General features: G+C 42.8%; 43 protein-coding genes, 2 tRNA genes and 2 pseudogenes (1 of these 47 running past the window's edge). 7 read left to right on the top strand and 40 right to left on the bottom strand.

The genetic code is table 11. The annotated features are described in order from the left end of the window. The 14 genes from I2D69_RS11210 to I2D69_RS11145 all read right to left on the bottom strand — a co-directional run. A protein-coding gene (locus I2D69_RS11210) for a hypothetical protein (protein WP_173715776.1) crosses the window boundary here: on the bottom strand, window positions 1–247 show its 5' portion. 509 nt of this gene lie to the left of the window's left edge; the window shows 247 of its 756 coding nt (coding positions 1–247); its start codon is at window positions 245–247; its stop codon lies off the left edge, out of view. 328 nt (window positions 248–575) lie between these two features. Continuing rightward, complete coding sequence (locus tag I2D69_RS11205) at window positions 576–1,733, bottom strand: DUF4317 domain-containing protein (protein ID WP_118583706.1); 1,158 nt, start codon at window positions 1,731–1,733, stop codon at window positions 576–578. Between the two features lie 179 nt (window positions 1,734–1,912). Next, window positions 1,913–2,914 carry an asparaginase gene (locus tag I2D69_RS11200; RefSeq protein ID WP_118583704.1) on the bottom strand — a complete coding sequence of 334 codons (1,002 nt, stop codon included), beginning with the start codon at window positions 2,912–2,914 and terminating at the stop codon, window positions 1,913–1,915. Window positions 2,915–3,154: 240 nt separating this feature from the next. Further along, a complete protein-coding gene (locus I2D69_RS11195; protein ID WP_173734764.1) occupies window positions 3,155–4,489 on the bottom strand; it encodes an FKBP-type peptidylprolyl isomerase in 1,335 nt (444 codons plus the stop codon). 236 nt (window positions 4,490–4,725) lie between these two features. Further along, a complete protein-coding gene (gene mfd / locus I2D69_RS11190; RefSeq protein WP_173772129.1) occupies window positions 4,726–8,064 on the bottom strand; it encodes a transcription-repair coupling factor in 3,339 nt (1,112 codons plus the stop codon). A gap of 152 nt (window positions 8,065–8,216) precedes the next feature. Then, complete coding sequence (gene pth, locus I2D69_RS11185; protein ID WP_173734766.1) at window positions 8,217–8,795, bottom strand: aminoacyl-tRNA hydrolase; 579 nt, start codon at window positions 8,793–8,795, stop codon at window positions 8,217–8,219. Window positions 8,796–8,908: 113 nt separating this feature from the next. Beyond that, window positions 8,909–9,859: a GTP-binding protein gene (locus I2D69_RS11180; RefSeq protein ID WP_148461569.1), complete on the bottom strand. Its 951-nt coding sequence runs from the start codon at window positions 9,857–9,859 to the stop codon at window positions 8,909–8,911. Window positions 9,860–9,972: 113 nt separating this feature from the next. After that, on the bottom strand, window positions 9,973–11,235 hold the full coding sequence (locus I2D69_RS11175; RefSeq protein WP_148461568.1) for a CobW family GTP-binding protein: 1,263 nt from the start codon (window positions 11,233–11,235) through the stop codon (window positions 9,973–9,975). Between the two features lie 93 nt (window positions 11,236–11,328). Then, window positions 11,329–11,562: a polya polymerase gene (locus tag I2D69_RS11170; RefSeq protein WP_118577545.1), complete on the bottom strand. Its 234-nt coding sequence runs from the start codon at window positions 11,560–11,562 to the stop codon at window positions 11,329–11,331. Between the two features lie 232 nt (window positions 11,563–11,794). Beyond that, window positions 11,795–13,678 (bottom strand): 1,4-alpha-glucan branching protein GlgB, encoded by a 1,884-nt coding sequence (gene glgB, locus I2D69_RS11165; protein WP_195379916.1) that lies wholly within the window; start codon window positions 13,676–13,678, stop codon window positions 11,795–11,797. Between the two features lie 266 nt (window positions 13,679–13,944). Continuing rightward, the gene (locus tag I2D69_RS11160) at window positions 13,945–15,261 is read right to left on the bottom strand and encodes a polysaccharide deacetylase family protein (protein WP_173719230.1); all 1,317 of its coding nucleotides are present in this window, start codon (window positions 15,259–15,261) and stop codon (window positions 13,945–13,947) included. A 60-nt stretch (window positions 15,262–15,321) separates the two neighbouring features. After that, complete coding sequence (nagA, locus tag I2D69_RS11155; RefSeq protein WP_118577548.1) at window positions 15,322–16,425, bottom strand: N-acetylglucosamine-6-phosphate deacetylase; 1,104 nt, start codon at window positions 16,423–16,425, stop codon at window positions 15,322–15,324. Between the two features lie 56 nt (window positions 16,426–16,481). Beyond that, entirely contained in the window at window positions 16,482–17,837 is a 1,356-nt protein-coding gene (gene tig, locus I2D69_RS11150) for a trigger factor (protein ID WP_195379915.1), read from the bottom strand. A gap of 212 nt (window positions 17,838–18,049) precedes the next feature. Next, on the bottom strand, window positions 18,050–19,990 hold the full coding sequence (locus I2D69_RS11145; RefSeq protein WP_330656149.1) for a polysaccharide deacetylase family protein: 1,941 nt from the start codon (window positions 19,988–19,990) through the stop codon (window positions 18,050–18,052). A 273-nt stretch (window positions 19,991–20,263) separates the two neighbouring features. On the opposite strand from I2D69_RS11145, the gene I2D69_RS11140 reads away from it, so the two are divergent. Both I2D69_RS11140 and I2D69_RS11135 read left to right on the top strand, forming a co-directional pair. Continuing rightward, complete coding sequence (locus I2D69_RS11140) at window positions 20,264–20,668, top strand: hypothetical protein (RefSeq protein WP_195379914.1); 405 nt, start codon at window positions 20,264–20,266, stop codon at window positions 20,666–20,668. Window positions 20,669–20,835: 167 nt separating this feature from the next. Beyond that, complete coding sequence (locus I2D69_RS11135; RefSeq protein ID WP_118577551.1) at window positions 20,836–21,339, top strand: hypothetical protein; 504 nt, start codon at window positions 20,836–20,838, stop codon at window positions 21,337–21,339. A gap of 158 nt (window positions 21,340–21,497) precedes the next feature. Here I2D69_RS11135 and I2D69_RS11130 read toward each other — a convergent pair whose 3' ends face one another. The 7 genes from I2D69_RS11130 to I2D69_RS11100 all read right to left on the bottom strand — a co-directional run bounded on the left by I2D69_RS11130 (window position 21,498) and on the right by I2D69_RS11100 (window position 28,863). Next, window positions 21,498–23,081 carry a sugar hydrolase gene (locus I2D69_RS11130; protein WP_195379913.1) on the bottom strand — a complete coding sequence of 528 codons (1,584 nt, stop codon included), beginning with the start codon at window positions 23,079–23,081 and terminating at the stop codon, window positions 21,498–21,500. 22 nt (window positions 23,082–23,103) lie between these two features. Next, complete coding sequence (locus I2D69_RS11125; protein ID WP_195379912.1) at window positions 23,104–24,432, bottom strand: ATP-binding protein; 1,329 nt, start codon at window positions 24,430–24,432, stop codon at window positions 23,104–23,106. Next, complete coding sequence (locus I2D69_RS11120) at window positions 24,429–25,139, bottom strand: LytTR family DNA-binding domain-containing protein (protein ID WP_195379911.1); 711 nt, start codon at window positions 25,137–25,139, stop codon at window positions 24,429–24,431. The genes I2D69_RS11125 and I2D69_RS11120 overlap by 4 nt, the downstream gene beginning before the upstream one ends. A 190-nt stretch (window positions 25,140–25,329) precedes the next feature. Next, on the bottom strand, window positions 25,330–26,901 hold the full coding sequence (locus I2D69_RS11115; protein WP_207741812.1) for an MFS transporter: 1,572 nt from the start codon (window positions 26,899–26,901) through the stop codon (window positions 25,330–25,332). Window positions 26,902–27,011: 110 nt separating this feature from the next. Next, on the bottom strand, window positions 27,012–28,463 hold the full coding sequence (locus I2D69_RS11110) for a family 43 glycosylhydrolase (protein ID WP_173769724.1): 1,452 nt from the start codon (window positions 28,461–28,463) through the stop codon (window positions 27,012–27,014). Between the two features lie 237 nt (window positions 28,464–28,700). After that, window positions 28,701–28,774 (bottom strand) — tRNA-Arg (locus I2D69_RS11105). 4 nt (window positions 28,775–28,778) lie between these two features. Next, window positions 28,779–28,863: transfer RNA gene (locus I2D69_RS11100), tRNA-Tyr, on the bottom strand. Window positions 28,864–29,180: 317 nt separating this feature from the next. On the opposite strand from I2D69_RS11100, the gene I2D69_RS11095 reads away from it, so the two are divergent. Next, window positions 29,181–29,648, top strand: a complete 468-nt coding sequence (locus tag I2D69_RS11095) for a DUF2798 domain-containing protein (RefSeq protein WP_118577555.1) — start codon at window positions 29,181–29,183, stop codon at window positions 29,646–29,648. A gap of 177 nt (window positions 29,649–29,825) precedes the next feature. Here I2D69_RS11095 and I2D69_RS11090 read toward each other — a convergent pair whose 3' ends face one another. The 8 genes from I2D69_RS11090 to I2D69_RS11055 form a co-directional block, all read right to left on the bottom strand. Next, window positions 29,826–30,944, bottom strand: coding sequence for a hypothetical protein (locus I2D69_RS11090; RefSeq protein WP_118577556.1), 1,119 nt, complete (start codon window positions 30,942–30,944; stop codon window positions 29,826–29,828). A 399-nt stretch (window positions 30,945–31,343) separates the two neighbouring features. After that, window positions 31,344–32,354, bottom strand: coding sequence for an alpha/beta fold hydrolase (locus I2D69_RS11085; protein WP_173770275.1), 1,011 nt, complete (start codon window positions 32,352–32,354; stop codon window positions 31,344–31,346). Window positions 32,355–32,379: 25 nt separating this feature from the next. Next, window positions 32,380–33,369, bottom strand: coding sequence for a guanosine polyphosphate pyrophosphohydrolase (locus tag I2D69_RS11080; RefSeq protein ID WP_173770274.1), 990 nt, complete (start codon window positions 33,367–33,369; stop codon window positions 32,380–32,382). 161 nt (window positions 33,370–33,530) lie between these two features. Then, on the bottom strand, window positions 33,531–34,484 hold the full coding sequence (locus I2D69_RS11075) for a carbohydrate kinase (protein ID WP_173770273.1): 954 nt from the start codon (window positions 34,482–34,484) through the stop codon (window positions 33,531–33,533). A gap of 59 nt (window positions 34,485–34,543) precedes the next feature. After that, on the bottom strand, window positions 34,544–36,028 hold the full coding sequence (locus I2D69_RS11070) for a glycoside hydrolase family 32 protein (protein ID WP_195379910.1): 1,485 nt from the start codon (window positions 36,026–36,028) through the stop codon (window positions 34,544–34,546). Between the two features lie 45 nt (window positions 36,029–36,073). After that, window positions 36,074–37,753 carry an ABC transporter substrate-binding protein gene (locus I2D69_RS11065; RefSeq protein ID WP_173715763.1) on the bottom strand — a complete coding sequence of 560 codons (1,680 nt, stop codon included), beginning with the start codon at window positions 37,751–37,753 and terminating at the stop codon, window positions 36,074–36,076. 21 nt (window positions 37,754–37,774) lie between these two features. Next, window positions 37,775–38,668: a carbohydrate ABC transporter permease gene (locus I2D69_RS11060; RefSeq protein ID WP_148461557.1), complete on the bottom strand. Its 894-nt coding sequence runs from the start codon at window positions 38,666–38,668 to the stop codon at window positions 37,775–37,777. A gap of 12 nt (window positions 38,669–38,680) precedes the next feature. After that, the gene (locus I2D69_RS11055; protein ID WP_118577563.1) at window positions 38,681–39,619 is read right to left on the bottom strand and encodes an ABC transporter permease subunit; all 939 of its coding nucleotides are present in this window, start codon (window positions 39,617–39,619) and stop codon (window positions 38,681–38,683) included. Window positions 39,620–39,872: 253 nt separating this feature from the next. On the opposite strand from I2D69_RS11055, the gene I2D69_RS11050 reads away from it, so the two are divergent. Further along, window positions 39,873–40,898, top strand: a complete 1,026-nt coding sequence (locus I2D69_RS11050; protein WP_118577564.1) for a substrate-binding domain-containing protein — start codon at window positions 39,873–39,875, stop codon at window positions 40,896–40,898. A 214-nt stretch (window positions 40,899–41,112) separates the two neighbouring features. Here the strand turns inward: I2D69_RS11050 and I2D69_RS21095 are convergent, their stop codons facing one another. From I2D69_RS21095 to I2D69_RS11000, 10 genes are all read right to left on the bottom strand, one after another. Beyond that, the gene (locus I2D69_RS21095; RefSeq protein WP_173715762.1) at window positions 41,113–42,393 is read right to left on the bottom strand and encodes an ATP-binding protein; all 1,281 of its coding nucleotides are present in this window, start codon (window positions 42,391–42,393) and stop codon (window positions 41,113–41,115) included. Window position 42,394: 1 nt separating this feature from the next. Next, window positions 42,395–43,105, bottom strand: coding sequence for a LytTR family DNA-binding domain-containing protein (locus tag I2D69_RS11040; protein ID WP_118577566.1), 711 nt, complete (start codon window positions 43,103–43,105; stop codon window positions 42,395–42,397). 107 nt (window positions 43,106–43,212) lie between these two features. Continuing rightward, entirely contained in the window at window positions 43,213–43,635 is a 423-nt protein-coding gene (locus tag I2D69_RS11035; RefSeq protein WP_173715761.1) for a hypothetical protein, read from the bottom strand. A 1-nt stretch (window position 43,636) separates the two neighbouring features. Further along, entirely contained in the window at window positions 43,637–46,765 is a 3,129-nt protein-coding gene (locus tag I2D69_RS11030; protein ID WP_195379909.1) for a glycoside hydrolase family 3 C-terminal domain-containing protein, read from the bottom strand. A 182-nt stretch (window positions 46,766–46,947) separates the two neighbouring features. Then, the gene (locus I2D69_RS11025; RefSeq protein WP_207741811.1) at window positions 46,948–49,443 is read right to left on the bottom strand and encodes a glycoside hydrolase family 2 TIM barrel-domain containing protein; all 2,496 of its coding nucleotides are present in this window, start codon (window positions 49,441–49,443) and stop codon (window positions 46,948–46,950) included. Window positions 49,444–49,638: 195 nt separating this feature from the next. Then, window positions 49,639–50,940 carry an alpha/beta hydrolase-fold protein gene (locus tag I2D69_RS11020; RefSeq protein ID WP_173734770.1) on the bottom strand — a complete coding sequence of 434 codons (1,302 nt, stop codon included), beginning with the start codon at window positions 50,938–50,940 and terminating at the stop codon, window positions 49,639–49,641. Next, complete coding sequence (locus I2D69_RS11015; protein ID WP_173718073.1) at window positions 50,921–51,112, bottom strand: hypothetical protein; 192 nt, start codon at window positions 51,110–51,112, stop codon at window positions 50,921–50,923. Before I2D69_RS11015 ends, I2D69_RS11020 begins: the two co-directional genes overlap by 20 nt. A 181-nt stretch (window positions 51,113–51,293) precedes the next feature. Next, a complete protein-coding gene (locus tag I2D69_RS11010; protein WP_173734771.1) occupies window positions 51,294–52,115 on the bottom strand; it encodes a carbohydrate ABC transporter permease in 822 nt (273 codons plus the stop codon). After that, window positions 52,112–52,993, bottom strand: a complete 882-nt coding sequence (locus tag I2D69_RS11005) for a sugar ABC transporter permease (protein ID WP_226815705.1) — start codon at window positions 52,991–52,993, stop codon at window positions 52,112–52,114. The genes I2D69_RS11010 and I2D69_RS11005 overlap by 4 nt, the downstream gene beginning before the upstream one ends. 120 nt (window positions 52,994–53,113) lie before the next feature. Further along, window positions 53,114–54,430, bottom strand: a complete 1,317-nt coding sequence (locus I2D69_RS11000) for an ABC transporter substrate-binding protein (protein WP_118577574.1) — start codon at window positions 54,428–54,430, stop codon at window positions 53,114–53,116. 354 nt (window positions 54,431–54,784) lie between these two features. Here I2D69_RS11000 and I2D69_RS10995 point away from each other — a divergent pair, with 354 nt between their 5' ends. Beyond that, the gene (locus I2D69_RS10995) at window positions 54,785–56,614 is read left to right on the top strand and encodes a histidine kinase (protein ID WP_195379908.1); all 1,830 of its coding nucleotides are present in this window, start codon (window positions 54,785–54,787) and stop codon (window positions 56,612–56,614) included. A gap of 21 nt (window positions 56,615–56,635) precedes the next feature. After that, complete coding sequence (locus I2D69_RS10990; RefSeq protein WP_173769864.1) at window positions 56,636–57,379, top strand: response regulator; 744 nt, start codon at window positions 56,636–56,638, stop codon at window positions 57,377–57,379. A 93-nt stretch (window positions 57,380–57,472) separates the two neighbouring features. Here the strand turns inward: I2D69_RS10990 and I2D69_RS21090 are convergent. Next, a pseudogene (locus tag I2D69_RS21090) lies at window positions 57,473–57,523 on the bottom strand (DUF6783 domain-containing protein); the annotation flags it as partial. Here I2D69_RS21090 and I2D69_RS21085 point away from each other — a divergent pair. After that, window positions 57,500–57,610, top strand: a pseudogene (locus I2D69_RS21085) (DUF6783 domain-containing protein); the annotation flags it as partial. The pseudogenes I2D69_RS21090 and I2D69_RS21085 overlap by 24 nt on opposite strands. Window positions 57,611–57,671: the final 61 nt, after the last annotated feature.

The raw sequence follows: 57,671 nt of genomic DNA, 5'->3' as shown, positions 1-57,671 counted from the left end.
CTGTAGTATTACCTGCTGTGCTATTTGCGGTATTACCTGCTGCACCACTTGCAGTATTACCTGCCGTACCAATGGAACTTACAGTATTTGATCTCTTCGTGGATGAAGAAGCCTTTTTATTTGAAGATACTATATTTGCAGCAGAATCAGAGGCAGAATTTCCGGTATTTTCTAAAGTTCCAGCTGAACAACCACTTAATGTCACCGCCGCCATAAGTGCTATCATTTTAACCAGTTTCATTTTCATAGTAAAATCCCCTTTCATTTTCTACTTTTGTAGAAGTCGGTTATATACTACATCTGTAGAAATTAAATGTCAATCACTTTTTCTACAATCGTAGAATTATTTAGGTTTTACTTCTGATATTCTTAATTCCAGATTACGCCCCAAAATCATTCCCACAATTTGCATGCCCCCATTATGAAACCCTCATCCAGGCAAAAACAGGAAGGATGCAACTCGCCAAGAATTGCATCCTTCCTGTTTTAAAACTATTTGTTTTACAACTATTTCTTTTACAACAAGCCTTTTATATTTCATATTCGGCAAAAAAATTTTATCACAACCAAGAATATTACTCAAACTCTTCCTCGGATTCCTCACTGCTCTCCCCGCCCATCCGCACACGGATTCCGTTGATCTCTACGTCTTCCATAGGAATCACCAGACACTTGCGGCCGTCAATGATCCTGGTCTCCACCAGTTCCACTTTATCTGGTTCAACATGGATCACTACATCCGGAGTTTTGATCTCGAATTTACGGGTATTGGTAATATTAGAGGCTACCATGGTGGCTTTTTCACCGGCTACAGCCTCATACTGGTTATCAAAAGTTTCCAGTTTCTCGTCTTCTACACCGCAGTCCTCAAAGAGACGTTTCACCTCAGACTGAGTGAGCACAACCGGGTCTGGGGAATCTTTCTGTGCTTCAATGATCTCGTTCAATTTCTCATGGATTCCAATAACGGTGTCATACTGGCAGTCGTCACCAAGGGTTTCCTCCACCAGCATGTTGAAAGAATCACGCTGTCCGCCTGCAGAAAGCGGAGCAGTACAGCCAAACACTTCATCCACAAAAATATCGTGAAGCTGCTCTGCATTCTTAGAATAGTAGAGCATGCCGTGGATGTCTGTGCTTCTGTCATTAAATAACGGGAAAAGGAAGCCGTTCTCTGGCATTTCCACGATCCAGTCACGGATACGGTCCTGGATCAAATTTGCCTCCGCATTGTAGCAAAGACCTGCCTTAGACAGCTTCACTGGACAGATACTGCAAAGAAGGTGCTCATAAATCTCTTCAGAAGCATCATCCATATCGATTCCATCTGAAGTTCTTCCCGGGATATCGTACACAGCGTGTACCAGGATTATGTAGTAATTTTCCGGATAATCGTAATTTTCAATAATTTTGTCATAAAAGCTCTCGATTAAAGCGTCATCCTTCAGTTTACTGGCGCGGAGCTTCATGAGAAATTCGTGTTTGCCGCCCTCTTTTTCCTCTGCCAGTGGGAATTCCATATTCATCAGGTTCTTTCCAAGAGTACCAGAAAGGGTTTTCTTGAATATTTCAAAATATTTGAACATTTCTTCCTCCGAAAGGGAAAGGAATGCTTCTTTCAGTTCTGTTTTTTTATTCTTTTCAGCATCCACATAGCATCCACAAATTCTGGTAATGTTGCAGTTGGCTGGTGTCAGCTGTTTCTTGATTTCAGAAATTTCTTTTTTGTTCATTTATATATGTCCTCCAGTATTCCAGAAAATATGTTTTCAAAACCGATATCCCATCTCTGATATGAATTTGAGTCTGTTGCCTTGCTCTCCATTCATAAAGATTCTCTGAAAGTATTATCAGCTCTATGATTTCAGCTTTTTTATTTTAGCTTAACACTCCAGAAAATTTCAAGACTTACTTACAGGAACAATAAATCATGATTAATGGTCGTATAAAATAACTCCTTAAACTTCTCCATATCCCGTGTCTGTCCCAGCGCCCACATCATTTTCGTCACAGACGCCTCCAGCGTCATATCATACGACTCCAGCACCGGGAACCGTTCCTTGATGACCTTTCCAACCTGATAAACTTCCATGTCGCTTCCCTCATGGGTAACCTGGGTCGCCATGCACACAGGCTTGCCAGCTTCAATCCAATGCGCGATCGCATCTATAAAATTATCATTTTCGTAATGAGGCAGACCGCCTACGCCGAAGGATTCAATGATCAGTCCGGAATAAGAGGGAAAAAGAGCATCCAATACTTTCCCGTCAATCCCCGGAATCAATTTGAGCAGAAAAATCTTCTGATTCATCTCATGATAAAACACCAGTGGCTTGGTGGACTGGTCTTTGTCATCAATATAAAAAATAATCTTCTGATCGTGAATGGATGCAATATCCGGATAATTAATACTGGAAAAGGCATTGTAACTTTTGGAAAATTCCTTCTTTGCTCTGGTTCCTGCGATCACTTTTCCCCCAAACACAATGGAAATTCCATGAGCGCGGTCGTGAGAGGCAAAGCGGAGACTGTCCAGAAGATTGGAACGTGCATCTGTAATTGCCAGGTCAATAGGTTTCTGGGCACCGGTAATCACGATAGGTCTGCGGTTATTCTGGATCAGATAAGACAAAGCAGCAGCTGTATATGCCATAGTGTCCGTTCCATGGCAAAGCACAAAGCCATCATAAAATTCATATTTGGATTCGATCAGTCTGGCCAGCTTCAGCCAATGGTCTGCACACACATTGGTACTGTCCAGGGCAAAAGGCTGAACGGTATCAATGGTGCAGAATTCCCGGGCTTCAGGAATATATTCCAACAGCTCATCTGCGGAAATCTGCGGTGCCAGCCCCTCTGCTGTATATTTGGAAGCAATGGTTCCCCCGGTTGCAATAAGAAGTATCTTTTTCATGTTGTCCCCCTGTGTAATTGTTATCCACATGTTCAATCTGCTGTACCTGCATTTTCTGAAACCTTACTTTGTAGCGAAAAGCTTTTTTCATAAGTATTTTACTTTGTATAGACAAAGGGCCCGCCCGAATCACCCCAGGCAGGCTCTTTTATCATTTTCTCCACTTTATATAATCTCAATTCTTTCAGAAAACATTTTGCAATACATACGATACAACAAGTTTCGATCTTTATCTCACTTTTAGTTCTCCTCAGTTGTCTCTTCTGCAGTATCCTCTGCGTTCTCCTCAGAATCAGCGCTCTCGCTGCTGTCCTCGGCCTTGCTGTCTGCACTGTCCTCTTCTGCAGTCTCGTCTGTACTGTCAGCGCTGTCTGTGGTATCAGCTTCCTCTGCGCTGTCGCTCTTTGCAGCATCTGTCTCAGCAGTATCAGCATCCTCGTCCTCATCTGCTGCCTCGGCATCCTCAGAAGTAGTATCCTCGGTAGCATCTGTTGTATCAGCTGCTGCATCTTCACTTGTATCCGCTGTAGTCTCCTTAATTGTAAAGCTGTGCTCATCTGTAATTGTCAAAGTAGAAAGCACCTTATCATTTACAGTAATATCAGCATCATCCAGCCATTTCTGAGTTGTCTCGGAATAGTATTCGCTGCGCTTGGTGTTCTCAAGGGACTCTTTCTTGGAAGCGGTTGCATCCTCGTCTTTTACTTTGTCCATCCGAAGTACATATACGCTGCTATCAGTCTCAACCAGCTCGTCGTAAACCTCTCCATCCTTCAGAGTTCTCAGCGCTTCTACAACAGCGTCATCATAAGAATTGGAAATATCCTCATCATCACTGTCATTTGTGAAAATAGTTCCGGTCAGTCCGCTGTAAGTATCATCAACAGCCTTGGCTGTCTCGCCCATGTCTGCTGTCGGATCCTCTTTCATCTTATCCAGGATCTCCTGTGCCTGCTCCTTGCGGGTAGCAATATCATCATCGGTAAGGTCATCTCCACTGATGGAAATACTTACATAGCTGAAAGAAGACTGCTGTGCCTCCTCATCCGTTATGTTAACCTCAGCCTCGTTGCGGATCGGATCGTAAATTCTCTGACGATAAGTCTCAAGCTCCAGAAGAGTCTTAACCTGATCTTCGGAAACAGCAAGCTCCTTCAGAGTGTCCTCGTCATTGTCCTGCATAAACTGTGCTGCTGCATCTGCAATAGCAGTCTCATCATCAGAAGTAACCTCAACGCCATAGTCTGCTGCCTTCTCCTTCATGATGTACATCAGCTCAACCTGCTCCAGGAACTGTCCTACAGCCTGCTCACCGTACGTAGTACCAGCATCCTCATCTACTACCTGGCTCCAGATATTTCCTGCACTTCCCATAAAGCTCTTATACATGGCAACGGTCTGTGCCTGTGACTCACGTGCATACAGACTTACAACACCCATAGGAATGTCTGTGCCATCTACAGTCGCAACGGTTTTCTCTCCATCTATAGACTTACTTCCACATCCGGAAAGCATTCCAATTGCCATTACGCCACTTAATGCCACTACGGTTGTGTTCTTCACGATTTTCTTCATATTGATCACCAATTACCCTTTCACTGATGTGCCGCTTAGTCACCACGCACAGCCGACATGATTTCCCAATGCGGACACGCTAATAAGAGTATAAAACTTTTTTCCCATGAGGGCAAGTAGAAAGGGGAAAATCTGATAGAATTCACACAATTTTCGCGAATTTCCATCGGATCTTCCCCACCCAAAACCTACTTTAAATCAAAATATCCGAAAGCATTCAACAGCCCAGCCGTCTACTACTTTTCGCTCTTTCCTTCCTCTTCCACCAATTCCATCAGTTCCTTTGCAAACACCGTCAGCGCCTGCACAATATCCCCCACCGGTGCAAACAGGAACTTCGGTTCTTTATCCGGTTTAAACTGCAGCTGTCTGCGGTACTTGGCAACCAGCGGCGGAATTCCTTCCGGGTTCAGATGTGCATTTTCGTAAAGGGTGATCCTGATCTCACGCTGCATCTGCTTGATTTCCGTAATGTAGCCCTGATGTGCCAGTGCTTTCAGTCTTGCAATAGCCAGCAGATTCAGCACTGCTTTCGGCGGCTCCCCAAACCGGTCGATCAGCTCTTCCAGCATATCATCATACTCCTGCTGGGACTCAATCCCTGCAATGCGCTTATAAATATCCAGTTTCTGGAATTCATTGCTGATGTAGGTGTCCGGGATAAAAGCATCCATATTCAGGTCAATGGTAGTCTCGAAGTCTTCCATGGTATGAATACCCTTTGCCTCCTTGACCGCCTCGCTAAGCATTTTACAGTAAAGATCATAGCCCACTGCGTTCATATGCCCATGCTGCTGTGCTCCCAGCAGATTTCCAGCCCCTCGAAGCTCCAGATCACGCATGGCGATCTTAAATCCGCTTCCCAGATCTGTAAACTCACGGATAGCAGAAAGTCGTTTTTCCGCCACTTCCCGAAGCATGGTGTTCCTTCGGTACATCAGAAACGCATACGCTGTCCTGTTGGAACGTCCGATCCTGCCTCGCAGCTGATAAAGCTGGGAAAGCCCATACTTGTCAGAATCATGGATGATCATGGTATTTACATTGGAAATATCCAGTCCTGTCTCGATAATAGTAGTGGAAACCAGCACATCAATGTCCCCATTGATAAAGTCATACATAACCCGTTCCAGTTCTCTCTCGCTCATCTGTCCATGGGCAAAATCCACCCTTGCGTCCGGCACCAGCTTGGAAATCCGCAGGGCAACCTCATCAATATCTGTAACCCGGTTATAAACATAATAAACCTGGCCGCCTCTTCGCAGTTCTCTTCCGATAGCTTCCCTGACAGTCTCCTCATCATACTCCATCACATAAGTCTGGATCGGCATACGATCCATAGGCGGCTCCTCCAGCACACTCATGTCACGGATTCCGATCATACTCATATGAAGGGTTCGTGGAATGGGTGTCGCAGTCAGAGTCAGAACATCAATATCCTTTTTCAGCTGCTTGATTTTCTCCTTGTGAGTAACGCCGAAACGCTGTTCCTCGTCAACGATCAGAAGCCCCAGATTCTTATACTCCACATCCTTGGAAAGAACTCTGTGGGTACCGATCACAACGTCTACCTGTCCTTTTTTCAGATCCTGCAAAGTCTTTTTCTGCTGGGCAGGTGTACGGAATCGGCAAAGCAGATCCACGCGCACCGGAAACTCCTTCATTCTCTGGACAAAGGTGTTGTACACCTGCTGCGCCAAAATGGTAGTTGGTGCAAGGTAAACAACCTGCCGGCTCTCCTGCACCTCTTTAAACGCTGCGCGAAGAGCAACCTCCGTCTTACCATATCCAACATCTCCGCACACCAGACGATCCATGATCTTGGTGCTCTCCATATCCCGCTTGGTATCCTCGATGGCGTTCAGCTGATCCTCTGTCTCCTCATATGGGAACATTTCCTCAAATTCCTTTTGCCACACTGTATCCGGACCGCACACATAACCTTCTTTTTCCTGGCGCACAGCGTAAAGCTCCACCAGCTCTTTGGCGATATTTTTGACAGCGCCCTTTACCTTGGACTTCGTGCGGTTCCACTCCTGGGTTCCCAGCTTGTTCAACTTCGGTGCCTTGGCTGTATCTGCGCCGGAATATTTCTGCAGCGCATCCAGCTGCGTTGCCAGAATATACAGATTACTTCCATCACGATATTCAATCTTGATATAGTCTTTTAAGACCTTATCTACTTCAACTTTCTCAATTCCACGGTAAATTCCCAGTCCATGCTTTTCATGGACCACATAATCCCCGATAGACAGCTCTGCAAAATCCTGGATCCGCTTGCCGTTGTAGACTTTTTTCTTTTTCTTTTTTTTCTGCTCCTGGCCGAAAATATCGGACTCTGTGATCACCGCAAATTTGATCAGCGGATACTCAAAGCCTTTCCGGGCGTGTCCATAGAGAACCATAATTTCCCCTGGATTGATCACGCGGTCATAATCTGAACCGTAAAAAGCATTCAGCTCATGCTCCTGCAAATCCTTTGCCAGACGCTCCGCCCTTGTCCTGGAACCGGAAAGCAAGGCAATCTGGTAGCCTTTTTTCTTATACTTTCTCAGATCCTCCACCAGAAGCTCAAAGCTGCTGTTATAAGAAGTTACGCTCTGCACCGTCAGATTATATTTCTCCGGGGCAAAATTCCACTCCACGCCTCTTGGCTCCAATGCCGACAACGACACTGCACGAAGTTTATTCAGCTCTTTCTGAACCTTGGAAAATTCACAAAGCCACTGAACCGGAAGGTTCTTTTCTCCTTTTTCTTCACGATGTGTGCGGCTGGCGGCATACTCTTCCTCCACGCCCAGTCCGTTTTCCAAAATACGGTTGGGTTCATCCAGAAACAGAAGCATTTTTTCCCTGGGAAAATAATCCACAAAAGATACCATCTTTTTGCCGTTATTCCACTCCACAGCCGGATAAATGGCAATCTCATCCAGATTTTCAAGAGAGCGCTGGCTCTCTGCGTCAAAGCTTCGGATAGAATCCACTTCATCTCCCCACAGCTCAATTCTCCATGGATTCTCTTCTGTAAGGGAATAAATATCTACAATACCACCGCGCACAGAAAACTGTCCCGGCATTTCCACCTGTCCTACGCGTTCATATCCAAGCTGTACAAGGGTATTTTTCAGTACATCCATGTTGATCACGCTGTCAGAATAGAAATGAAGCACCTTTTTCCCGATTTCTTCCAGGGGCATCAGATAGTCCATACAGCCGTCAATGCTGGTAACCACAGTCAGTTCCTTCTGCTCCAGAAGTGCCTTTACCACACACATTCTCTGGCGGATCAACAGATTTCCCTGAATATCTGCCTGGAAAAAGAGAAGATCCTTCGCCGGGTAAAACATGGTATTTTTGTCATAAAAGCGCAAGTCCTCGAAGATTTCCTTAGCCTGGCGCTCATCTCCTGCGATCACAAGGCGCATAGGTGTTTTGCCGGAAAGCCCATGGATCAGATGTGCCTTCTGGGATTCCAGGCAGCCTGTGATCTGCACAATGCCCTGATTTTTCTCAAGGCTTTTCTCTATTTCTTCAAATTCTGCCATCCCCTTCAGGGGCTGGGTAAATGAAAGCATGGCTTTCCTCCTTTTCTCAAAAGCCTCACCTCAGAGCCCACCCAAAACATGAAACCATTCCTGCAAGTTATCTGCACGTCATAATTTTCACAAAGCTTTTGGGGGACGCTCCAGGGGCAAAAGAAGCCCAGCTTGTTGCTGGACTTCCTTTGTTACTCAGTAACCCTCTTTCGGTTGTATTCATTCATCGCCGCATCCGGACCATCTGTTATGATTTTTTCTACAGCGTCTGCTGCAAACTCAATTGCTTCATCCACGAGCTTGCGGTCCCCGGATGAAAAACGGCCAAGCACATGGTCTGCCAGATTCCATCCTTTTGGTTTGGCTCCTACACCAATTTTTACACGCATAAATTTCTGTGTGCCAAGTCTGCCAATAATGTCCTTCAGACCATTATGGCCGCCTGCACTGCCCTGCTTCCGGATACGAAGCTGTCCCGGCTCCAGATCAATATCGTCCTGAATAATGATCAGCTCACTCTCCGGATCGATTTTGAAATAAGCAGCCATCTCCTGTACCGGACCACCGCTTAAATTCATAAAGGACAAAGGTTTCATAAAGATTACCTTCTCTCCTCCGATGAATCCGGAACCGTACATAGCATTAAATTTTACGCCGCCCTGCGGAATCTTATGACGTTCCACAAGCACATCGATCGTATCAAAACCCATATTGTGGCGGGTCGCCTCATACTGCTTCCCGGGGTTTCCCAGTCCAACAACTAAATACATAATCTTATTTTCCTTATTCTACTACGAAAGTCCTCCACAGCAATTCCAAAGCTCTAGAGCCGCAGCCTGCTTAACCAATAGCATAAAGCAGATGACTTTCATTTATTATCAAATTAGTTGAAATAAACCATCTCATCAGCCAGAGGTTCGCACGGGGTCACATTCTCTGCATAAAGAACAATTCCCTCGCCCTGGTACTCAGAACGGTTTTCAAAGGCAACCTTGGCAGTCACCTCAACCCACTCGCCGGGCTTCAGCTTCGGTGCATATGCACTCTTACAGATATATCCCAGGAATGAAGTATCATCTGCACAGCAGGTCATGGCAGTACGTCCCGGAATGAAGAACTTGCTGCCCATACCTCTCGGACGTCTTGCACGAGCCTTAAAGCGAAGAGTTTTTCCCACATAACGATCCGGATGATCCATAGCATCTACAAACCAGATTCCGTAATCTTCAGGCGGAATATCTACAATCTCTGCATCCAGGTCAAATGGCATCTGATCTGCGAAAATATCCGTCATCTCGCCTTCTTCGTCCTCAAAAATAACCTCTGCACTTGGGTTTACAACCTTAATGCTTCTGCGGAAGTTTGCAAGAGGATATTCTTTCTTGCTGCGGTTAAACACAACCATATCCGCATTACGAACCATATCCATAAAAATGGATTTCATATTCTGCATATATACCTGGAATGTGCTTGCATCTACACAGGTAATGTGCTGTTCAATTCCCCAGCCTGCCGGGAGCTTCATCTCCTCGAATTTGCTTACCAGCCACATTCCATTATATTCCATAACCACACGCTCCGGCTGGTGGATAATATCCAGTGCCTGAAGGCGCTCCGGTGTAAAATCTTCTTCTTTCTCAATAACCTCGACTACAACATTATCTTTTGCAAGAGCCTCTTCATCGTACTCTTCCTCTCCCTCCTCGCAGAGAATGAGAAGTGTCTTTCCCTCTGTACGGAAGTAATCCTGCTGGAGGGTAAAGCTGAGGAAAGAGGTCTTGCCGCTTTCCAGAAAGCCGGTTATGAGATAAATCGGTACTGTAATTTCATCCATTTACAGAAACCTCCCTGTATTTTTCTTAAAAGCAGTGCATTCACGTAATACCGCTTATAAACAGCAACAAATAAGCTTACAAAAAGCCTTTTATCCCGTTTATATGTCAATCATTAAGCTACGCCGAACAGCTTGGCCAGTTTCTCTTCATTTAACTTGGAACCAATTACGCAAAGACGTCCGGTGTACTCTGGTGAACCTTCACGGATCTCAGTTTCTTCCGGAACCATGTCGAAGTAGATCCAGGTTCCGTCCTCTGCCGGAAGCATTCCCTTAGCACGAAGGATCACGCCATACTCTTCAGAAGCGGAAAGGCTCTCCAGCATTTTCTCAAGCCCTTCTCTTGTAAACTTCTTAATAGTCTCACGTCCCCAGCTGGTAAATACTTCGTCTGCGTGATGATGGTGATGATCATGGTGATGTCCGCAGCCACATTCTTCATCATGGTCGTGATGATGCTCATGATCGTGGTCATGTCCGCAGCCACATTCTTCATCATGGTCGTGATGATGCTCATGATCGTGGTCATGTCCGCAGCCGCACTCGTCATCATGGTCGTGATGATGATGCTCGTGATCGTGGTCATGTCCGCAGCTGCACTCCTCATCATGGTCGTGATGATGATGCTCATGATCGTGGTCATGTCCGCAGTCACACTCCTCATCATGGTCGTGATGATGATGCTCATGATCGTGGTCATGTCCGCAGCCACACTCGTCATCATGGTCGTGATGGTGATGATGTTCATGCTCCTCTTTCAGCAGCTCATCTGCCAGAGATACCGGATGCTCCATAACCTCCAGGATTTTCTTTCCATCCAGCTTCTCAATCGGAGTGGTAATAATAGCTGCCTTCTCATTGATAGAACGAAGAAGCTCCATAGACTCCATTGCTTTCTTCTCGTCTACAATATCGGTACGGCTCATGATAATCGCGCCTGCATACTGAACCTGATTGTCAAAGAACTCGCCGAAGTTTCTCATATACATTTTGCATTTCTTGGCATCAACAACTGTAGTGTAGCTGTTCAGCTGAATATCAACATCCTCTTCCACACCCTGTACAGCCTTGATAACGTCGGAAAGCTTACCAACACCTGATGGCTCGATCAGGATACGGTCCGGATGATACTTCTCTACAACTTCCTTCAGGGAAGCACCAAAATCTCCAACCAGAGAACAGCAGATACATCCGGAGTTCATCTCACGGATCTCGATTCCGGCATCTTTCAGGAATCCCCCGTCAATACCAATCTCACCGAACTCATTCTCGATCAAAACTACCTGCTCACCTTCAAATGCTTCTTTCAGCAGTTTCTTAATAAGAGTTGTCTTACCAGCTCCAAGGAAACCGGAGATAATGTCAATCTTTACCATTTTGTATTCCCCTTTCTATTATGCCAGAAAAAGGGGACATGACCAAGTCACATCCCCTAATATATTTATCCCAATTTCACAGTTTTATGCAAATCAGCCGTTGATCATGAAGTGCATAAGCTTATCAATGTCTTCTTTCTCATATGCAACGATCTCAAGCTCCGGAATCTCACCGTTAGAGAAGATGTTCGCAAGAGATACATACTGTGATAATTTAGATTTCAGGTTCAGTCTGTCACCTTCGCCAGTTACAAGCTCTACTTTACCAGCGCAGCTGTCTACTACATCAAAAAATTTCTGAATGTCTTTAATATTAGATACCTTCATGTCAATATTCTCCTTTCAACATGTACAACTTTTTCCATTTCTTTTTGTTCGGGCTCATTATATCTCAACTTTTTCCAAATAGCAACAGGTTTTTCACCTTCTGGGAAAAAATCCCCAACAGTCACAAACAAAACCCGAATTTGCCCCATTCTTTGGGTATTTTTAATACTAAATTATCACAGCAATCTGAAAATTGTCTGTGAGAATTGTTCCTTGCGGAATTTGGCAGCTTCTAATACTGGAACACAGCAACCCCGTAAGCTGGCAGCGGATAAGCAAAGGAGAACGGACGATTGTCACAATCCTGCTTTTCTGCCTTAAATACCTTCTTCGCAGTCTGTCCGTTTTCATCCAGAACCAGTGTGTATTGTTTCTTCTTCGGCACACCAACACGGTAATCCGGACGTTCTACAGGAGTGAAATTGCATACTACCAGAAGGTTATTTCTTTTTGTAGGGGATTTCCTTACGAAGCTGTAAATACTTCTGTCCCCGTCATCTGCATTGATCCACTCAAAGCCAGACGGATCCGTATCCGTTCCATAGAGCGCAGGATATTTGCGATACATCTTCAGCAATGTCTGCACAAAATCCTTCAAATCCCGATGCTTCTCTTCCCCAAGAAGGAACCAGTCGAGTTCTCTCTCCTCGCTCCACTCTCGAAGTTGACCGAATTCCTGCCCCATAAATAAAAGCTTCTTGCCCGGATGGCAGAACATAAATGTATAAGCAGCCTTCAGATTCTTAAACTTATCATCTAGCTCACCTGGCATTTTCTCCAGCATAGACTTCTTCAGATGAACCACCTCATCATGGGAGATTACTAACACATATTTCTCACTGTAAGCATATGTCATGGAGAAAGTCATCTTATTATGGTTAAACTTACGGAAATAGGGGTCCAGCTTCATATATTCCAGGAAGTCATTCATCCAGCCCATGTTCCATTTCAGGGAAAATCCAAGGCCGTCATCCTCTGCCTTACCTGTAACCTTCGGCCATGCGGTAGACTCCTCTGCAATCATCACAGTACCATGGTTTCTTCCAAGAACCACTGTATTCAGATGCTTAAAAAACTCAATTGCTTCCAGATTCTGATTTCCGCCATATTTATTGGCTACCCACTGACCATCATTCTTTCCATAATCCAGATACAGCATGGATGCAACGGCATCCACACGAAGACCGTCCACATGACACTCCTCGATCCAGAACAGAGCATTTGCGATCAGGAAGTTCTTTACCTCCGGTCTGCCATAATTGTAGATCTTGGTTCCCCAGTCCGGATGCTCTCCCTGTCTGGGATCTGCATGCTCATAAACTGCAGTTCCGTCAAAATTCGCCAGTCCATGGGCATCCTTGGGAAAATGTGCCGGCACCCAGTCCAGAATAACCCCGATTTTCTGTCTGTGAAGATAATCTACCAGATATTTGAAATCCTGGGGTGTTCCATAGCGGGAAGTAGGCGCATAATAACCGGTGACCTGATATCCCCAGGAACCGTCAAAGGGATGCTCTGCAATCCCCATCAGCTCCACATGTGTATAGCCCATATCCTTCACATACTGGGCAAGCTTCACCGCCAGTTCCCTGTAATTGAAAAAGCCTTTCTCATTCTCCTCTGTAGCCGGATGCTTCATCCAGGAGCCAGGATGTACCTCATAGATCGCCATGGCATCCTTAGTCTCGTCAAATTTCTGACGATTCTTCATCCAGGTGGTATCTTTCCATTTGTAATCCCCGATATCCGTGATTCTGGATGCCGTTCCCGGTCTTAATTCTGCCTCATTTGCATAAGGGTCAGCTTTATAAATATGCTCCCCGTTCATTCCTACAATAAAAAACTTATACAGCTGTCCAATTTTTGCTCCAGGGACAAATGTCTCAAATACACCGATCGGACCTGCCTTTTTCATTGGAGCAGCCTGTTCATTCCAGTCATTAAACTCTCCAATTACAGAAACAGCCTGCGCATTAGGTGCCCATACAGCAAAATAAACACCTTCTTTTTTCCCTTGTTTCTCAGGATGTGCGCCAAGCTTTCTGTAAACATCATAATGGGTTCCCTGACCAAAGAGATACTGGTCAAGCTCTGTAAACTGTAATTTCTCTCCCATCAGAAAGTTACCTCCCTAAACTTTCAAATTCTTATGCACATTATAGCATACTCTTTTCCTCCATGCCACCAAAAACTTGTCTATTATTCATAAAAAATCTACATCAAAATTCATTTTTACTGTAAAAAAATACGCCTGTACTTTGACATTTTTCTCATAAGTACAAGCGTATACTATCATTCACACTATACAGCATCTGCGATTTCCGGAAGTCCCGAAGCTTAACACATATGCCAGACAGGCTCTAGAGCCTCTTATTTTCTCCGTTATTCGCCTGAGTCGCTGCTAAAATCCCCTTCGCTATTCTCACTGCCATCTGTGTATCCGTCACTTTCACTGCCGTCGCTTCCATCACCGGAACCATCACTGAAGTCGCTCTCATCTCCATTACTGCTGTCATCTGAACTGCCATCAGAAGTTCCATCTGTGGAAGAGTCCTCAGAAGAGCCATTTCCATTATATCCAGGCACATAACCTGCATCAAGGGCGCTCTGCCAGAACTCTGCATATTTTGCTGGCTGAAGGGTAACATTCTTCGCCGCTGCCATCTCACTTACCGTTACCAGTTTATATCCCTGTGCAATAAGATCTGGAATCAGTCTGAGTGCCGCATCAACTGAAGGACCATGAATATCATGCATCAGAATAACGGCTCCGTCTCCCAGATTGCTGTCATTCATAATGCCATTGTAATCCAGATCTGCATCCAGATATTTCCAGTCCAGACTGTCAATAGACCACAAAATAAAAGGTTTCCCAACTGCCGAAATAATTTCATCATTGCAGTCTCCATAAGGCGGACGAATTACCGTGGACTCCTGTCCACAGGCATCAATCAATGCCTGATCGGTATCGCCGAATTCCTTTATAACATCATCAATACTCAGATTCAGCATATCCAGATGATCCCAGGAATGGTTTCCGATCTCACAGCCAAGTTCCACCATTCTCTTCACTTCGTCCGGATACTGTCCAACCAGCTGTCCCAACATAAAGAAGGTAGCATGTGCATTGTTCTCCTCCAGACAGTCCAGAAGCTTGTCTGTATACTGTCCCGGACCATCATCAAAGGTAAGTGCGATCAAAGGGCGTTTCTTCTCAGCATTGTAAGAACCATCCTCATTAAAATAATAATCGTTTACCCCCTTGGTCACCCAGCCGGTCTGCATGTATCCATTGGAATCAAATGCATATTTCACTCCGTCAATCTCTGCAAAACCATTGGTATAATATGTACCATCTGCATTCTGATACCAGCGTCCGCTGGAATCCTCATGCCAGCCTGGAGTCAGTGAAGAAACCTTGGTCACATCGCTCTGTCCTTTCAGAGGCTGTCTCAGAGCATCTGTAGAATTGGAATCCGCATTCGAAGCAGCTCCGTCACCTGCATCCGCCTGCACGCTCTGTGATTTTCCAGTACTCTTTCCTCCCACACGACTTACGATTGGAAAAATCACTCCTCTTATTACAAAAATCACAGCCAGCACCATTGCCACAACATAGGTAACCAGCTTAATGATCTTCCTTCGTCTTATCTGGCGCTGTTTCCTGCGCATTCTTTCGCGCAAAACCCTTCTATCCATTCATATTCCCTCTTTATCTCTCGTTACATAGTGGAAAAAATTTTCCGCAAAAAAGTTCTGTCATAGCACTTCTCTCAGCTCCAGATCATCTGTTACAAGAAGAATATCCGCTTTCTTTCCAACAGAAAGGGAACCAACTTCATCATAAATACCAATACTCTTTGCCGGATTTCGTGTTGCTGCAAAAATCGCTTCTTCAAGGGGAACACCAAAAGAAACAGCCTTGCGCATACAATCATACAGGTTCGTAGCAGAACCGGCAATCGTACCGTCCTTCAAAGTTGCCTTACAGTCCTTCATCGTTACTTCCTGTCCACCCAGCTGGTAGGTTCCGTTCTCCATTCCAGTAGCCATCATAGAGTCACTGATCAGTACAATCCTCTCTGGTCCAAACATCTTAAATGTAGCGCGGATCACAGCGGGATGAATGTGAATGCCATCACAGATCATCTCTGCCATACACTGCCCATCATCACAGGCAGCTCCGATCAGTCCTGGTTCTCTGTGCGCCAGTGGCTGCATGGCATTATAAAGATGTGTCACATGGTGTGCACCTCTTCTCATGGCCTCCGCTGCTGTATCGTAATCAGCTGCTGTATGACCAAGGGAAATGCACACCTCATTATGTACCTCATCAATGAATTCCATAGCACCATCCACATTCGGTGCCAGAGTTACCAGCTTCACCATATTTCCGGAATATTCATTCAGTTCACGGAAAAATCCGGCATCTGGTTTGCGGATATAGCCCTCCACATGGGCGCCTTTTTTCTTCGCATCCAGAAATGGGCCTTCCATATTGATTCCCCGGACAGCAGCTCCGTCTTTCATTTCTCCCACAGTCTTAATAGTAGCAAAAATTTCCTTCAGTTCTTCTGCCGGCAATGTCATAGAAGTAGGACAATAGGAAGTAATTCCGTGACTCTTTTCGTATTTCAGAATAATCTTAAGTCCCTCCGGATCAGCATCAGAAAAATCATGTCCAAATGCACCGTGACTGTGAATATCCACCAGCCCCGGAAGCACCCTGAGCCCAGCCGCGTCTACAATCGTCTTGTCCGTAACCTCATCCTCTGAAGCCACGATTCTATGATTCTCCACATACAGATCCTGTAATCTGAAGCTTCCATCCTCCTGAAAAACTTCTCCATTTTTAATAATCATAACTCCATTCCCTCCTGAGATTCATTGGCTGCTGTTTCTGTTATAAGCGGCAACCGTCAATTCTCCGTACTGTCATCCTGTGTATCTGTTGAAGTATCCGCTGCTGTGCCTGTATCTGCGGTTGCACCAGCTTCCTGCTCTTCTGCTGTATCCCCGCCATCAGTGCTCTGTCCGTCAGTCGTACTGCCATCTGCATGATCTGCTGCTTCTGTTCCCTCAGCAGCCTGTGCATCCTCACCTTCAGCAGATGTATCCGCTGCTGTCTGATCATAATTAGCATTTGCAATAATGAAATCCTGAACTCTCATAAGTCCGATACTCTCATCCACTGTAACCTGACCGTAAGTATCGATAAGAACTGCAAGATCGCCAGAAGCATACTGCTCTACCAGCTGATTCTGGATTGCAAGGCTTTCCTCATCCTCCAGAGTCATTCCCTCTGCGTCCATGATTCCCTGAATAAGCAGATTCTGTTTTACCTTGGCCTGGGCATACTGCTGGCACTGGGCTTCGAAATCATCCATGGAAACGCCTTGAGACTCTACGAAGTCTTCAAGCTCCATATTTCCCTGCTTCGCGTATGCTTCTGCCTGTTTCTTAAATGTCTTCACAGCCTCTTCTACGTCTTTCTCCGGATATTCCACGACCTCAGAATTGGTGTAAACAGTATTCCAAGCAGTGCTGCGCAGACTGCTGTCAGCCTGGTCCTGTGCTTCCTGCTCCAGCTGTGCGCGAACAGAAGCCTTATATTCATCAATTGTCTTGTAATCGGTATTCGCCGCAATCCAGTCATCGGTCAGTTCCGGTGGTCTCTTAAAGCTCTGCACGGTAATCTGGAATACCGCATCCTGTCCAGCCAGTTCACTGTTGCGGTAGCTCTCCGGGAAGGTTACCGTTACGTCTTTTGTCTCCCCCTTCTTCATTCCCACGATTCCTTCTTCAAATCCGGGAATCATTGTGCCGCTTCCGATCACAAGGTCATAATTATTACCAGTTCCACCTTCAAAAGCTTCCCCGTCTTTTGTACCTACGAAATTAATAGTAGCGGTATCACCATTCTGGATGACAGCGTTCTCATCTGTCACTTCCACTGAATTGTCTTTCAAATTCTCTGCGATACGATTCTCAATATCCTCATCTGTCACTTCTGGTACAGAATTATCAAGAGTTATTCCCTTATAGTCTGCAATTGTAACATATTTCTCCACATTATCCACTGAAACCAGGCGTGTCGCACCGGTAGAATCTGTATAAGGCTCCTGTACCTCTTCTTCCTCTGCCGAATCCTCTGCCTGCTGCTCTGTTGCAGTGCTCTCACTCTCTGTACTGGTAGTTTCTTTATCACTTCCGCAGCCATTTACAGCAAGTGCCATACACATTACTAACGCTGTCAAATATAGTTTTCTTTTCATTTCATACTCCCTTCAGTTACTCTTTTATAAAATTATCACATTTTCTATTAAAAAGGAAGCCCACTGAGGCAATCATTTTTATTTTATCTCCGCCGCGTTACTGTTCACTGGTAACGTTCCGCGAGGTGTTTTATGTGAACAAAGTTCACATAAAACCCGAGAATCTCAGCGCAAAATCATGCGAATCCATGCCCTCTTTGCAGCTGGTCTTATCAGCCCCCATTCATAGGCGGTACAGGAGTGGGTCTGGATGGGTCAAATACCTGGCTTACGTCAAACAGATCTGCCAGCATGTCCGGATTGTAATACATTCGGTATCCATCCACGTTTCTTCTTCCCATCCGGAAATATTCATCTGTCATCTGTACAAAATATTGATTAGAATCCACGTTGCAATAATAATCATATCCCTGGGATTTCAGATATTCAAATTTCTCATTGCCAGTATACTCTCCGCCGTTATTAATATCTGCTCCGAAAGCAAAGATAATAATATCTGTTCCGCCAATAAGCGGGTCAATGTTCTCTTTGAAATTCTGTGTATCTGTTTCAAGGCGTTCCATGGAAACTGTGGACATGTTTTTATGTCCCCATGTATGGCTGGCAAAAGTCCAGCCCTCCGCCTTCATGACATCTGCGACCTTTTTCGCTTCTGCCCGCTCTGTATCCAGATCAAAATCAGGATGCGCGTCAAGCCACGCCTTTTTATCATCATTCAGATCATCTGGTCGTGTCTGATAGCTGATATCTGTGCGGTAACCCAGGATTCCATTATAGCCTGTAAGTGCTACAATTCCCTTATGTCCATGATAGGCAAAATCAGGATGTTCCTCCACAAACCGGTCGATCAGCGGTACAACATCATAGTCACCTACAACTGTGCTTCCATCATCCTGTACATATTCGTTGCGAACCTTCCCCTCTTCATCTATAACAAGCTTGGTGGCAATTCCATCTCCATCCTGGGAGTGGTAATAACATACATCGTCCTGCGAAAGGACAAACGGTGTTTTTCCCTTAGGAAGATAAACCTGCTTTGCCTGCATTTTCCCATTTTCATCAACGTCTGCCAGATCATAAAGGTTTACCATTACATATCCCTCGTCATACATGATCTGGGTTATCTTATTAAACTCATCCATAGTGGTCATAACCTGATTATAACCATCTGTCTTGTAATCTCCATCAAACGCCTTGGAAGTATCCACGATCAGGGAATGATAAAAAATGTGAGTTACCTGTTCCGGAGACCAGGCTACACATTTATCCTTTTTCTTCTGGAATTTCTCTGCAGCATTCTGAAAATGGACATTTCTTACATATGCATTGTCCTTCTGCAAAAGGCTGATTGCACCGTCATAATCATACTGGGCAGCTTTCTCCTTGGCTGTGGTCAGTACTTTCTTCTCGTGACGGATCTGCCTCCTGATGATACCTGCACCGGCTGCTGCTGCTTGTGGCATAACCCCATTTAAATCTATGGCCGCCGCCTGGGCTGCTTCCTGCTCTGCTTCCTGCTCTGGCTGATTTACAGAGTCTGAAGAATTATCTTCTGTTTTCTCTTCATCAGACATATTCCCGGATTCATCCTGTGCAATATCCTCTGAATTGTCATCTGTATTTCCAGTTGTCTCATCACTGTCATCTGCCGTACCTTCACCAGATTCCGGTTGTATATCTGTACTGTCTGAGCTGTCAGCAGCTTCCTCTGTATTAATATCTGGTTTTTCGGTGCTTTCGGGGGGTTCGGTACTTTCGGGGTTTTCGGTGCTTTGGTCAGCCTTTGCCAGTTCTTCTGCTGCCTTGCTCTCTTTACCGGAATTCTTATCAGGAACCAAATCCCTTACCTTGGCTACCAGCGTTTCCATGCCGTCTTTTAACCCCGTCTGCTCTCTATAAAAGTATCCAACACCGCCCAACACTGCCAGAGCAGTAATAATAAGAGCCAGATTACGATTCCGTATCTGCCTCTTCTTTCTCTTCAGATTGCGCTCATGTCGCTCGCGCCGTCGTTCTTCGTAATATATCTCTTCCTGGCGCTCATTCTCTGCCAGTTCCTGTAGTTCTCTGTCAAGCTCCCGCTTGGACTGGCTGTCGGGAACTTTATTCTCTTCCAGACCAGGCTGTTCCTGTTCTGTATCTGATTTCTTCATAATGTATAACTCCTTATTTAGCTCCCCCTTCAAATGCCTCGTAAAAATAGTACCAGTTACCGCAGGCACTTATAGTATAACCATATCAGACAGGTCTATCCATTCTGTAACCAGTAGATTTCTATTATACATGATATTTTAAATAATTACCACCTTTTCACTGTAATTATCCTTGCTTTCCGTTGCCATTTATTGTTAAAATAAAAGATACATGATAAAATCTAATTTAATAGAAATAACGGAAATTATCCGTCACTCAGAGGAGAGAAAAATATGAACAGATCAGATATTATGCGCATCAGCGCACTATTTGAAATAGCCCTGGGTTCTGCTTCTTTGATCGCAGCCCGCTTCTGGATCGGAACCACTAATATTGTGGGCAGACATGTAAGCCATGGTGATACTACAGAGGCTTTTGCACTTACTTATGCATTTACACTTCTTCAGATTGCAATTGGAATTATAGGCGTGATGAATGCAGAAAAAGGAAGAATGAGCACCGTTATCTTTGGAATTCTGGCCTTTATTCCCCAGATTGCCCACTTCTTTCATATTAAGGGAAGTATTATACTGGTTCTTATGAATCTTGCAGCATTTGCGGTACCGGTTATATATACTTTCACGGCTTATAAGCTTTTCAAAGGAGATAACAAAACAATTGCCTTTTCCAAAAAATGATGTTAAAATGTAGTTTATGTGAAACAAGAATGTAACTATTCAGTTTCTTCACAGGTTACTGTTCACTGATAACGGAGTGAACAGTAACCTTCACGGTCACACGCTTTGCGGAACCGTGCAGGCTGAATAGTTATTAAGAAACTTTATAATATAGTAGGAGGATAAGTATGCATCCAGTAACAATCGTCCTTCTGGTGATTCTCGTAATCCTCATCGGATTACTGGTTGGTTTATATTTCTTTGGCAAGAAGACCCAGAAGAAGCAGGAAGAACAGCAGGCACAAATCGAGGCAAGTAAACAGACCGTTTCCATGCTCGTTATTGATAAGAAGAGAATGCCACTTAAGGAATCAGGTCTCCCACAGATGGTCATCGACCAGACACCGAAGCTTCTCCGCCGCTCCAAGATGCCAATCGTTAAGGCTAAAGTTGGACCGAAGATTTCCATTCTTATCGCAGACGAGAAGGTATTCGACCTTATCCCTGTGAAGAAAGAGATCAAAGCTGAAGTAAGTGGACTTTACATAGTAGGTGTTAAAGGCATCCGCGGTAACCTGGACGCTCCGGTTAAGAAGAAAAAAGGATTTTTCGCACGTTTTAAGAAATCTGCCGAGGAAGCTCAGGCAGCCCAGAATGAGACTAAGAAATCCAAAAAGAATAAGAAGAAATAATTATTTTAGCCTTGCCATTATGATGGCAGGGCTATTTTAATGCTCCTTTCCCCATATTGTAATGCCAGACATTATTTCCTGCGTGTTGCATTTTATCAAAAATCTTTCTCTTATTTCAAAAAGGATCCTGCATTTCTGCAAGATCCTCATTCTCAATCTTATTTCTCATTATCCATATAAAATTTCCTAAGGAAATACGTCGGCGTACAGCTCCATGCATGACAGTAGCTGTTAACCATACTGGAACCATATGGAGATTCTTCCCTGTTATAAGGATTATAAAGTTCCCAGAAGGTATCCGCACCGTCGTGGATCATTTCGCCCCAATAGCGTTTCATCTCTTCCAGTGCAAGCTCTTTCTCATCACAGCGGATAAGCGCATCAATATAGTGATGATACATATATGGAGTTACCATGCGGATTCTCGGATTCACTTCCATTACATGATGGATCAATTTACAGTTTGTCTCTTTGTCAAAGACACGGGCCAGAATCATCCAGATCTGGGTTGCCCAGGAAGCCTGACGGTCCGGACCGCTTACGAACATTCCAAGCTCTTCATCCCAGAACTCTTTCACCGCTGCCTCTTTCAGCATGGCCTGCTTCTCTTCCAGCCAGCTGATATCCTCCTGTTTATCCAGAATCTTTGCAAGGCGGATTCCGTAACGGATACAGTAAATAAGAACTGCTGTAGCTCCGGCCTGCTTATTCAGACCATCTCCCCAGTCCAGGAAGCACCAGAATGCATCACCTAAATCCTCCACAACATTTTTCTCATTTAACTGTGTCATGGCAATGCGGATCTGATCAATTGCCACATCATAGAGATCCCTTAAGGTTTCCAGATCATCGGTTGCCTCATAATAATCCAGAAGCACAGATGAGAAAAACAATGCATAGTCCAGAAGGTAAGTATCATCTGGCTCCATCTCCGGTTCTGTGAATACACAGGCGCTTAGTTTTCCCTCATTAAAAAGCAGTCCTGCAAAAATATACATACAGCGTTTGGCAAGATCATAATTCTTAAAGGTGTAATAATTGGCTCTCGCCTGAAGTCTCAGATCTCCCAGCCACATTCTGCGGTCACGCTTCGGTCCATCCTCAAAAACATCCTGCATGCATTCTTTCAGGGTTTTTCGGCTTACCAGATCAATCTGATTCAGAAGCGGATCTCCGAAATCCACCGGCTTTACAGACTCCATGTCTACAGCAGAAACCGTATCACAGGAAATACCATTGATTTTCAGCTGGAACTTGGCAGAAGTATCAATTACACGAAGCTCCATATAACGAAAAGAATATCTTCTTGGCAGCTTCACCTTCGCCGGAAGTACATCCACATGAATATACTCCTCCTGAATCCAGCCACGGCTGAGCCAGCCGTCATAATCGGCAGTTTTGTCCGTCATTTCCTCCAGACGCTCACCGAATTTCAGGTAAAAATAAACCGGTGCATCCTGATGGCTTCCAGTTTTACTAAGCTCCAGAGTCACATAACCTACCGCATGATCCCCGAAATCCACAAATACTGTATCATCTCTTTTTAAAGATTTTGCATACAGATTTTCAATCGGGTACTCTTCTGTAATAACTGTTCTCATCTGGCGGTCTTTTCCCACCATAATTTCCTTTGCAGCCTTGATTTCTTTATGCCGGAGCTCTGGCTTTAAGGATTCTGCAATTTCCAGAAAACGGTTATTTTTATGTACTTCGAAGTTCTCAATTATACTATATGATGGCATTATCTTTCCTCCTAAAAATCGTCTAATGTTTCATCGGAATCAGTATCTTCAGCTCAAACCAGTTATTCGCCTTGCCCGCCATAACTGAACCGCCATACTTCTCTACAATTTTTTTCATACTCTTCATTCCATATCCATGGAACCGTTTGTCTTTCTTGGTGGTGATCGGGATTCCATCCTGGAACTGAACGTTCTCCTCGCAGTAATTCTCTGTGCGAATACGAATAAACTGTTTATCCTGAATCACATGCAGGGAAATCAGACGTTTCTGACGGTCTTTGATCTTCACCACACTTTCAATAGCATTATCCAGCATATTTCCGAAAAGAGCACTGATATCCATATCCTCCATAAAATTCAGCAGCTGCCCCTCACCCATAAATTTCAGCTCAATACCATGTCTCTGACAATGCATGCTTTTACTGGTAAGAATGGTATCAAGGACCTTATTTCCCGTTTTATTCTGTGTCTCATAAATCTTGATCTCACGCTCCATCTGTTCCAGGTATTCCCCTGCTTTTTCAGAATCTGCGCCGCTTTTTAAAAGATTGATCTGATGCTTCAGATCATGGTATTTCTGATTTACAATGTCGATACTCTCCTTGGAAAGCTTGTAATTTTTGTACTGCATATCCATAATATTCCGAAGCGTATCCTTCTCAAAACGCATCTGGATCTCTTTTACCTGAATGTGATAAGCATAAAGCACCGCCATACCGCTAAGATCCGCCAGTGTACGGATAATAAACACATCCATAGCTGTTCCTGCACTGAAAATACTTTTTACATCCACATAGCTTACATTGCTGATACAATACACCATAATCAGCACAAAATATACAACCAGTAATTCTCTGCGGGTGATCTGCAATTCTTCAATATCCTTCTTCAGATAACGTTCGATCAAATAAATCAGAATGTATAGTACTGCATAAATAACTACCATATGCAGCACTCTCCATAGCATCTGCTCTGGTGTCCCCTTCTCCTGACCGCTGAAATCACCTGTATAAAAATAATGAATCTGCCAGCACAAAGAGGCTGCAAATTCTGCGTTGATAAATGCCTTCGCACAGAAAAATCCGGTTTCACGCCATGGAAGCTCTCCTGCCATCCTGATGTACAAAAGCATCAGCAAAAACACACAAACCATAAGAGGCATGAAAAACATCTGCTTTATTCCATCTGTAAAAAACATAACGGTAAAAATACTGATAAAACTCAGTGCCCCGTGCAGATATTTCCACAGTTTTTTATTTCCGCGCCCCTGCACAAGGATCATTACCAGTGCAGAAAGCCAGTAGGAAATGGCATAATAATATCCGGGAGTGTTGACTACCGTACCTCTCATTTTCCCACCTCATTCATGTATTCATTCAGTGCATCCAGAAAGGGCTTCCGCCTGCTTCTGCTCACCTGGATCGTATCGCCATTTACCATGATATCACTGCCCTGATAAGTCTCTACAAATTCCAGATTTACCAGATAACAGCGGTTACACCGAAAATATTTCTTCGGATCAAACTGATTATCTGTATCCCTCATAGTGCCCTTTGTCTCAAAATCCCCATCCAGAGTGTGGTAGATCAGCACATGGTCCTGAACCTCCACGTAACAAATCCGCGCCACATCCAGCTTCTTTTTACCTCCCTTCAGAACAATGGTAATGTACTCCTTCTCCGGTGTCTTCACCTTTGCCAGAGCCCTTACCATACTCTCTGAAAATGAAAAATAGGAAATTGGCTTCAAAATATAATCCAGCGCATTTACCTTATATCCCTGAATGGCATACTGAGGCATGTTTGTAATAAAAATAATAATTACATTTGTATCAAGCTCGCGGATTTTTTCTGCTGCTTTCATTCCATTGAGAAACGCCATCTCAATATCCAGAATAATAAGGTCATAGCTGGCAGTGTAATCGGTCACAATATCCTCTCCGTCCTGAAATTCTGTTACGGAAAATTTCATCTGGTTCTCTTTTTCATAACGATTCAGGCATTTCTTCAACGCCTCCCGGTCATGCCTGTCATCCTCTACAATTGCAATTCTTATCATAATTATTTCTCACCTATCCTATTCAATCAAACGGATACTCCAATCCGCTTTGCTGCCTTCTCATAATCGAATAGCTTCTTCGCAGCTTATTCGGCTAAAACGGCTCCCTGGCACAGTGACACTGCACCAGGGAGCCGGAATCACTTGTGTTAACTAAGAATAGTATAACAGGAAACAGGTTCTGAAACAATTAGATATTAGCTGCTTTCTTCTGATTTTCTTTGATCTTTTTCTGGTCCTCTTCAATGTGTTTTTCTACATCCAGACGGCTCATGAGAATGATAACAACTGCATAGGTGATCACATCTGCCGCCAGAAATGCAAATGCAAGCACCTGCTCCACGCCGCCCATCTGACGGTAAACGATCTGCCCTGTATAGTTTGCCACATTTTCAATGATTTCCAGAGTCTGCGGATTGCAGGCAATGCCGGTATTGCTGTAGCCTGCAAAGGTAAGAAGACTGTTCAGCACACCGATACAGAGTCCGCTAAGACCTACCATAATGGAGCTATAAACAGACATTGTAAATCCATCGCTTCGGAAACCATTCTTCGCTTCCAGGTGATCCAGCACATCAGAAAGAAGCGCCATCGTCACATACATTGCCGGAATACTTCCGATTCCTTTCAATACCATACTTGCAGCAACCATTCCGAAGCTGTGTACATTCAGGAAACAGACAAGGCCGCCTACAACGGAGAAACAAAGTCCTGTAACAACGGCTCTTTTCTTTCCAAGTTTACGGGCAATTGGCCATGCCACTACCATACCAACGGCAGTAGGAATTCCACCAACCAAACCAAGTGTTGACATTAATGCACCGGAAGTCTGCTCCGGATTTGCAGAATTAATTACACTGTCAAACATCCATCTTACATAGAAGCTCATGGAACTGTTTTTGATCAGCTGGCCAAACTGGAAAATCAGGAAATAGAGAATGATGATCCACCAGTATTTGTTGTGGATACAGCCTTCCAGCTGTTTTTTCAGAGGAAGCTTCTCTTCCTTCACATTCAGATTGATGGTTTCCTCTGTAATACGCTCTCTGGTAAAATAATATTCCAGCATACAGCCAAATGCACTTACCAGACAAAGAACTATGGAAATAATCCTCCAGTGTGAATAGCTTGCGTCCACATCGATTCCGCCGTCCTTTGTCACAAACAGAAAGCTCTGAAGAAGAATCGGCACTACAATGCTGGCTCCAACTCCTGCTGAAGCAACCATTGCTGCATTTGACAGTGTTGCAAGAAGCCCGCGGCTCTCAGAATTTCTGGTAGAAAGAGAAACCATGGAGCTATGTGCACAGTAAAAACATGGATATGCAAGTGCATAGTACAGGTTATAGGACACTGCGATCCAGATCATCTGCACCGCATTATTGCCCTTAGCTGGTGTCATAAACATAAGAATAATGGCTATGATCAGCATTGGTGCTGCAATGATCAGGTAAGGTCTTGCTTTTCCCTGTGTACTTCTGGTGTTGTCGATCCACTGCCCGATCATCAGATTTCCGAGAACTACGAAAATCACAGATACGATTGGCAGAAGTGTGGCAAATGCTCCGAATTTCGTCCAGCCAAGTACATCCACATAATAACGGTTCAGATAGGCACCGAAAATGGCATTGGCAAACATGGCGCAAAAGGGCGCCAGAAAATATCCAATGGCAATTTCCGGAAGCTTCACCTGATCGGATTTGATTCTTGTTTTAAAAACCGGCTTTTCTGCAAGTTTTTTTGCAAAATTAGTAATGTTCAAATATTTCGCCTCCTGGGTTTATTTGACTCTTAAGATAAACTCTTTTTCCCTTTATTTAAGCTCTGTCTTCCATTTGCAGGCAGAATATTTCCTGCACATTTAATGGAATCTTACTTCAGATCAAAAGACATAAAATTAAATGCGCCAGTTCCCTTGTAACTGAAGTACAGTGCCTCTTTCTCACCGAGTCCGTTTACATCAGCTGCAAAACCGTGCTGTTCCTTGCAAGGTTTTACCTGAATCTTTGCCACTGGCTTGCCGCCTTCCTCTGTGGATACATAAACAATTCCAGTTGCTTTTCCCTTAATATTAATACGAACCTTAGAGGTCTCACGCAGGTCAAAATATTTGAAGCCTGCAACTGCTCCGTCACACATATTGGCAATATACTGATCTGACCCCTGCTCACGATCCTTTCCTTCCTGAGTCAGATATGGATGACCGGACTTTGGATGTTTGATCATACTTAAGAAACGGGTTCCTTTTTTGCCATATACGTTGCAGGCAATGTAGGAAGGATAGTTTCCTTTTCCCTTAAGCGGTCCGTCATTCAGACCACAGGAGGTCATCTCTGCCTGATAGAATTTGCCATTCTCGAAGCGGATGCGCTCTGCACAGGCCTGACGGGAAGACTGCTTACGGTTACTGTGTCTGTGATAGAAAACATAATAGCTTCCATTAATCTCGATCAGGCTTCCGTGAGTGTTTCCGGTGCAGTTTCTTGCATTTTTTACATCTGTGATTCCAGGAAGGCCGATGTCCCCGTTGCTGACCAGAACACCGCCAAACTCAAAGCCCTCTGTAGGGTTATCGCTTGTTGCATAGCAAAGCTCATGGCTGTTCAGGGAGCTGTAGATGAAGTAATAGGTTCCATTGAATTTACGCATGGAGCTTGCTTCCAGGAAGGGATGTCCCTCATAAGAACTTCCTGGTGCTTCTTTCTCACTGGCAATTCCAATGTATTTCGGTCCCATTTTTACAGTAAGCATATCTGCGGGGTCCAGCTCGAAGCACATTGCACCGTGCTCAGTCGGCTTGGAGCCATCAAGCAGAAGAGGATTTCCCTGAAGGGCAAAGCCTGTGTAAAGATACAGTTTTCCATCGTCATCCATAAAAACGCCCGGGTCAAACTGCAGCGGCTCCTCTTTCTTTCCAATAGGAGTGCCGTCTGCATATTTTACATAACCATAGAATTCATATTTGCCTGCCGGCTTGTCACAGACAGCCACAGAGATCATCTTGGTGCCGCCCATGAAATAATAAAGATAAAATCTTCCGTCCGGTCCCTGGATCATATCCGGTGCTGCCAGACCATTTGTAAGACGGATCTTCGGCGCTGCCGGATCCTGCTCTCTTTTGAAAATAACACCCTCATAACGCCAGTTGCCAAGATCGTCTACCGGTGCTGACCAGCATACATAGTCTCCAAGACAGAAATTCAAGCCGTTAAAAAGATCATGAGAACCATATATGTATACACGTCCGTCCACAATATGCGGCTCCGCATCCGGCACGTATTCCCAGCTTGGCAGGTACGGATTTACAGCCTGCTTTGTTTTCATACCTTCATCCTCCATCGATTATTTTACATAATTCATAATATGGATTTATTATAACACCCTGCAATTTCTGTACCTGTTTTTTACGTAAAGTGTAAGAAATCCATCGCAAATAGCACATCTTCAAAATCCAGAAGTTGAATCTCAATGAAAAAAAGCCGTCTAGTCACAGACAGCTTTCTTCCTTTGCACCATTTCCTTACCTGATTCACTTTATTCCAAGACATCTGCCATTGGAAGCACTCCTAGGGAGATTCGAACTCTCGACACCGCGCTTCGTAGACGCGTGCTCTATCCAGCTGAGCTACAGGAGTATACTCGGCCATGAGGGAATCGAACCCACTCGTGTTATGATAACAGCGGATTTACAGTCCGCTCCGCCTCCTTAACGGGATAATGACCGATATGATTTCTTACATGTTTTATATTACCAGAAGAACTATATATTCTGCAATAAACCACTAGTTTAATATAACCAAGGAACTTAAGTAAAACTGCATTCTGACTTATAAAAAATCCCCATTATCATTTCTTAGTCCATCTTATATATCGATTTTTTTATTGCATTTTCCCATTTATCTGGTATAATAATCATTCGGTAAACAATTCAATAACAAATTAGCTCTGGTATAAAATTGGAAACGACACAAGTGTACACTTGATAACGAACAACACATGTGTCTTTTTTGTACCCATTTTTAGAAAAAGGAGAACAATTTTATGCCAAAAACTAAGTTTCAAAATGTTATTTTCACTCTGATGATGGCTTTCCTTATGGTCTACGCCATGATCTGCTACAACATTTCCCTGAACATCGGTGGAATGAGCAACCAGGTATTTCTCATGGCTTTCGGCGAAATGAAGATTATGTGGCCGGTTGCATTTGTACTGGAGTTCTTTATTGTTGATAACCTTGCCCATAAGCTTGCTTTTCGTATTGTCACACCTAAAGACAGACCTTTCGCCATCACAGTTGCAATTTCTGTTATGATCATCTGCATTATGTGCCCGATCATGAGCTTAATTGCCACAATCTTGTTTAAAAATGCGGGTTCCCAGTTCGTTGCCGTATGGCTCCAGACCACTTTCATGAACTTCCCGGTAGCCTTCTTCTGGCAGCTTATGTACTGTGGACCGCTGATCCGTTTTCTCTTCGGGAAAATGTTTCCGGAGAAACAAGATGCATAAGCGTACCTGTTAGCAGTTTTCATATAAATTTGAAGGATTTTAAAAGGCATTGCAGGATATAGCCTCTCCCTAACGTTTGACTCCAAAATCAAATCGTTTACAGACGCCATATAATTCCTTGCAATGCCTTTTCTCGTTAAACTTTCTCAGCTACTATTCTGTAATTTCTAATCCAAATCAAGAAGTATGTACTGCCATTGTTGTATTCTCGATAAACCCTTCACACATTTTCTGTACTTTTTTAAGCGGCAGCTCGGAAATTGCCGCAATTTCTTTCTGTGAATACCCCCGAGAAAACATGTTAAAAACGGTCCTGCGATCTTTTTCTCTGGCCTGTCTTCTCATTTCTTTTTTCATCTCTTTCTTCATTTCTTTCCGCGTTGCTGCTCTCGCTTCATCTGCATACATTTGCATTGCGCCATCCCATGCCTTACACATATCCTTCACCTCCACAACCTCTTCATCAACAAATTCATATTGCTCCAGTAATATCGCCAAAAGCCATCTGGTTTCTTGACTTAGCTTTCGTATTTCTTCGGTACTCTCTTCTACGTATTTTCTCAATTCGTCTTTTTTACGGCTGTGCTTCATAAGCTGGAAAATATCTTTCCATTCCGTGTGAAACAACTCAGGATTCTGTTCATGAATATCTATCATACAAATATCATAATCAGGAAGCCTGTCTGAAAAACTCATCACATTTTCCGGGATGTCCATCATTTCCTGTAATTTTAACTTACTCTTCCACCTTTTCTCTCCCAGGTATAATACCTGATGAAATACCGGAAGCAATGGACGACGGATTCGGCGCCGTTTTTTCCCACGTTTTCCTCTTCCCCAAAACATTTGCTGGGATTTTCTTTTCCACTCTTTTAGCTGATCTGTATATTCTATGCTGTCATATGTAAAACATCTCACAGGCATCTCATAATTTGCCCCAGATTCAACTTCACATGCCAACAAAAATCTACAGCCTGGCTTATCGTGGAGACGAAGGAAATCGCGCTCTCTTTCCAGATACATGAGCTTCGCGCTGTCATCCCCGAATTCTCCCTCTTCAAAAACACCTTTTTCCCTGGCAATTTCCTCTTCGCCGTATTTTTCAGAACTGTTTTTCTTTTGTATATTTTTTGCCATAATCGACTGTTTATATGATACTCTCTTCTTCCTTTGTACTTCCTTAAGATAACATGGATCCACAATCTGCTTTCCTGCAAATAAGGTACCATTCACAAAATCTGCAAAGCGTTCGTTATCTTTCAGATACTCCTGTAGTCCCTGGTCTTTTACACCCAAGTTTCACCACCTTCTTTATTACGCTTATTTCACAGGAATACTTCACCGAATGGCAATGAATAGACTGCTGTTCATGAGCTGAACCGCCTACGAATAGTACATAGAGTTCCTGAGATGTGAATTCAGCGTAACATAAAATATAATGTACTGCAAGGAGTTTATATTTTTTTAAGAATCATTCCTCGTTAATATTATACCATTTATATTTATTTTATACAATATTATTTTTATAAAATATATACTTAAATAAAAAAAGGCATTGTAGAACATACCGCCCAAAAGTCAGACATTAAAATCTAACTTTTAGTACGCGGTATAATATCCTTGCAATGCCTTTAATTCATAACGATCTATAAATACGCCCTACATGTTTTTTTCACTTTTTGGTTTCCTAAACCTTTATTCTTCCTCTTTCAAATGCACATCCAAAAATTCCAATCCAACTGTCTCCGCATAGTCTCTTCCCTCTTCAAAGTTCATCTCGAAACCATGGGTAGATTTTTTTCCATAAATGGGAATCAGAACAGAACCTTCCCCTGTATACGCTTCCTCAATTGCCTTTTCAGAATAGCTGTATGGCACCAGGCTGTCATTGATTCCGTGAATGATCATCACGTCTCCGTCATATGCGCTGATAGTGCCATAAACATCCAGATCATAAACTGTTTTCACATACTCAGAACCCACAGTTCCTACCGGCATCTCAGCTCTGTCTTCCGGAATATCATATGCGGAATCATACATTTCCCGGGCATTATCCGCAATACAAAACGCCGGATAAATCAGGATCATAGCAGCCACATCATCTTTTCTGTCTGCAGCAGTCAGAGCACTTACAAGTCCTCCCTGGCTCTGTCCCAGAAGGAAAAGATGATCCTGATCCACATAATCCTTTGTTTTCACAAAGTCCATAACAGCACTTAAATCTTCTTTCTCAGTCATCACTGTCATATCCATGAAATCTACGTCACTGTTTCCGTTAAGGGAACCGCCGCAGAAGTCAAATGTATAAACCACATATCCATCCTGAGCCGCCCTTTCCGGCCATTTTGCACGCTCTACCATCTGGGAAGTAGAACCGATTCCGTGGCTCATAATGATTACTGGATAAGTCTTTGTTTCGTCAAAATCTTCCGGATAATAGAACTGTCCGTAAATATTATTGTCTTCATTTTTGCACCAGGAAACCACCTTTGTGCAGCCTTCTAGTTCTGTAGTGTATCCCTCTTCAATCTCCGGATTGTCAGACTCTTCTAAATCAGCATCTTCCTCGCCTTCAGAATTAGAACTGTCCTCTGCTTCCTCTGTCTGCTCTTCTGCGTTTTCCTCAGCCCAGACAGTCACACTTACACAGCTCACACTCAATACTGCTGCCACCCCTAAAGCAATTAACATCTTTTTCTTTAACATCTTTATTGCTCCACTTACTTTTTTCTCAATCAATCACATCATTCTGAAATCTGGACAAATGCTCATAAGGCAGAATCAATCTGCCTCGGAACAATCCACAGCCATCGTTGATCAGACTGTTATTTACCGCAGAAAACATATTCACGTCAAGATCTGCTAATTCCAGGGAAAGTAGCTTCATCCCCCGCTCATAAGCCTCATCAAAGTAAACACATTCCCCTTCCGGGATCACATCTCTTCTGGCTCGCTCGTCCTGCTGGCGTTTCTCATAGCCCAGATGATTGGCCGGTCCGATTTCCGCAGTATCATCCATTTTCTGGGTGCGGAGCTGTACCTCCATGTAGGATCTGGAGCTGTTATCATAGAACGTAATATGTAAAGACTGATACCCATATTCACTGGTACCACAAATATAATCTCTGTAATAAGGCTTTACATCATCATTTAGTTGATCAGAAGTACTCAATTTCACTCCCTGAGCCGATTCTGCTGTAAAGCCTCTCTCTTCCAGAAATCCTGGCAGCACATTTGCAATCTCATAAAGATAGCGGATAGACGCCTGCTCCTGGTCTTCCCCTGGCTTCAAATGACATCTTGGCATACAGACCACGATCCTGTAAGCAATAAAATCACGGAAGCAGCTCAGCTTGTTTTTCAACTCTGCAACCGACGGATAGGTACCATTTTCCCTGTAATAATCATAAATATATTCCACTACATATCCATTAAATTTCTCTTCTGCCCGGATCAGGGACTTGATCCTGCCTTTAAATGTAAAGGCAAGAAACGGATATTCATGGGCCATATATTTATAAAATTCCCGGATCTTCTGGGACTGTGCCGTAAGGAAATCATTATGCTCCAGAAGTTCCGTGATCTGGAGCAGAAAGTTGCTGTGCACCAAATCGACTTCGTTATGGTTCTTCTTCGCTTCCTTACGCAGATCCTCTGTATATTTCTGTAAAATTTTTAAAACCGTATCTCCGGAATATAAATAATCATTCAGTGTAATCATAGCGGTCACCTCGTTTGTGAACGTTCTTTCTGACTGTGTTTGTTACAACTATTCTAGCAAACTTTTACAATTTAGCAAGAAAAAGTTTTATTAACATTTTCCCATTTTAAAAGGGACCTCCGAAGAAGTCCCTTTGTTGTATTCCTATTCTTTTGAATATTTTATATTAATAGCTTTATTTCTTTTTCTTCCGGCATTACTCTCAGTGCGCCTTTTCTTGTTGTGATAATTGAGGCAGCTGCATTGGCAAACGTTAACATTTCAGCCAGATTTTCCTCTTTTAGTCCATTAATTCCATGTTCACAGACATAGTGCAATACACAGCCGCAGAATGTATCTCCTGCTCCGGTTGTCTCGATGGTATTATCCTGTAAAAACGGCTTTACTTCCACCATCATTTCATTATAATAAGCACGACTTCCTTCTCTTCCCATAGACACAAGAATCAGCGGAATCTGATAACGTTCTCTAATCCAGTTTACGCCATCACTATAATCTTCTTCTCCTGTCAGCCACTGAATTTCATTATCTGAAATTTTCAGTATCTGACAATGACCAAGACCATATAATACCTGCTTTCTCGCCTCTTCCATAGACTCCCAGAGCGGTGGACGTAAGTTGGGATCAAATGAAATAATAGCGCCAGCTTCTTCTGCAATATGAATTGCTTCTTTCGTTGCCTCCCGCACCCCTTCATGTGTCATAGACAATGTACCAAAATGAAAAATTTTCGTATTTTTGAGAATATCTTCACAAATTTCAGCTTTATTCAGCATCATGTCTGCACCTGGATTACGGTAAAAAGAGAAATCCCTGTCTCCATCGGGATATGTATGTACCATAGCAAGGGTTGTATGGATCTTTTCGTCTGTACATAATCCAGTGTCATCAATTCCAACTTCTTTTATTGCAGCCCTCAACTGTTCTCCGAAGAAATCATTTCCTACCTTTCCGATAAATGCCGTGTTATGCCCTAACTTTGCTAACATTGCAAGCACATTACAAGGTGCTCCTCCGGGATTTGCTGCAAAAAGTGGATTTCCTTGATTGCTTTTTCCGTTTTCAGTAAAATCAATCAATAATTCTCCCAGTGCCGTTACATCATATTTCTTCATACGTTGCTCCCAATTCTTGTATTTTTACTTTACTCATTCATAACAAGCGTCTGGAACTTTCATACCAAATCATATTTCACTACATCGATCTTAGCCGCACCGTCAACAAAGAAAGAAATTCCTTTTGCAGCCTGCTCTGTAAGAATAACAGCAGACATAACCTGTTCTCCGTCATTGATAAATATTTCCGCGCTGAATCTGTCCTGAATTACTCGTAATTTCAATTCATTACAGTCACCATTTACCAGACATTCTCTCTGATGAACCACTGCACGTTCGCTTCCGGAGAAGCTTCTGTCGATTTTCAAAACTGATTCATCTGGACGGAATCGTAAAGTGGAATGATATTTTTCATTCTCTGCAAAACAGAGTTCGAATTTTTTATAAAGCTTATCTTTATCTACCGGTCGTATTACAAGCTCCAGATCTACGGTACGTCCTTCAATCTGGTCAAGTGTGATTCTGGTGTCTTTAATCACAACATCCCTGTACTCAACTTTATTTGCACGCATGGAATCCAGTTCTCTGACCGGAACCTGATACAATCTTCCGTTTTTCACAGACACTTCTCTCGGAAGGCTCATTTGTGCAAACCATTTAGATTCATTTCTGCGATAAGCAAGAGTATCCCAGTTCTGCATCCAGGCAATCATAATTCTTCTTCCATCTGGAGCAAGCAATGTCTGCATTGCATAACAGTCAATTCCATAATCCACACTCTGATAAGACTGTTCCTTCAAAGTATGTGTCTCAGAATCCAGATCTCCTATGATACATAATGTTCCATTTCCATTATGATATTCCATTCCTTCCGGAATCATGTCCTGTGGGCTTGTCAGAAGCACATATTTACCGTCCAGTTCAAAGAAATCCGGACATTCCCACATCTTTCCATAGCGATTTTTATTCTCTGCCAAAGTACTTACAAATTCCCATTCAAAACCATTTTTACTTCTGTAAAGAAGAATTTGTCCGCTTCCATCAGCAGGACGACTTCCTATAACACAATAAAAGTTTCCATCTTTTTCTTTCCAGATTTTTGGGTCACGGAAATCTGCTTTGCTTGCGCCTTCCGGCAGATCTTTAAAGGTCAGGACCGGATTTTTGTCATACTTCACGTAATCCTTTCCATCTCCCACAGCCACCGCCTGTGTCTGAACGTCCCTTGCGGTTCCGTCCTCCAGTATTTCCCGGTCCACAGCTGTATACATAAGCAGCTGTCTGCCGTCCTCCAGCTCTATGGCACTTCCGGAAAAGCAGCCCACTTTATCGTAATCCTGGTCTGGTGCCAATGCTGCCGGGAGATAGTCCCAATGCAGCAGATCCTTACTTACCACATGCCCCCAGTGCATGCTGTCCCAATGTGTGTTATATGGATTGTACTGATAAAACAAATGGTATTCTCCCTTATAGCAGGAAAATCCATTGGGATCATTCATCCATCCAACATAAGGAGTTATATGAAAAGCCGGTCTGTCTTCCGCTTTAATCTGCTGTCCCTGTGTAAATTCATATTTTCTTGCCTTTTCTAACATTTCGCTCATGAAAAATCTCCTGTCAAAGTCGTTGTTCAGTTCTTACATCTTTTGTTACTTTTCCGCGCTTAAGGATTCCTGATACTGATCAAAATATTTCTGTTTGATTGAAAGATAATCTGAAAGTCCGTATTTCTCCATTTTTTCCAGGTAGGAATCCCATTCTTCCTCTATTCCTCCATTCAGGATCCAGTCAGCTTTCTTCTGTTCTGCATATTTTTTAATATCGGTATCATACTGTGATACTTTGTTTGTATCATCAATACTCATAAATACATTTGGATAAACATATTTGCTATTCATATCCTGTACATAGGTCTCATGCATATTATCCAGACGCCATTTTGCATCTTCCGGCTGTGTCACATATACATCATAATATTCATTCAGCACGGCCAGAGGGCCATTTACAGATTGCGCCTCACGCACTTCCACTGGAGACTGCTCTCCCAGATCCATATGTTTTAACATTTCGCCGCCGTCTTTGTTTGTAGACAGTTCAAAAATGTTAAAGGAATCCTCTTCGCCATAAGTACCCCAGTTATTCTGCGGAGACTGGAGGGGTGCATACATCTGATCAATCCATGCAGCAGCAAGTGCTGTATTACGACAGCTGGATGTAAGAACACATCTTCCACGGTCAAATCCACTGGTTTCACTGTTGTTCTGTCTGGTAATATTTCTCATGCCATCCGGCCCGGTCAGTGCCGGAAGCATCACATAATCTGTATTGTTATCTATATTCGCAATATCCCATGTGAAGCAGAGTCCGTAACGGTGATTCTTTCCTTTTGCAACATAAGTAGACCACTCCTGTGTAAAGGCTTCCGGATCTACAAGATCTTCTGTCACCAGTTTATGAAGCCATTCAATTCCTTCCTTGTAGCCTTCCTGAACAGTTGTATAAATTACTTTTCCTTCATCTGTTACCGCGAAATGATCTCCTGTGTCTCCGTAACCCTCTCCAAATCCATTTATTAAAATCGCCGGATCCTGATCTCCGTTATTGATAATAAAGGACATTGGAATTACATCACCTTCAATGGAAAATTCTTTCTCCAGTTCTTCTGCATGATCGCGGAACTGAATCAGTACCTGTTCCAGTTCGTCTGTTGTTGTAGGAATCTCAAGTCCAAGGTAGTCAAGCCATTTTTTATTAATATATGGAATATCTCCAATCGCCTGAATTGCTTCTTTTCCTGCACCAAGCTGTTCAATCCACGGGAAAGAATAGATATGTCCATCCGGTGCTGTGCACATAGTCCTGTACTCTGGGTATTTTTCAAACACAGCCTGAAGATTCGGCATATATTTGTCAATCAGATTTTCCAGTGGAATGATAATTCCCTGCTTCGCATATCGCAGCAGATCATAATCACTCATTCCTGCATTAAACAATCCATCCGGCAGATTTCCAAACTGAGCCAGAGCCAGATTCTTTTTATCTGAAAACTGATCGGATACAAAACAGGTCCAGTCAATATGAACATTTGTCTGTTCTTCCAGTCGCTGGAAAATCACTCTTTCATTGGGATCCTGTGTGGAAGTAGCCGGTGCACTTGTAATAAAAGAAAGCTCCTCTGTTTCCTTTAATGGAAACTGTACCTCAGATACTGGTGTGTCCGGGTTGATCTCCGCATTAAGCTGCTGCTCTTTTCCACACCCTGCCGTACTTATCATCATCGTCAAAGAAAGTCCAAGTGCAAGTAAACCTTTTACTCTGTTTTTCTTCATATCTGTATCGTTCCTTTCTTATCAGCCTTTTACTGATCCGACCATAATTCCCTGATCAAAATACTTCTGGAAGAATGGGTACATTACTAAAAGCGGTAAGCTTGATACCACAATGGTTGCATATTTCAGCTGTTCCGCTACCTTTGCCATTTCAGCAGTACTCTGAATATCTGCAATCATACCTGGCTGCGGAGTATTCTGTACCAGAATGGAACGAAGTACTAACTGCAGAGGCTGAAGATTTGCATCATTCAGATAAATCATTGCATCAAAATAGCTGTTCCACATTCCTACAAATGACCACAGTGCAAGTACTGCAATGATCGGCTTACATACCGGCATCATGATTTTGAAGAAATGCTGGATCTCATTGGCTCCATCAATTGCAGAGGCTTCTCTTAATTCTGCCGGGATCGACTGGTAGTATGTTCTTGCAAGGATCATATTCCAGACATTAAATGCTCCAGGAATTAAAACTGCCCAGACTGTATTTACCATATGCAGCTGATTGATTAAAATAAAAGTCGGGATCATTCCACCGCCAAAGAACATTGTGATCAGAAAAATAAGATTAAAAAGTTTTCTTCCCACAAATTCCTTCTTGGACAATGGATACGCTGCCAGCAATGTTATAAAAACAGAAATAGCTGTAAATGCAAGTGAATACAGAAAAGAATTCAGGAATCCACGCCAGATCATCTCATTTTCCAGTACTCTGCGATATGCATCCAAAGTCCAGTCCTTAATATGAAAACTCAGTCCCTGATTATTCAAAACTGTAGGATCCATAAAAGAGGCAAGCACTACATACACGATTGGAATTGCAATAGAAAGTACAAACAGTCCAAGAATCAGGAATCCAATTCCAAGGATAAGACAGTCTGTCTTCGAATATTTTTTCTTTATTTTCTCCATCTTCGCTTCCTCCTATAATCCTTCTCCGTCGTTCAGCTTCTTTACCACCCAGTTTACAAAAACTAACAGAATTACATTTACTACTGAATTAAACAGACCAACAGCCGTCGAATAACCATAATCGCCGTTCAAAAGACCAATACGGTATACATATGTTGATAAAATTTCTGATGCCGGCAGGTTCATATCTGTCTGTAATGCATAGGCTTTCTCGAATCCAATACTCATAATATTTCCAGCCTGCAGAATAAACTGAATTACAATAATATTCTTGATTGCAGGAAGCTCCACATACCAGATCTGCTGCAGAAGATTTGCGCCATCCATAATAGCTGCTTCTTCCAGTTCTTTGCTTGCATTGGATAAAGCAGCCGTGTACATAATAGAGGCCCAGCCTGCTGTCTGCCAGATTCCACTTGCTATGTAAATGGTGCGGAAAGCAGATGGCATTGTCATCCAGTTTGTACTGATTCCTAACAGTTTATTCAGAGGTCCGACTGGAGAAAGCAGCATTCGTACCATACCGCAAAGTACAATTACAGATATAAAGTTCGGCATATAGACCAAAAGCTGTACTTTCTTCTTAACTCCGGTTCTGCGGATACGATTTAAAAGCAATGCCAGAATGATCGGAACCGGAAAGCCCCACAACAGTCCATAAATACTCAGTTTTAACGTATTCAACAGGTAGTTCATAAAATCCGGTGAAGATAAAAACCGCCTGAAATATTCAAGTCCGACCCATGGACTTCCAAGCACTCCCTTGATTACGTTGTAATCCTCAAATGCAATCAGAAGTCCCCCCATAGGAAGATACTTAAAAATGATTGTCAGTAAAAGTCCTGGCATTAAGAAAAAAAGATATAACTGCCAGTTTTTCTTCACATATGTAGCCTTATCTCTCCACGTTTGCTTTTTCACGGGCATTGTTTGGTTCTGCATTCTTTTCATGCACTTCTCCTCCATTCCTTTCCCTTTTCGTTCTCGGAACCGGTTAAGTAACCGGTTACTTTATAGCTCGATGTTACTACATCCAAGTTCATATGTCAACACTTTTTCAATCTAAAATAACCGGTTACGTAATCGGTTATTTTAGCATTGCCTTTTTTTTAAATAATTGCTATACTAAAAAAATAATATAATCCCAGTAATTAAAAGATTCCCCAATATTATTCTCATTTATTTATAAGGAGATTAAATTTTTATGGCAAAAAAACAGGTGACATTTGCAGATATTGCAGAATATACTCATTTTTCAAAAACTACAATATCACGGTATTTCAATCATCCCGATTCTCTTACGCTTGAAAATCAGGAAAAGATTTCACAGGCCCTTGATACCCTTGGCTATAAAAAAAATAAACTTGCAAAAGTTCTGGCAAATGGTAAAAGTGAGTTTATCGGAATTATTGTTCCAAATCTCTACTTGCATTACTACTCTGAAATGCTGACACAGCTTCTTTCAAGCTATAGTAACTACCATTACAAATTTCTTGTTTTTTCCAGTGAACACGGTGCCGAAGAGGAACAACAGTATATTGAAGAGCTTCTTTCCTATCAGATTGAGGGGCTTATTGTTTTAAGCCATACACTGTCATCCCAAAAACTGGCTTCCTATCAGATTCCTGTCATTGCCATTGAGCGAGAGGCAGAATATATCAGCAGCATTACCACTGACAATTATATGGGTTCCCTTCAGGCTACCTCCCTGTTAATTCGTGATAAATGTGATATATTGATTCATATCAATGTCAATGTTGAAAAAACAGTCCCGGCTTATGATCGTATACGTGCATTTGAGGAAACATGTAAAGAATATCAGGTTCCTTATGACATTGATCTAAGCGTAAGCGGCAATTCTTATCAAGAGATTTTAAATGTGATAAGACGTATCTTTACAAGAATTGAAGAAAAGTATCCGAATCAAAAAAAAGGTATCTTTCTTGCGAATGATACCTATGCCAATATGTTTCTCAATTTAATTTTCCAGAAATATGGTAAATTACCACCTACTTACGAAATTATAGGTTTTGATAATTCTCCAATTGCCAGTGAATCAATCCTTCCGATCACAACTGTCGGTCAGCAAATTGATGTTATTGCACAGACTGCCATGGAGCTTCTGGTGCAGCAGATGGAAGAGCAAAAAAAGCGAGCGCCTAAGCCACTGGAAAAGCCAATTCACAAACAGATCACTCCGGTGCTGATTCGCCGGAATACTACCAGTTAACTTATTGCTGTCGTATATTAGTAAAGCGGACATTCCAGGTCCGCTTCGCTACTTGCTCATGAACGCAGTCGCTTCGTGATCTGTCAGTAGGAGCTGAAGGCTCCCACTGACAGAAGCATCCCCCCTCACCTGCCGCTTAGTGCTCCGCGCACTTGAAGCGGGAGAATACTTATCTGCGTTCAAAAAAAGGCACCTCCCCAGTTTGAAAAAGGCTCTAATCTAGAACTGGAAAAATAATATCTACACTAAAAATCTTTTCTTCCAAATTCGCCACAAGATTTCCGCCATATTTTTCCACCACATATTGAATACTTTTCATGCCAAAGCCATGATAATTATCATCTCCTTTGGTACTCACCGGAAGCCCATTACGAAATTCCAGTTCATCCTCGCAATAATTCTCAATATGAATCCCCATCACATCCTGTCTCGCATATCCGATGAGGCTGATAATTCTCTTTTCAACTGGCAGCTCCGCTGCACATTCAATAGCGTTATCTAAAGCATTTCCAAATATAGCAGCGATATCTCCCGATTTAATACCAGTAAGCTTCTCTCCATCAATCATATATGAAAACTTAATTTGATATTTTTCACAAAGAAGATTCTTTTCTGAAAGAATAATATCCAATGGCTGGCAGCCTGTTTTCGCAAGCCCGTCATAAATATCTACTGCTTTACGTATTTCTTCCAGCTGGCCATGATCTGCATTTCCGGCTTGTTCCAATTCCAGAATCCGGTGCTTAAGATCATGACATTTCATGTTAATGATTTCAACTGTTTTCTTTGACAACTCATACTGTTTTGCATTTTCCTTTATTAACTGCTCAAGAGCCAGATTTTCTTCATTGAGCCGGGACTGCTCCAGAAGCCCAAACTGCATAAAAAGAGATAAAATACAGCAGAATACAAATGGAACACGGCACGCCATAACCATATCCAACTTTTCACTGATCAGCCAGCTTTGAAGGAGCCAGCAGACACATAAGGAAATAATGGCTACCCAAAGTACACGGACTCTGTTCTGGCTGATATTCGGAAAATTTTTTATTTTTGCTGCACAAGTGAGATAGCAAATAATATATACAATGGTAAATCCAATGACCATTTCCGTGGAAAGCATCTTGAAAGAAGTTTTGGTCACGATACAAATCAGCACCTGAATATTGCTTCCAAGATTCTGTACAGTAAAAGCTCCAATTGTACAAAATAAAATATCCAAAAAAGAACGCCTGAAGCAAAACCACATGTAAAGCTGCATAAAAACAAGCACAATAAAGGTTCGAATTCCGCTTATATATTGACCAATTATAATTGGAAGGGTAACTCCCAAAAGCAGACAGGCAGTTCCCCCTACAAGCAGGCGTAACCAGAAGCGTTTCCTTTTTTTTAGATGGAAAAAGAACATAGCTTCCGCTATAAAAAGCTGGATGATAAAACAGGTAATTCCCTGTATTTCACTTGTAGATGAAGCTAATATTTCATAAATTGCCACGTCAGTTTCCTCCCCGGTTAATGTACATTGTCATTTGATCTATAAAAGTTTTTTTATAAGAACGGGAAATCGATAATTCCTTTCCATTTACAAACACGCTGTTTCCCTGATAGCGGGAAATCCATTCCAGATTTACACAAAAGGATTTGCTGCAACAGGAGAAGCGACCTGTCGGAAGCTGTGCTATAAAATCTCCCATTGTACTTCGCAGGCGAAAAGTCTCTTTCGAAGTATGAAGATAAAGATAATGCTTTGCACTTTCAATATAAATCAGATCTGCAATATCAATTTTAACAGTTCCCTGTTCAGAAGGAACATATATCTGATAACCATGAAGCTTTTTACAGATTCGGATCGCTTTGTCCAGTTTCAGCGAAAAGTTGAAATATTCAATAGGCTTTACCATAAAATCAAGAGCCTGCACTTCATATCCGTTAATGGCATATTGCGCCATATTGGTAATAAAAATAAGAGGAATCTGGCTATCAAATTCCCGCAGTTTTCTGGCGGTGTCAAGACCATTCATATGAGGCATTTCAATATCCATAAGAGCAATGTCGCAGCTGGCTTTATAATCGCTGATAAAATTTAATCCGTTTTCAAAGCATTCTACAGCTAACGGTTCCTGTTTTTCTTCTGAATAGCGTAATATATAGTCTTGAAGAATTTTTGCACTTTTCTTATCATCTTCCACAATAGCAATGGTAATCATAGTTATCCTCCATGGTATAATGAAAAAGCCGGAGTCCTTTTGGGCATTCCGGCTTTTTCATTATACCATGTAAATATTAATTTGTGCCATATTTTACAGCAGATAAATCAAGCTTTTGTCTCATCCTTACAAGTGCATTTCTGAAATCCAGAATAAGAGGAAACAATATATGCAATCATGGAAAGTGCCATAAGTACGGCTGAAATTATGAATTTTTTTATGGTTGCAAACTCATAAAGTCCTGATACCACATATCCAATAAAATCAACTTGTGTATAAAAACTGTTAACAAGTGCTGCTGCAGTCAGAATTGCATTTGCAGTAAGCAGAAGGCTTGTCCACTTAAAATCAGGTGCCACCTTCAAAACGATCATCGCAAGAATCTGCAGAACCACTGTTACAAGCAGCAGAACCTCAATATAAGATTCTGTATGTCCTGACTGGCGGTACATTACAAAGCCGATCAGCGCAAGGATTGCAGCCACAAAGCTTAAGTAAAAACCAAATGTTTTATTTTTCAGATATCCCATATTACTTGTCCTCCTTCACGTAAACTGTCTTTTTGCGAAGTGAATTTCGAAGGTACATAACTGCAAACAAAAGTGTCAGAAGTCCAAATACCACCTCTGCTGCCATAAAGGCAATCTGCCACCATGTAAGAACGTGAATATATTTAGTGGAGGTTGTAATTGTATTCATATCATTACTTGCAACTGTATTATATACGAAATATTTAATTGTTTCTTTCATCTTTTTCTGGAAAGCAGAGTCCTTTGCAATCAGCTTCAGGTTCTCGGTTGAAGTCATGGAACCAATATTAGCGCTTTCATATGCGAAAGTTGTAAGACATCCGCCACCGCCGCCAAATACAATATCTCTCCAGTTCATGTAATCAGCACCGTTGATCATATCTGTTACGATCCAGCCTTCAAAGCCCCACTCGTTACGTGCAACCTGCACCTGTGAAGCTTCGGAAGCTCCTGAATATACAGTTCCAAGACGGTTGAAGCCTGTCATGATTCCCTGCGCATAGTTATTTTCCATAGCTTCCTGGAATGCACGGAGTTCATTTTCCCTTGCAGCCTGCTCTGTGAAGAATGTGGAAACACCGGAACGGTTTAACTCCTGATGATTCATGATATAGTGTTTCGGCATCATCATAAGACCTTTGGATTTTCCGCCTTTGCAGACAGCCTGTCCCAACAGGTTGGTAAGCATGGCATCTTCTGAATAATATTCATGATTTCTGGAGCAGTAAGGTGCACGGTGAATGTTAAGACCAGGTGCTGCAATGGAGTTGGCATTGGACCACAATCCATCTTCACCAAAGAGCTCTCCTTCTCTCTCTACAAGTTCTTTATTGAATGTTGCTGCAACTACAGGTTCTGTAGGCATGGAGCTCATAGAGTAGGAAGCATATTCGTTGTCTGAAGAAACATAAGTCGGCTCGGAAGAGTTGGATTCATTCCAGCGGGTTGCATATCCTGCAATCTGGTCGTAGCTGTAACCGATCGGTCCGTCATACCAGATTGCTTCTGGCAGGAAAATAGAATCCAGCTTCTCAAAGTTTTTATCTCCTGCTTTCTCAATAAAGTTGGCAGCCTCTTCCAAAGTCAGCTGATCCATAAGCTGATCCCATTTTTCATCAGACAGAGGAAGTGCACCTGCGAAAGTTCCATCCTCATTAAACTGGAGGAAATCAACGGTGCTTAATCCGTTGTCAGCTCCCCAGACAACTTCTTCGTCACTATTCTCAGTAAGTTCATAAGTGGAGTTTGTAAGACCTTTCATCATTTCCTCTATTGGAGTAATGCTTTCCACTTCTTTCCAACCCTTGCTCCAGTCAGAACGTGTAGTGTATTCAGCAGTATCCGGGATCAGATTGTTAATATCGCAATCCTGGAATGCATTCTCTACGTTTTCAGAATAAGTCTCTTTATCTTCACCAAGAGAAACTGTCACTACATTTTCCGGCTCAATTGTTTCATCGTCTGTAATTGTGATCAGATCGTCTGTGGAATCTGTTTTTACCGCCAAGACATTGTTTAATGCTTCATGCGCACCGTTTCCGATTGTGAAATAATAATCACCGGAATCCAGCACCCATGCGCCCTCTGTTCCATCTTCTTTTACAGCTTTTTCATCATAGCTTGCCATATATTCCGGAGCGAACTCAATTTCCAGAGTCTGTGATTCGCCAGGCTCAAGAACCTCTGTTTTTCCAAAATCAAGAAGCTGAATAGAAGCTTTCTCCAGTCCGCCCTCTATATATGGTGTCTGTACATAAAGCTGGACAACATCTTTTCCGGCAACGTCACCGGTATTGGTTACCTTCACTTTTGCAAGTCCCTTTTCCCCAGATATTACATCTACACTTTCCAGCTCCTGAGTAAAGGTTGTATAAGATAAACCATATCCAAACGGATAAGTTACTTCATCTACATAGTTCCATGCTTTGCCAGTAGAAGAGCCTTCTGTGGTGGCTGCATTTCCCTGATCCAGAACAGTATCCTCGTAACGGGTTTCATAATATTTATAACCAATATAGATACCTTCTGTTTCTACTACATACCAGTCACCCTTGTCTGCTTCTGTAAGTTCTGCACCAGATTCTGCATTGGAAGCATTAGTATAAGTATAAAGACCAAAGTTGGTCATTGCCGGAGCAGAAACAGAACTTGTGGCATAAGTATCAGAAATATGACCGGATGGATTCACATCGCCAGAAAGTACATCACATACTCCAAGGAATCCATTCATTCCCGGAAGTCCAGTCCAAAGAATTGCTCCAATCTCCGGATCATCCTTCAGTTCCTGGATTTCCATAGGAACGTCAGAGTTGATCAAAACGATCACCTTGCCATTGCTATTTTCCTTTGCAAGCTGGATCATCTCTTTTTCGTAAGCTGAGATAGACATCGGGGTGTCGAAGCTGTCCCCATTAGGATCCTTCATATTTGTGCTGTAGTCAGACGCCTCTGAACTGTCTCTGGAAAGAACAACAATTGCTGTTGTATCCTTAGCAGATTCCAGAATATCATCTGTGTAAAGTTCAGCAGGTGCCTCACCTACTGTATATGTATCTGCTTCATTATAAGAAGCGGAAAAAGCAGGTACAAGGCTATGGCCCGGAACTTCATTTCCAAAGAAAGAAGCTTTTCTGTAATATGGTGCGCAGGTTTCACTTGCATAAAAGCCTTTCATGGTTTCATTTACTGTGAAGCCTCTTTCATCCATAGCTTCTTCAATACCATAAGCGATCTGACCATTCTCTGAATCAGCCACAACAGAGGAACCAATTAATCCGCCGGTTCCCGGAAGATGGCTGTTTAAGCCCCAGAGGGTAACAGCTTCTTTGGATTTGTCAAGTGGAAGGGTCTGATCTGTATTTTTGAATAAAACGGAACCTTCTGAAGAAATTTCAGCAGCCAGCTGTTCTTTAGCCTTTACCAGATCCTCTACATTATCAAATTCAGATTCATAATAAATGCCATCAGAGTCAGAATCTCCCTGCTCGATTTTGTAGCTTGAGGTTCCAAGTGTCGCATTAATGAAATCCACTCTTGCATTTGCAATTGAGCTTCCGCCCAGTGTGATTGTGAGAAGTGAGGCTGTAGTTGTTGCCAAACCACGCCAGATTTTCCCGGTATGCTTTTTCATATTTCCTTTCCTCCTAATAAATTTCCTTTGACAGATAAACACATACTTTTCAGATAGTTACTCTGTCCTTTCAGTTCTGTTTGAACCGCTGGATTTACTATAGCAAAAGGAATGGGATTTGTGAAAAATTCGGCAAATTTGGAACCGTTTCTGGCAAAACTGGTAAGCATATGAACTTTAAATCAATCTAATATTTCAATCTCTGTCTCTGCATTTCCAAGCTTAGATTCAGCTTTCACAACTACTTTACCAGCTCCAACCTCTGGACGGATAATTGCCAAGGCTTCTCCATAATAAGTATCTGTCTCATTGCTCTGGTAGCTTTCCGGATAATATGGGCAGGCGCTACCAAATGCCAGAAGCTCGCCACCTTCTACTGTAAGCTGGATTCGACCTCTTACCAGCGGTTTTGTCTGACCATTTTCGTCTGTATAGCGCATTCTCACATAGCAAAGATCGGTGTCTGCATTCACACGAGTAAGCTCTGGTTCTGCCACAAGAATCGTCTCTTTTCCAGCTGTTGTCAGTGTCCTTTCTGCAATTATATTGTCATTTGCATCATAGGCAACAGCCTTGATTTCTCCATTCTGATAGGTTATATCAAAAAATACCTTGCAGTCATTTTTCGGCTTCTTAGTGCCTACACACTTACCGTTTATATACAGCTTCACATGATCTGCACGGGTGTAAACTTCTACTTTTGCAGCATTTCCGTCACAGCCCTCCCAGGACCAGCTTTCCATAGCATTGGTCATTTTCCATGCAGAAGGAGAATGGGCATCCTTTGTGTGATCAACCGGCATAACTGCAATTGCCAGATCCTCCAGTTCAAAGGCGACTCTGGTATATGCCATCTCGCCAAGAGGCTTTCCTGTGAGATCAATCCGGCCGGATCCGGCACTTACCCAGCCACAGCCACCATCAAAACGAGGTGCATAATCCTTATATTCCCATGCGCCGATTCCAACCTCACCCAGATAATCCTGAGCAGCCCAGACGAAATCACCAATGATACGCTTATCACGTTTTGCTTCCTGCATAAATCTGTAGGCATCTGCACAGAAGGTTTCACTTCCAAGAATAATTCGCTTGGGATACTTCTTTAAGTCATGATGGTAACGCTTGATTCCATAGTTATATCCTGCCACGTCCATATTGGCATATGCATCTCTTGTTTTCACATCACAAGGATAAAGAGTTGCTCCTATTTTCATGAATCCGGCACCAAAAATCCCGGCTACCGTGTTATAAAATTCACTTCCCACAGCCTTTTTCTTCTTGGCATTCTCAGCAGCTTCATCTGCTTTTTTATCACTGTACACCCCAAATCCCATAGAGCTTAAGAAGTTAAAAAAGATATTGATTCCGCAGCTTACAGGACGGGTGGAATCCAGCTCATGAAGTCTGTCTGTAAGGGATTTTGTAAGGGCAATTCCTTTTTTCTGCGCAGTCTCAGACACTTCATTTCCTGTAGAATACATGATCACAGATGGATGATTATAGTCCTTATCCACCATATCTTTTAAGTCTTTTCTGTAGTTATCCAGAATCTCATCTGCATAGTCATACTTTGTTTTATGGATATACCAGCCATCAATATATTCGTCCATTACAAGCATTCCCATTTCGTCACAGGCACGAAGAAGTGCTTTGGAACATGGGTTATGTGCAGAACGGATTGCATTATAGCCAGCGTCCAGAAGAATGCGGATTTTACGGCGTTCTGCAAATTCATACGCACATGCACCAAGAAGACCGTTATCGTGATGGATACAGCCACCTTTTAACAGGACACGTTTTCCGTTGATACAGAAGCCCTCTTCCGGAGTACAGCTTACTACACGGATTCCAAAAGTTTCTTCCTGAATATCCTCGCCGAAGGTTACGCGGCAGGTATAAAGATTTGGTGCATCCGGGCTCCACAGGTTCGCTCCCGGAAGAGCAATTTCTCTGGAAAATTTACCATCTGCCTGGAGAATTTCCAAGGCGATGATCTTATCTGATGCTTTGTCAGAATTTTGAACAGTTGGTTGTACTGCATTTTCGTCAATACACGGCTCTATGGTCTCGTCTGTCTGGCCTGCACTTTCGCCAGCCACAGCTTTTCTGGTAACAATCTGTTTCTCCAGAATCTCCACTTTCACCTCGCCGGCAGCATTCGGCCATGCCTCCACGCGGATCTTCGGCTCCTTATAATCCAGTGTAGTGATCTTCACACTGTCAAATCTCAGATGGTTTTTCGGCACTGTATACAGCCACACCGGACGGTAAATTCCGGTACCGGAATACCAGCGGCTGTTTGGCTGATCGTGGTTGATCACTTCCACGCGGATCACATTCTCTTCCCCGAATTTTACATACTTGGTGGCATCTACATAGAATCCGATATATCCATAAGAATGATAAGCCACTTTTTCGCCGTTGAGATATACAGTTGCCTTACGGTAAACGCCCTCAAATTCCAGTATCACTTTCTCGTCCTTCGCTTTCTCTGGAAGGATAAATGTTTTCTCGTAAGTGTAATCCTGCGCCTCATACCATCCTATATTCACACCGCCGGCACTTGTCTCGCTTCTCTCATCCAGCTGCATGGCATCATGCGGAAGAGTCACTGCAAATGCCTTTTCTTTCTCTCCGGTTCTGTAGCATACCCAGTTTTCGTTAAATGACTGCTTCATGATTTCCTCCTGAAATTTTCTATAATTTTCGTTTAATTTAAAATTCCCAACTATATCTCAGTCGCTATTTTCTACCCGTATTTTACCAAATAAAAAGCAGGCTGCCATATTTTAATCGCAACCTGCCCGAAAACACACGTAAACTGTGAAAAAAGCGGATTGCTGTTCTCCCAATTCACAGCAACGTGTTTCCCGCTAAAAAATCTTCTGTAAAAAATTATACAACGCCAGATGCCAGTTTCCCATAGAATGATACCGCATTGGAAATACATCAAAACAGGTATTTACACCAGACCGCAATCTGGGTTCTATATCCAGCAGAGCCTGGTAATCCTGAACCTGTCCAGGCAGGGCGAAGTCGAAGTTGCCGCTTGCCACATATAAATAATGAATTGGCAGTTCTGCAAAATCGCCTGTCTGAATGGTATCTTCAAATGCAGTCCTGTCTGTCCTGCTTCCGCTGAATGCCCCGAACCATGAAAAATAATCCAGACTCTGACACAACGCAGAATGATACATCGTTACCGCCCCTCTTGACAAACCGGCAAATGCTCTGTGATCCCGGCTCTCTGCGAATCCCTCATCATCTGCCGATTTTGCATATGTAGAATAAACGGATTCAATCTCAGGCATCAGATCATTTCGCAGCTCCTTTGCAAAAGAATAGGTCAGCTGATCCAGATCATCTGCACAGTCATCTTCCACATAAAAAGTCGGTGTCACCACAATCAAAGGCTCAATATCTCCATCTGCAATCATATTATCCAGCATAGTTTTGTTATACGGATTTGTTTTCAGCCAGTATTTTTCATCATCACCTGTTCCATGCATCAGATACAGAATATTGTACTCTTTCTCCTCGCTGTAGCCATAAGGCAGATATACATAAGCTGTCTTTTTCACGTCCCGCTCATCAGTAGCATATGCCTTGGTATCGTACACTACTTCTTCCACAGTTCCCGCCTGTTCTGATTCTTCCGCATCATATTTCGCCGGAACTGCCCACAGCTCATCCCGGGCCTGTCCCTGCGCCTCATGCCCTGCCTCATACCTTACTTTCCAAAATCCTAGGAAACCTGCCAGAATTAAAACAGCTGCCAAAAGCGGCAAAACTGCCACACGCCCCACAGGGATTTTTTTCCCGATCATTACTGCGATTCCCAGGATTCCTCCCAGCGCCGCAATAATACTCTCTACCAGAAACAACCAGTTAAAGTAATAAGTGCTGGTAGAAAAATTAGTATTAAAATACAAAACAAAAGCTGCCGCTGCAATCACCAGATACAGAAAAGGCATTTTGCTTTTCCATGCCATATACGCCACCAGCATAAAAGTCACCGCAATCATACTGAATGTAATAAATGCTGTCTTATCTCCCAGAATTGCAAACCGGACAATATCAATTCCGGAAAGTAACACCAGAATAACTGCGGGAATCCGGCTGATCCGGTTCCACATTTTTTCATCTGCTGTCTTCTCAATTTTCTGTTTCATCATTTCTCACTCCTACATTTTCTTCAAATACATTATCACATTTCGCAAAACATTTCCTGCAAAATCCGCAATTTGCAGCCCAGAAACCGCCAACTGCGTTACTGTTCACTCCGTTCACAGAAACACGCTTCGCCGAATCTTCCCTGTGAACAGCAACCACGCCGTGCACAATCATTTTCCCCTCAAATGAAGATAACAGATTTCTTCTTATTTTTCAGCATTCTGGCAAATACAGACATCTTTTGGGCAAAAAAATACCGGGAACAGCTCTATAAATTCTAAAATTTAAAGAACCATTCCCGTTTTTAGAAGGAATTTCAATTATAGATTGCCGCGGTCGCACTGCGCACCCCAGATCACTCTTTCACCGCACCGGAAGTCATACCGCCCACAATATATTTCTGGCCAATCATATACACGATCACAACTGGAATACAGGTAAGCACAATATCCGCAAAAATATAATTCCAATAGCTTTTATTCTTTCCAAAGAACTGATAAACTGCCATGGTCATCGGGAACATTTTGCTCTTGCTTGACAGATACAACGGAGTCAGGAAATCGCTCCACACACCCATAAACTGCAGGATAAAACAGGTTACCATAGTAGGCTTCAGAAGCGGCATGATGATCTTGAAAAACAGGCTGATAGGACCTGCGCCATCAATAACTGCTGCCTCGTCCAGTTCCACAGGAACAGAAACCACAAAGTTGCGGATGGTGAATACACAGAACGGAATCATGGCGCTGGTAAACACCATAATAATTCCCTGTCGTGTATCGTTCAGATGAAGAGTGCTTAATACTCTCACCAATGTTACATAGTTAACCGGGAAAAACAGTCCGCAAAGTACGAAATAATATAAAAATACATTTAATCTGGTACGCTTACGGCACATTACAAAGGCAGCCATTGCACAGAGCACAACACCAAGAGTGGTTGCAACCAGTGCGTAAAGTAAACTGTTTGAAAATCCCTGGAGCAGATTTCCTTTGTCGATAACCTCGGTGTAATTGGAAAACAACCATTCTTTCGGAAGGGCAAGACTCATTCGGGAAGCCTCGCCTTTACTCTTGAAAGAGTTTATAACTACCATATAAAAAGGCAGGATAACGGTCAGGCACAGCAGGATGCAGACCAGATGTTTCAGCAGATTCTGAACTTTTTTCTTTGTCATTGCTGTACCTCCTGTTTTCCTAAAGTTTTAACAATTACAACACCAGCAATTGCCGTGATCAGAAGCAGAATACTGTTCAAAGCAGAAGACATACCGTACTGGCCTCTGGAATAAAGCTGGAATGCGTAAGTGGTAAGAACCTCTGTTGCATGTCCAGGGCCACCATTTGTCAGAACGTAAACGATATCAAATACCTTCAGGCCATAGGTAATACCAAATACCAGGTTGATCATGATGGCGCCGCTGAGCATTGGAAGTGTCACATAGCGAAGTCTCTGCCAGAAGTTTGCTCCGTCGATCTCCGCTGCTTCATAGTAGGATCTCGGAATGGTATTCAATCCGGCGAGGAAAATCGTCATTACATAACCAATACCTCTCCATGCATCCACACCATAAATGGATTTCCACACAACCCCAAGATCCGAAAGCCATTTCTGTTTCAGGATACCAAGATGCAGTGCATCCAGGATTGCATTAAGAAGACCGTTGTTATAGTTTAAGATAGACTTAAAAACAAGACCGATAATAACAAATGGAAGAATGGACGGCAGATACAGTAAGGTTCTGTAAAGTCCTTTTCCCTTCAGTCCTTCCTGAAGCATGATGGCAATCAGAAGTGCCGGGATCAGCTTCACAATATTGGAAATAATGGTAAATTTTAATGTATTTCCAATACCGCTTAAGTAATCCTTATTTGATGTAAAAATCTCTTTAAAATTGTCCAGTTCCACAAAATGGACACCATTTAATACACTTCTTGAATTCCAGTCTGTGAATGAATATGCAACACCCATTATACTGGGAAGCAGGAAAAAGATAATGTACAAAGCCAGCGGCAGTATCAGAAACCACTGTGGATAAATTTTCTTCTTATTCAAAGGCGATACCTCCCCTCTATCAAACAGTGCGAAGGAATCACTCCTTCGCACTGAAGATATACCCTTATTAAATATCTTATGCTTAAATAATTATGTCAATTTCTTACCGGAAAACTTTATTTAGTTCCAGTTTGCATCGCCAACTGTCTTGGCAGCCTCTGCACGGTTGGTGTCCATATTTGCAAGAACGTCATTTGCTTCCATTTCGCCCTGGCAGAATGCAACCATATCCTGACCAAACTGCATCCAGTAATCGTTTGTATATTTTGTGCCGGTCTGCAGAACAGATACGCTCTTCTTACTGTCATCTACTGTTGCAAGGAACTCTTCTTCCTCTGGCAGCCAGTGTTGCTCAATTGCATCATCGTTCATATCAACGTTTGTGTATGCAGGAGAGTTGTCAAGGATTTCCTGAAGACTCTCTGTGGTTGTAACAAAATTGAAGAATTCTTTTACAAGATCCTCATGCTCTGTTCCCTTGTAACCAAACATGGTAGGTCCAGCCGGGTTGGTCGGATACCAGGTGTTATCGCCAAGTGGGATCAGGAACATACCAAACTCATCCTCTGTGCCTGTGTCATCTTTGATCTGCTGAATGTAACTGGAGTTTGCCATAGCCATTGCAATGTTTCTGTCGCCAAATTCATTTGTCAGGTTGGTGCTGTCAGTTCCAATCCAGTCCTCTCCGAAATATCCTGCATCGGAAAGCTCTTTGAACTCGTTCAGAACCTCAAGCATTTTCTCATTGTCAGCAAATGTAGCCTGATTTGTATTCAAAGCATCGTAAAGTCCTGGTGTAGCTTCTTCGTAAACACCACCGATCTGGAAGAATGCCAGCTGATGCTGCCATCCATCTGCACCTGGCATAAACCATGGAGTAATTCCCTGTTCTGCGATCTTAGCGCAAAGGTCTTTCAGCTCTGCATAAGTAGATGGTATCTCCCAACCATTCTCTTCGAACAATGTTTTGTTATAAACCATTACATATTCTGGTGAATTGTGCCAGATCTGAAGTCCGTATAATTTATCATTGTATACACAGGATGTTTTTCTTGCTTCCGGCATAAGATCTTCCCAGGAAGCTCCTGTGAAATCAATACAGTATTTCTCTGGATCAACGATTGTAGACTCGATTGCAAATGGGTTAGACTGAATCCAGAAAATATCTGCGCAGGAATCAGTAGCCAGTTTGGACTGAAGCAGGTCAGAATACTGGTCAGCCGGAATAGTCTGAAGGTCAACTGTTACACCATAAGTATCTTCAAAACGCTCGATTGTTGCATCATATCTGTTATCCATCCAGCCTGCTGATACCAGAATACTCAGTTCCTCACCGGAAAAATCTGCAGTCTCCTCTGCAAATACGGTAAGTCCGCTTGTCATGGACGCGATCATTGCTGCTGCACAAGCCACTGCCACAAAACTCTTTCTTTTCATTTACATATCCTCCTTTTAATAAAATGGCATTTACCTCATTCAGGAATCTCCGCTGATTCCTCTGTTCTTTTGATGATATTATTTTATCAGCCAGATGCTTTTTAATCCATGGATATTCTTACTTTCAATTTGTACTTTTTTCACCACATATTATACTTTTTTCACATAAGCTTATGTTTCTTCGAAAAGTCACCCGAAATTCTTATATATATTTTCTCTGTTTTCGAGCATTTATTTGTACTTTTTAAACAAATATGATATACTGATTTTTAATGTTTCACACATGGATTTCTGCATCTGCTTTCATAATATAGTCAGCAGCGCGGGCAAAACAATTACAGGAGGTATCGCCAGATGAAATCACGCAGTTTACAATCCAAGCTTTTTTTTGCCTATATCAGTCTGGCCTGCCTGATTCTTTTTTCTTTTGCTGTTTTTTTCTATGCTTTTGTTTCCAGACAGCTCAAGCAAAGTCAGATCAGTGCCATGAACACTCTCAATTCCAGCTTTCAGACTCAGGTAGATTCCGCGATCCGCAATCTGGATGCAGTATCTGTAAACATTAACTACAGCAATCAGTCAAAAACCATTCTGGACAATTCCTTCAACTTAAATATTTCCAGCAACATGCTTTCTGCCATGTCTGATTTGTTTATTTCCCTTTCCGGAACCGAGCTGAAGGCAGATCAGGTAAATCTCTATGATTTTTCCGGATATGTTCTGGAAGCCGGCATCTCAACTATAGTCAAAAAGACGGATGGCTCAAAGGATGAGTGGATTGAGGTCGCCCGTGAACTGGAGGGAAAAAAAGTCCTTACTCCACCCTACTGTACCAGAGAATATACAAAAACAGCCACCTATGACCAGTGGTTTATTTCCCTGTACCGATCCTTTAATAATCAATATAAACGTGGCGTGGGTGTGATTGAAACAGCCAAGCAGTGCAAATCTGTTTTTAAAAGTATCATCACTTATAAAAAAAAGAACCATGAAGATGCTGCCAGCATCTATGTTTTTGACAGCAATGGCGATCTGATCTATCCCTACGATATTTCCCAGGAATACAAAGCAGCACTTCAGCCCTACTATGAACTTACCAAGGGAGATGATTCAGCCCTCACTTTTATCAGTCCTCTTACAGGAAAAACAGAGTATGCAGCAGAGGCCGTATCCTCTTATACCGGCTATACCTATCTTACAGTTCAGCCGGAATCTGTAGTTCTGGCTCCGGTTTACAATCTGCTTCGTATTCTTGCGGCAATTGTTGCGCTGTTTCTGACAATCTCCATCTTTATTTCCTACCGGCTTTCCCGTTCAGTCGTAAAACCGGTAAAGCATCTGAAGCATATTATTCAGCGCATGGAGCTTGATACACTTGGACAGGAAAAGGTAACTGCATATCCGGTTTCCGTTAATGAACTGGAAGAGCTCTACCAGGCCTTTCAGCTGATGAGCGACAATCTGAAGGATTCCATGGAGCAGCTGAATCAAGCTAAGGAGCAGGAAATGAAAGCCAGAAGCATGGCTTTGCAGACACAGATCAATCCTCATTTTTACTACAATACCTTGTCCAGCATTATAGTTCTGGCAGAGAACGGAGATTCTGAGACCGTGGTAAAAATGTGCCGGAATCTTTCCCGGATCATGCGTTATATTACCAATACCACAGAGACAACGGTCACTTTAAAGGATGAACTGGATTATGTACAGAAATATCTGTATTGTATGAAGGTCCGTTATCAGTCCAGCCTGAATTACAGCATCCATGTAGATGAAAGCCTTCTTTCCCAACCAGTCCCCAAGCTGATCATCCAGCCTATTGTGGAAAATGCCATTCGCTATGGTTCGAACTGTGCACCGCCATGGAACATTTCGATCACCAGCGTGGTCACGGAAGGAAGCTGGCAGATTGAAGTAACGGATTCCGGTCCTGGCTTTACAGAGGAAGCCAAAGAGAGGATCACTGCCAACATTATGAAAGCCATTCAGAATCCGGGACTTCCGGAACTAAAAATAAATGGGCTGGGAACTATAAATGTGTATCTCAGATGGAAAATATTCTGTAAAGGAGACATTATTTTCAGATATGGAAATACCGCTGATGGGCACGGAATCGTGTCTATTGGACGGTATTTTTCCAAGACAGCTAAATCAGCAGATGAAACTGACTGCATAAGTGAATAAGCAAGGAGGAATCAAAACAGTATGACGTACACTGTCATCGTTGCGGAGGATGAAGAACTTCTGCTCACAAATCTTGTCCAGAAAATCCAGAAAGCGGATCCGGATTTTCTGGTGGCAGGAACTGCACAAACAGGCGATCAGGCTCTGGCTCTGGTAGAAAAGCTCAGCCCTGATCTTGTAATTACGGATATCCGTATGCCTGTGATGGATGGAATCACCCTGCTCACAAAAGTAAGGGAGCAGTTTCCATTTACTAAATTTATTATCACCAGTGGATTTTCAGATTTCGAATATGCAAAAAAGGCCATCACTTTAAAGGTTTCTGATTATCTGCTGAAGCCAGTTGATTCAGAGGAGCTTAAAGAAGCTCTCTCCAAGATCAAACAGGAATTTCAGATTGCCGGAAATGATTACGAAGAGGTGTTTAATGCCCGGACTGCTGCCATGACACCAACTCAGATCGCCACATTACTGAAAGATTTCATTGTAAAAAACTACAGCGAGGACATTAATCTGAACCTGATCGCAGATAACATGAACTACAGTCCCAGCTACCTGACCAAAATTTTCTGCCAGGTCTACGGTTGTACCCCGTCCAAATATCTGATCACCCTGCGCATGAGCCACGCCCAGCGTCTTCTGGTCCATGAGCCTGGTCTGTCCGTGAAACAGATCGGGGAAATGTGCGGCTATCATGATCAGGGATATTTCAGCAGAATTTTTAAGAAACATACAGGTAAAAGCCCGTTGGAATTCCGGGGGTAAAGCTTTGAAGACCGGCAGGGATTGTTCCCTGCCGGCCTTCTGACACGCTCTAGAGCGTGTTTGAAAAAGGCTTTCTGCAAGATGTGCGTCACAATTTGTGGGAGATTTCGCCCGGATGAGGGCGCCGTAGCGGGCTACAGCAACCAAATTCGGGTGAAATATACCGCAAAGCGGGGCGTACAGATTGCGGGAATGATTTTTCAAACAGGCTCTAGTATAGTATCCATCTAGTAATAATAGTTTACAGTTACTTGCTTTTTTGCTATACTCCATTCAAAAAACAGTTCTGGAG

It is taken from the genome of Ruminococcus sp. D54t1_190329_F1 (genome assembly GCF_015551645.1).
GTDB classification, from domain to species: Bacteria; Bacillota; Clostridia; order Lachnospirales; family Lachnospiraceae; genus Blautia_A; species Blautia_A faecis.
This window is presented reverse-complemented; position numbering and strand designations above follow the sequence as displayed.

What these genes read in the sequence shown, in the direction of transcription:
- pth (WP_173734766.1), bottom strand. Translation starts at nt 8,795, where the DNA reads ATGTATTTAGTTGTTGGACTGGGAAACCCCGGGAAGCAGTATGAGGCG.
- I2D69_RS11180 (WP_148461569.1), bottom strand. Translation starts at nt 9,859, where the DNA reads ATGGATGAAATTACAGTACCGATTTATCTCATAACCGGCTTTCTGGAA.
- I2D69_RS10995 (WP_195379908.1), top strand. Translation starts at nt 54,785, where the DNA reads ATGAAATCACGCAGTTTACAATCCAAGCTTTTTTTTGCCTATATCAGT.
- I2D69_RS11065 (WP_173715763.1), bottom strand. Translation starts at nt 37,753, where the DNA reads ATGAAGAAAAACAGAGTAAAAGGTTTACTTGCACTTGGACTTTCTTTG.
- I2D69_RS11040 (WP_118577566.1), bottom strand. Translation starts at nt 43,105, where the DNA reads ATGATTACCATTGCTATTGTGGAAGATGATAAGAAAAGTGCAAAAATT.
- I2D69_RS11025 (WP_207741811.1), bottom strand. Translation starts at nt 49,443, where the DNA reads ATGAAGCAGTCATTTAACGAAAACTGGGTATGCTACAGAACCGGAGAG.
- I2D69_RS10990 (WP_173769864.1), top strand. Translation starts at nt 56,636, where the DNA reads ATGACGTACACTGTCATCGTTGCGGAGGATGAAGAACTTCTGCTCACA.
- I2D69_RS11055 (WP_118577563.1), bottom strand. Translation starts at nt 39,619, where the DNA reads ATGAAAAGAATGCAGAACCAAACAATGCCCGTGAAAAAGCAAACGTGG.
- I2D69_RS11060 (WP_148461557.1), bottom strand. Translation starts at nt 38,668, where the DNA reads ATGGAGAAAATAAAGAAAAAATATTCGAAGACAGACTGTCTTATCCTT.
- I2D69_RS11195 (WP_173734764.1), bottom strand. Translation starts at nt 4,489, where the DNA reads ATGAAGAAAATCGTGAAGAACACAACCGTAGTGGCATTAAGTGGCGTA.
- I2D69_RS11160 (WP_173719230.1), bottom strand. Translation starts at nt 15,261, where the DNA reads ATGGATAGAAGGGTTTTGCGCGAAAGAATGCGCAGGAAACAGCGCCAG.
- I2D69_RS11110 (WP_173769724.1), bottom strand. Translation starts at nt 28,463, where the DNA reads ATGAAAACAAAGCAGGCTGTAAATCCGTACCTGCCAAGCTGGGAATAC.
- I2D69_RS11130 (WP_195379913.1), bottom strand. Translation starts at nt 23,081, where the DNA reads ATGCCATCATATAGTATAATTGAGAACTTCGAAGTACATAAAAATAAC.
- I2D69_RS11170 (WP_118577545.1), bottom strand. Translation starts at nt 11,562, where the DNA reads ATGAAGGTATCTAATATTAAAGACATTCAGAAATTTTTTGATGTAGTA.
- I2D69_RS11070 (WP_195379910.1), bottom strand. Translation starts at nt 36,028, where the DNA reads ATGAGCGAAATGTTAGAAAAGGCAAGAAAATATGAATTTACACAGGGA.
- I2D69_RS11010 (WP_173734771.1), bottom strand. Translation starts at nt 52,115, where the DNA reads ATGACAAAGAAAAAAGTTCAGAATCTGCTGAAACATCTGGTCTGCATC.
- I2D69_RS11015 (WP_173718073.1), bottom strand. Translation starts at nt 51,112, where the DNA reads ATGATTGTGCACGGCGTGGTTGCTGTTCACAGGGAAGATTCGGCGAAG.
- I2D69_RS11020 (WP_173734770.1), bottom strand. Translation starts at nt 50,940, where the DNA reads ATGATGAAACAGAAAATTGAGAAGACAGCAGATGAAAAAATGTGGAAC.
- I2D69_RS11175 (WP_148461568.1), bottom strand. Translation starts at nt 11,235, where the DNA reads ATGGTAAAGATTGACATTATCTCCGGTTTCCTTGGAGCTGGTAAGACA.
- I2D69_RS11205 (WP_118583706.1), bottom strand. Translation starts at nt 1,733, where the DNA reads ATGAACAAAAAAGAAATTTCTGAAATCAAGAAACAGCTGACACCAGCC.
- I2D69_RS11120 (WP_195379911.1), bottom strand. Translation starts at nt 25,139, where the DNA reads ATGATAAGAATTGCAATTGTAGAGGATGACAGGCATGACCGGGAGGCG.
- I2D69_RS11135 (WP_118577551.1), top strand. Translation starts at nt 20,836, where the DNA reads ATGCATCCAGTAACAATCGTCCTTCTGGTGATTCTCGTAATCCTCATC.
- I2D69_RS11030 (WP_195379909.1), bottom strand. Translation starts at nt 46,765, where the DNA reads ATGAAAAAGCATACCGGGAAAATCTGGCGTGGTTTGGCAACAACTACA.
- I2D69_RS11050 (WP_118577564.1), top strand. Translation starts at nt 39,873, where the DNA reads ATGGCAAAAAAACAGGTGACATTTGCAGATATTGCAGAATATACTCAT.
- I2D69_RS11075 (WP_173770273.1), bottom strand. Translation starts at nt 34,484, where the DNA reads ATGAAGAAATATGATGTAACGGCACTGGGAGAATTATTGATTGATTTT.
- I2D69_RS11000 (WP_118577574.1), bottom strand. Translation starts at nt 54,430, where the DNA reads ATGAAAAGAAAGAGTTTTGTGGCAGTGGCTTGTGCAGCAGCAATGATC.
- I2D69_RS11140 (WP_195379914.1), top strand. Translation starts at nt 20,264, where the DNA reads ATGAACAGATCAGATATTATGCGCATCAGCGCACTATTTGAAATAGCC.
- tig (WP_195379915.1), bottom strand. Translation starts at nt 17,837, where the DNA reads ATGAAAAGAAAACTATATTTGACAGCGTTAGTAATGTGTATGGCACTT.
- nagA (WP_118577548.1), bottom strand. Translation starts at nt 16,425, where the DNA reads ATGATTATTAAAAATGGAGAAGTTTTTCAGGAGGATGGAAGCTTCAGA.
- I2D69_RS11085 (WP_173770275.1), bottom strand. Translation starts at nt 32,354, where the DNA reads ATGTTAAAGAAAAAGATGTTAATTGCTTTAGGGGTGGCAGCAGTATTG.
- I2D69_RS11035 (WP_173715761.1), bottom strand. Translation starts at nt 43,635, where the DNA reads ATGGGATATCTGAAAAATAAAACATTTGGTTTTTACTTAAGCTTTGTG.
- I2D69_RS11080 (WP_173770274.1), bottom strand. Translation starts at nt 33,369, where the DNA reads ATGATTACACTGAATGATTATTTATATTCCGGAGATACGGTTTTAAAA.
- mfd (WP_173772129.1), bottom strand. Translation starts at nt 8,064, where the DNA reads ATGCTTTCATTTACCCAGCCCCTGAAGGGGATGGCAGAATTTGAAGAA.
- glgB (WP_195379916.1), bottom strand. Translation starts at nt 13,678, where the DNA reads ATGGGAGAGAAATTACAGTTTACAGAGCTTGACCAGTATCTCTTTGGT.
- I2D69_RS11125 (WP_195379912.1), bottom strand. Translation starts at nt 24,432, where the DNA reads ATGAGAGGTACGGTAGTCAACACTCCCGGATATTATTATGCCATTTCC.
- I2D69_RS11095 (WP_118577555.1), top strand. Translation starts at nt 29,181, where the DNA reads ATGCCAAAAACTAAGTTTCAAAATGTTATTTTCACTCTGATGATGGCT.
- I2D69_RS11145 (WP_330656149.1), bottom strand. Translation starts at nt 19,990, where the DNA reads ATGAAGAAATCAGATACAGAACAGGAACAGCCTGGTCTGGAAGAGAAT.
- I2D69_RS11200 (WP_118583704.1), bottom strand. Translation starts at nt 2,914, where the DNA reads ATGAAAAAGATACTTCTTATTGCAACCGGGGGAACCATTGCTTCCAAA.